Raw genomic sequence first — 57,671 nt, 5'->3', positions numbered from 1 at the left:
CTGGGCGGGGGCTTGAGTTTGGTATTGTTTGGTGGGACATATTTATTTCACTCTTTAGCTGGTGAACGTTTCGACACGCAGGACAGGTGGACGCAACAATTAGTAGTCTATAGCGCAGTGGGTGTTATTATAACCTTACCTATCCTGCTGATTTTGCGCGAGATGTACGCGTGGCCCCGCGAAAACCAGGAAATAAATCCGTTTGCCAATGTTGGCATCAACTTGCTGGGCCTGCTGTACGTGAGCCTGCCCATGAGCCTGCTCAACGTGGTGGCCTTCACCGAAACCGGCTACGACTACCGCCGCATCTTCGCGCTGCTGCTACTGGTGTGGGCGTCCGATACCGGCGCCTACGCGGCCGGCAAAACCTTCGGTAAGCACAAACTGGCCCCCAAAATCTCGCCTGGCAAAACCTGGGAAGGCGCCGTGGGCGGCTTCGTACTGACGCTGGTGGTGGGCTGGGGGCTGGGCTATCTGCTGCCCGAGCTTTCCCTGACCTACCGGCTGGTGGCGGCCGGCGCGGTAGCCCTGTTCGGCCCGCTCGGTGATTTGGCCGAGTCCATGCTCAAGCGCAGCGTGGGCGTGAAGGATTCCGGCCGCATCATGCCCGGCCACGGCGGTTTGCTGGATCGGTTCGATGCCTTCCTGTTTATTCTGCCGGTGCTGGCGCTGCTGCAGCTGCTGTTCGGGTAGGCTTCTGAAACGGGTAACGTCCTGACTATCGGGCGACTTCCGGCGGGAAGTTGCCCGTTTTTTTTATGGCAGAAAACCGGCGGCTGTATTGCGAAGAATAGCAGAAACTGAATAATAAACTGCCAAACTCACCGGCATTTCGCACGGAGTTTGCTACGCCGCTACTCCCGCCTGCGGCGGCCGGTGCCGGCCGTGCCGCGTATGGGGTAAACCGCTTACCTTTGACCACCCAAAATTCCCGCGTACGGTCGGTTTGCCCACCATTCCGGCGTGCGCTTTCATTTCCTCAACCCACCCCAACCCCACCTCCGTATGGCTGCCACCACGGTGTACAAAGAACCGGCTCCCCGCGTCGATGCCGAAAACCCCCTCGAATCCATGATGTCGCGCTTCAACGTGGCCACGGAAATCCTGGGCCTCGATGAAGAAACCTACAACGTCCTCAAAGCCCCCGACAAGCAGATCATCGTGCACATTCCCGTGACGATGGACAACGGCAAGGTGCGCGTGTTTGAAGGCTACCGCGTGGTGCATAATACCATCCTGGGCCCTTCGAAAGGCGGCATCCGCTACGACAAGAACGTGCACCTTGATGAGGTGAAGGCCCTGGCCGCCTGGATGACCTGGAAGTGCGCCGTGGTGGATATTCCTTATGGCGGTGCCAAAGGCGGTATCATCTGCGAGCCGACCACCATGAGCGCCGGCGAGATTGAGCGTCTCACCCGGGGCTACACCCTGGCCATGAAAGACGTATTCGGCCCTGACCGCGACATTCCGGCTCCCGACATGGGCACCGGCCCCCGCGAAATGGCCTGGCTGATGGATGAGTTCAGCAAGACTGTGGGTGCTACCTCGCCCGCCGTGGTAACCGGCAAGCCCCTGGTAATGGGCGGCTCGCTGGGCCGCACCGAGGCTACCGGCCGCGGCGTGATGGTGTCGGCCCTGGCCGCCCTCAAAAAGCTGGGTCTGGACCCCACGCAGGTATCGGCGGCCGTGCAGGGCTTCGGCAACGTGGGCTCCTGGGCCGCCAAGCTCCTGAGCGAGCAGGGCGTGAAAATCAAGTGCATCTCCGATGTAAGCGGCGCGTACTGGAACGAAGCCGGCATCAACATCGATGAGGCCGTGGCCTACAAGAACGCCCACAAGGGCCGCCTCGACGGCTTCACCGGCGCTGCGCTGATGGAAAACGCCGACGATCTGCTCACGGCCGATGTGGACGTACTGGTGCCCGCCGCCGTGGAGGACGTCATCACCGAGCACAACGCCCACGACATCAAAGCCAAGCTGATTGTGGAGGGTGCCAATGGCCCCACCTCGGCCTCCGCCGACCCCATAATCAACGAGAAAGGCATTATGGTGGTGCCCGACATTCTGGCCAACTCGGGTGGGGTAACGGTTTCCTACTTCGAGTGGGTGCAGAACCGCCAGGGCTTCAAGTGGAGCGAGGAAATGGTTACCGAGCGCGCCGACCGCATCATGAACGATGCCTTCGAGAAAGTGTACGCCACGAGCCAGAAATACAACATCCCAATGCGTATTGCCGCCTACGTGGTAGCCATCGACAAAGTAGCCCAGACCTACAAGTTCCGCGGCGGCTTCTAAGCGGTGAAATGACGAGGTGGTGAAATGGTGAGTTTTTCGTTTGGCTGGTGCAATGTTTTGCCACTGGCGCGAATTGAACAACGCCTCACAATTTCACAACTTCACAAACTCACCCTTCGGCAAAGCCACTATATTTGCTTTCGGATAGCCCGGGCCGGTGGCTCGGGCTATCTTTGTCTAAGTTGATTCGTAATGCGCCTGAGGGCGAGCCGCTACTTTTGTTTTTGGAAAGTCGTCTGAATCAGCGAAATCAACGTAAATCAGCGCAAATCTGCGATTCATGAAGATCCACAAAGAAGGACGACGTATTCTGTTCTTTACCCTGCTGGCCCTGCTGGCCGCCAACCTGCTGCTGTTCCGGTATAATGCCGAAAACAGCGGTTTCAACAAGGTTTTTGCCGGTATATCCGTCATCGTGTTTCTCACCCTGCTGCAGTTTTTCCGCAGCCCGGCCCGCCGCCTGTTCACCCACGAAGACCTGATTATTGCCCCGGCCGATGGCAAGGTGGTGGTGATTGAGGACGTGGAGGAACCGGAATATTTCAACGACAGACGCAAGCAGATCAGCATCTTCATGTCGCCGATTAACGTGCACATTACCCGGAATCCTATTTCGGGCATCGTGCGCTACTTCAAGTACCACCCCGGCAACTACCTGGTGGCTTGGCACCCCAAGAGCAGCACCAAAAACGAGCGTACCACGGTGGTGGTGGAGTCGGAAGCCGGTCCGCTGGTACTGTTCCGGCAGATTGCCGGCGCCATGGCCCGCCGCATTGTGTGGTACGTGAACGAGGGCGACGAAGTGAGCCAGGGCGAGGAGTTCGGCTTCATCAAATTCGGCTCCCGCGTGGATATCTTCGTGCCCCTGGATACGGAAGTGAAAGTGCAGATCGGGGAGAAGGTAAAAGGCGGTCAGACCATCATTGCCCAGCTCAAAACCGATGCCCCCAGCCTCTTCTAACCACGGATTCAGACGGATTTTTTTGGATTACGAGGATTCGTTCCGACGTGAACGCACAACGGCCGCCCCGGTTATCTGGGGCGGCCGTTGCTGTTTTGAGGGCTGTTGAGGGTATCAGCTGACTGTTTCGGATACTTCCGATAGGCGGTAGTGGAGCAGGGTCATACCATCGGGCCAGGTTTGGGTGCGCAGCAGGTGCAGGGGCTGCGTGTGCTCCTGGTGGCGCCACAGCGGAATGCCGGCCCCGATGAGGCGCGGCACCACAAACAGCATCAGCTCATCCACTAGGCCTTCGGCCAGCAGCGGCGAGGCCAGGGTGCTGCCCCCGATGAGCCAGATGGTGCCGCCGGGCTGCTGGCGCAGCTCCCGCACAAACCGGGTGGGGTCTTCGGTAATGAACTGCACCGAGGGGTGGGCCGCCTCCTGCGGCGGGCGGCGCGTGAACACGTAGTTGGTGAGGGTGGGGTAGGGCCACTCGCCGAAGGTGGTAATCTGCTCGTAGGTGGCGCGGCCCAGCAGGGTGGCGTCGGCGGTGGTCAGGAAGTCGGCGTAGCCATAATCCTCGCCTGGGGGCGGAGAGGGCAGCCACTCCACCGAGCCATCGGGCGAGGCAATGTACCCGTCGAGGCTGGTGGCAATGTAGAGAACAACTTTACGCATGTGGGAAGTGGTGGGATGGTTGGGTGGGAAAGAAGCGGAACGGCAAACGGCACCAGCCGAAACTGGTAAAAACTGCATACGGCCGCTTACGGGCGTTGGACTGTGCGCGGCGGGCGTAACGAGAGAAAACAGTGCAGCGGCTGCGGGTAACTGCTTGACTGCCTGAGTTTCTATGGCGGTGTAAAATACAACATCTTTCGCCGCTCCGAATACCCCGATATTCCTTACTATTGGGGCATGGATGCCGCTGCATTGCTCACCACCATTCTAAGTGCCCAGGGCCCCGCTGACGTGTTCAGCCGCCGCCGCTACCGCCAGCAGTATTTGGCCTACCTCAAGCTGCTGCACCCCGATGTGTGCGCCCTGCCCGGAGCCGCCGACGCCGTGGCCCGCCTCAATGCATATGCGGAGCAGTACAAAGCACTGGATACGCTGGAGGACGATGCCGGCCTCATTCGCCGCCTCGATGAGCGGACCCTACGGCTGGAAGGCGACCCTGACCTATTGCACACCTCAGAGCAGCACTACCGCCGCCTCATGGCTCTCACCGATGACGCGGCCCGCAACTTTCAACGTTACCTGCCCACCCAATTGGTGCGGAAGCCGAACGGGCTGGTGGTCAGCGCACCGCACTATCTGCTTCCGCTCGGTGGCCTCACTCTCGCCCCCGAGCACGTGGCCTGGGTAGTCAGTCGGGTGTTGGAATTTACGGCCTGGCTGCACCAGCTGGGGCTGTGCCACGCGGGGCTGAACCCGGAGTCGTTGTGCGTGGTGCCGGAAACCCACGGCATCGTGTGCCTCTCGTTTTACCACCTCACGCCGCTGGGCGCGCCGTTGCGCACGGTATCGGGGCGGTACCTGAACTGGTACCCGCCGGCGGTTTTCAGCCAGAAGCAGGCTACTACGTACCTCGATGTGGCCCTGGTGCAGCGCACGGCCTTGTACCTGCTCGGCGACCCCTCGGGCCACGGCGTGAAGCTGAAGAAAACCGTAGATGAGCGTCTGATTGATTTTCTGCTTAGTCCGCACCCCAACGCCCTGCACACCCTGCAAGAGTACCGTCAGCTGCTGACCCGGATTTTCGGGAAACGCCAGTTTCACCCGCTGGAAGTGTAGGCCACTCCCGAACAAAAACTCACCATTTCACCACCTCACTATCTCACCTCATGGGCTACACCCGCTGGTCAGACGACGCGTACGAGTATCTGCGGGATTCCCGCTCCAACTCGGGTACCGACGACATTTTCGCCAATAACCGCCTGGGCCGCGCCGATGCGCGGATGCTGCCCCACGGCGTGAAATTCCGGGAAAGCCGCGACTCCGACATCCACCCCGAGTCGTTGGCAGTAGCCGTGTTTCTGGACGTGACGGGCAGTATGGGCCGTATTCCGGAGGTACTGGTGCGCGAGAAGCTGGGCACGCTCATGAACACGCTCATCGACCACGGCGTGGCCCACCCGCAAATCCTGTTCGGCGGTATCGGCGACCATATTTCCGACCAGTATCCGTTGCAGGTAGGTCAGTTTGAAAGCGGTACTGACGAGCTGGACCAGTGGCTGACCGGTTTGTACCTGGAAGGCGGCGGCGGCGGGCAGAGTATGGAGTCGTACACGCTGGCCTGGCTGTTCGGGGCCCGGCATACCTCGCTCGACTGCTTTGAGAAGCGCGGGCAGAAGGGCTTTTTGTTCACCATCGGCGACGAAGCTTCCTGGCCCACGCTGGAGAAAAAGGCCCTCCAGGATCTGATGGGCTACCCCGAAGCCACCGACCTCACCGACCGGCAGCTGCTGGAAGAAGTGCAGCGCAGCTACCACGTCTTCCACATCCACATCAACGAAGCCTCCTACAAAGACGACCCCAAGGTGCTGGGCTACTGGAAAAAGCTGCTGGGCGAGCGGCTCCTCATCCTCAACGACTACAACGCCTTGGCCGAAACCATTGCCGCCACCGTGGCCGTCATCCACGGCGTAGAGCTGAGCCAAGTGCTGTCGTCCTTCGATGCGCACACGGCCGGTACGGTAAAGAACGCGCTGGTTCACGTTAGCTCCGCCCTTACCACCACGCCCAAGCCGGCCGGCGCGGGCGGGCTGCTCAGCCGGATTTTCAAGCTGTAAAAACGCAGCAACCTGTCATCCTGAGCAGCGCAAAGGACCTTATCACGTCTGAGCTACTATTTCATGCAGTTGTGATAAGGTCTTTCGCGCTGCTCAGTATAACAACTGGCAGCGAGTCTGCTAATCCGTTACTCCTCTAATCAGTTACTGTTTTCATGCCGGAAATACCCGTTTGGGTGGTAGTTGGCCTGGGCTTCGGTGACGAAGGCAAGGGCCTCGCCACCGATTACCTGTGCCGGGAGTTTCCCGGTGCCTTAGTAGTGCGCTTTAATGGCGGACCGCAGGCGGGGCATACGGTAGTGGCAGCGGATGGGCGGCGGCACGTGTTTTCCAGCTTCGGGGCCGGTACGCTGCGCGGCTGCCCCACCTATTGGTCGAGGCATTGCCCGGTGGCGCCGGGGCCGCTGCTGCGCGAGTACGCGGCCCTGCGGGAGCTGGGTGTGCAGCCCCGCCTGCTGCTGGATGGCCGCTGCCCCGTTATCACGCACTATGATGTGCTATGGAACCGGGTGCTGGAAACTGCCCGAGGAGACGCGCGCCACGGCAGCTGCGGGCAGGGCTTCGGGGCCACCGTGGAGCGGCAGGAAACCACGCCATTACGGCTATACGCGCAGGATCTGGCCTTCCCGGAGGTGTATGAGCATAAGCTCCAACAGATTCGGGCGCATTACCGCGTCCGGATTCAGCAGGAAACCAGCTTCGATTTTGACCGCCTCGACCATGACGCGGAGGACCTACGCTTCGCCGACTACGCCCGGCAGCTGGCGGCGCTCCGGCAACAGGGAGCAGTAGAGCTCGTCCGGGAAGCCGAGGTGTTGGCTCCCACGGCTCCGTGGCCGGCTCTGGTGTTTGAGGGGGCGCAGGGCGTGCTGCTGGACCAGGAGTTTGGCTTGTTTCCGCACGTTACGCGCAGCTTTACCACCTCGCGTAATGCCCTGGAGCTGCTGGTCCGGCACCGGCCCGGTACGGCGGCGCGGCTGCTGTACGTGTCGCGGGCCTACCATACCCGGCACGGGGCCGGCCCGCTGCCGCAAGCTGAGGTGTCGGTGCCGCTCATCCACCACGAGCAGGAAACCAACCAGTACAACGACCACCAGGAGCATTTTCGGCGCGCTCCGCTGTCGGTGAGCCTGCTGAACTACGCGCTGCGGTGCGACGCGCACTTCTCCGCCAGCCTGGAAAAATACCTGCTCCTGACCTGCCTCGACCAGCTGCCCGATGGCCGGATTCCGGCTTACGTGGAAGGACAGCCCCGGCCGTTGACGGTTCCTGAGCTGGGCGCTTTGCTTGACGAAGACCTGACCGGATACGTAGTTAGTCGCGGCCCCTGCGCCGATGACCTGCCGCCGCTGCCTACCTTTGCAGCCCGGTGACAAAACCGGCCGCCAGCGGTTATAGCCGCCGGATGGCCCCGCGCCGTCACTTCTATTGCTACTTTCCTTGACTCGCATGGCCGAAGAACTGCACCTCGACACCACTCTCAGCAAAGCCGAACAGTACCGGCAGCTCCTGCCCCAGATTCAAGCCCTCACCACCGGCGAGCCGGATCTGGTAGCCAATCTGGCCAACACCGTAGCGGCGCTGCGCCAGGCTTTCGGGTTTTTCTGGGTGGGCTTTTACCTAGTGAAAGAGGATGAGCTGGTACTGGGACCCTTTCAGGGACCTATTGCCTGCACCCGCATCCGGCATGGCAAGGGCGTGTGCGGAGCCAGCTGGGCACAAGCCGCCACGCTGCTGGTACCCGACGTAGAGCTGTTTCCCGGCCACATTGCCTGTAGCTCCGATTCTAAATCCGAAATAGTGGTGCCCGTGCTGAAAGACGGGCAGGTAGTAGCCGTGCTGGACGTGGACAGCGACCAGCTGAACGACTTCGACGAAGCCGATCAACTGGCCCTGGAGCAGCTAATGCCGCTGGTAGCCTCCTGGTTTTAGCTGAGTGAATTGAAATATAGGGCGTACATCGAAAGCCCGTTACTTCTTCTGTTGGAAGAGTAGCGGGCTTGCTGCTTCGTGGAATAAACGAAAAAGAACGGTTACCAGAGTCGGGTGTCGTTGATACCGGGCGGCAGCGGCGGCAACTCGCTGAAGCCAAGTACGCACCAGCCCGCCGCCACCCCGAAGGCGCCGCCGTTCAGCACGTAGCTGATCCAGCGGGTGGTGGTGCGGCCGCTGTACTGCTCGCTTTCCGGCTCATACTCTCGCATCAGCAGCAGGTCGCCCACGCAGAAGTGCCGGTCGTTTTCCCGCACATCGAAGGGTTTGGCCCCGCTTTCTACCGCTGCAAAGCAGGCCGGCCACACTTTCAGCTCGTGGGTGCCGGGCGCGGGCCGGGCGGCAGTAGTAAAAGGAGCGGTGTATTGATACGTCATGGTAGTAGAAAGTTGGGCTCAAGCCGCAAGGCGAGCTGTGAAACAAACCGCGCGTCAGTCACGGACCGGGAACCGTGTCAGGGAGGCAGGTGCCTCCTGTGGGCTAACCGGCAGGAGAAAATACGATTAAAAAATGTATTGCGTTGTAAATGAGTTGGGTATTGGTTTTTTTCGGGGCATAGATCAGGCCATTAGTTCCCCAAAAAAACAGCTAACGAACGTAGCCCTGCATAGGAAACGTTGGGTCCTGATAAGGTGCCGGAAGGGGTTCAGCGCGGCTGTTGGTATCGAAGAGCATGACTTCCCGACGGCTGGTAGTATAGGCTGGCCACCCGACCCCCGGCTGCCCGGTTTTGATGAATTGCGCCCAATGGCGGTGCATCAGGGCGGCCAAGGTGGGGTTAGATGCTTTGCCGCGCCAGGGCCCGGCCGCCGCCGTGGTAGTAGCTGCCGCCGAAGTACCCATCGGCGCATTCCACACGAACGCCAGCTCCTGCGCGTGGATGGGCCGGGTAACGGCATCGGCGTAATCGAAGCGGTATAGCCACACGGGCGGGCTTTTTTCCGCCAGCGTGAGGGCCAGCCGGTACGACGCCAGGCGGTAGAGGTAATCCGTCAGCACGGCATTCCAGGCCACTAGGGCCGGTTGATTTTGGCTAGTTTGCTGGTAAGCGCGCCACACATAGGGGCTATTGCGCGCCCCGAATACCTGTTGCAAGGCAGCTTCGCTGGGCTGGGCAATGACCGAGCCGGGGCCGGTGAACAGCTCCGCCTCGTTGCGGTTGGTGCCCATAAGTACCCGCACCGGTCTGCTGGTTTTCAGGTAGGTAAGTGGCGGCTGCGGAATAGTTTTGCCATCCAGCACGGGCCCGAAAACCTGCAGGCCGCCCGCACCGCTGGCAAACCGGCTTTGCGCCCGAATCAGGCTGTCGGCTGGTAGTGTGAGCAGTGCCCGCGCATCAGACAAGTGCAGGTACTGAAGAAGCTGCCGGGTTACGGCGGCGGCCGTGGCCGTATCGCGGATGGCCTGCACGGCCCCGCTTTCCAGAATCACCTGCTGAAACAGGCCCTGGGCCGCCGGCGTCACCAGCAGCGCGCCCACCAGCTTAGCCCCCGCCGATTCGCCCATCACCGTCACGCGGTTTGGGTCGCCGCCGAAGGCCGCAATATTTTGCCTTACCCACCGCAGAGCCGCCACCGCGTCGAGCAGACCGCAGTTGCCGGCCTGCGCGTACTGCGGCCCCAACTGGCTGTCCAGCTCCAGAAACCCCAGACTACCAAGGCGGTAATTGAAGCTCACGGCTACTACTGTATCCTGTGCGGCGAAGGTCCAGGTATCATTTTCCTGCCCCGAGCCGCCGGTGAAAGCTCCGCCGTGGACCCACACCACCACCGGCCGCCGCTGCCGGGTGGGAGCCGGTGTCCACACGTTCAGGTACAGGCAGTCTTCCTGGCCCTGGGTGGCGTCGGCGCTGCCTTGCAGGGATTTGGAGCCAAACAGGCGGGTGCTTTTTACTCCCTGCCAGCGGGCGGCTGGTTGGGGCGGCCGGAAACGCAACGGCCCAACCGGCGGCCGGGCGTACGGAATGCCCTGGAATACCCACAAACTACCCTGCTGGCTGCCCTGCACTTTTCCCTGCCGCGTCCGGACCACAGGCCCGTCTGGTTGCGCCAGACTAGCTGATATGGTGCCGAACCAGCAAAGCAAAGTGGCCAGCAACAGCCGTATGCGAAAAGAGTAAGCAGGCAGAGAGTGGGCAGCGGCCATAATTGAGTGGGAAGTGTAACGAGTATACCAAAGAATACACGCTAATGTGGTCCTGCCCTGACTTCGGGAAAAAATATGTGCGATGCGCGTCGCCGGGCCGACTCAAACAGTTAAGGCTGGCCTAATTACTGCCCAGTGGCTGTCGTGGTTTTTTCAGCCGGAGCCTTCGCGGGGGCGCCTTTGGCCCACACTTGCAGGGCCCGCACGGCGCGGTGCCAGTCGGCAATGCCGGCTTTGAGGCTTGGGCTGTCGGGGTTGGGAGTATATGAACTGTCATCCTGGGCCAGAGCCTGGATTTCGGCCAGGTCTTTCCAGTAGCCTACGGCCAGGCCGGCGAGGTAAGCCGCCCCGAGGGCCGTGGTTTCGGCCATGCCGGGGCGCACGACTTTAGTGTGCAGGACGTCGGCCTGAAACTGCATCAGCAGCTTATTCACCGTTGCGCCACCATCCACGCGCAACTCCGCAATGGCGAGGTTGGAGTCGGCTTCCATGGCCTTGAGCACGTCCATCGTCTGGTAGGCAATGGCTTCCACGGCGGCGCGGGCAATATGCGCCGCTGTTGTGGCCCGGCTCATCCCGAAGATGGTGCCCCGCGCGTACGGGTCCCAGTAGGGCGCGCCCAGCCCCGCAAACGCCGGTACGAAGTACACGCCGCCGTTGTCCTCTACCTGCGTGGCCAGCTGCTCTATTTCCGACGAAGCCCTGATGATGCCCAGATTGTCGCGCAGCCACTGTACCACCGCCCCGGCAATGAAAATGCTGCCTTCCAGCGCGTAACATACCTTACCATCAAGCTGCCAGCCGATGGTAGTCAGCAGGTTATGCTGCGAGGGTTTGGGCGTTTCGCCGATGTTCATCAGCATGAAGCAGCCCGTACCGTAGGTGCTTTTCACCATGCCCGGCTCAGTGCACATCTGCCCGAAAAGAGCCGCCTGCTGGTCGCCGGCAATGCCGGCAATCGGAATCTTGCTGGCAAACAGCGTGGTTTTGGTTTCGCCGTACACCTCGCTCGACTGCTTCACGGTGGGCAGCATGCTGCGCGGAATATTGAACAGGGCCAGCAGTTCGTCGTCCCAGCCCAGGGTATGGATGTTGAACAGCATCGTGCGTGAGGCGTTGCTCACGTCCGTGACGTGCAACTCACCCTGCGTGAAATTCCAGATCAGCCAGCTATCCACCGTGCCAAACGCCAGCTCGCCGGCCTCAGCCTGCACGCGGGCTCCCGTTACGTTATCCAGAATCCAGCGCACCTTACTGGCGGAGAAATAAGCGTCGAGCAGCAGGCCGGTTTTGCTGCGAATCAGGTCCTCGTGCCCTTCTTCACGCAGCTGGTCGCAGTACTCGGCCGTGCGGCGGTCCTGCCACACAATGGCGTTGTAGACCGGCGCGCTGGTCTGGCGGTTCCACACCACTACGGTTTCGCGCTGGTTGGTAATGCCGATGGCCGCAATGTTGCGGCCGTTGTGACCTGCCTTCACTGTCGCCTCGGCCGCTACACCCGCCTGGCTCGACCAGATTTCGCGCGGATCATGCTCCACCCAGCCCGGCTTAGGGAAAATCTGTGGGAACTCCTTCTGCGCCTGGGCCACAATCTGGCCTTTTTGATCGAAGAGAATAGCGCGGGAGCTGGTGGTGCCCTGGTCGAGGGCGAGGATGAATTGCTGCATGGGAAGCAGGTTGTTAAGGGCGGGAAGTTTCCGTAAAAGAGGCTTCTGAGGCGTAGGGCTTACTATGGGTAGCCGCAGCACGGCGGAGCAGCCGGGACACAATAGTCGCGGCCTGCCGTTGCAGATGTATGCGGGGGCAGGACGCGACGCCAACTTATTGCATTTCTACCCTGTTTGCAGCAGATAGTTCTGAGCCACCTGCGTAAAGTCGGCCACCTGCGCCTGCTGCCAGGCGTGGTCGTGGCCCAGTTCCCGGGCCAGCAGCGCCGCCACTGCGGGAGCCATCCGAATAGCGGCCTCGGCATCCAGAAACAGCACCCGTACGCGGCGGGCCAGTACGTCTTCCACGGTGCGGGCCATTTCGTAGCGCGCCGCCCACACTACTTCGGCTTGTACAAATTCGAGCGTTTCGTCCAGCTTTGCGCCCAGGGCGGGTTGCTGCTTTATCAGTTCGAGCAAAGCCGGTTGGTCGCTGCCATACACGTAGAGGTGGTTGCGGCGGTCCTCGTCTGTAGTAAGCAGCGCGCCGTGGATAGGCAAATCAGCGGTTTTACTCTTCGCTTTCGGTAGTTTTTTGAGGCTAATAGCCTTATCCACTGCGTCTTGGCCCATACGGCGGTAGGTGGTCCATTTGCCTCCCGTGATGGTAATGAGCCCGGCCTCGGATACCAGAATCTTGTGGCTGCGCGAAATTTCCCTGGTTTTCGCCGAGCCATTCTGCGGCGCCGCCAGTGGCCGCAGGCCCGCGAATACACTCAGCGCGTCGCTCCGTCTGGGGGCCCGGGCGAGGTAACGGCCGGCCGTACGCAGGATGAAGTCGATTTCCTCTTCCAGGGCCTTGGGTTCTTCGCTGTACTCCTTGAGGGGCGTGTCGGTGGTGCCGAGGATAACCCGCTCGTGCCACGGCACGGCAAAAAGCACGCGCCCGTCATCCGTCTTCGGAATCATGATGGCATCATTGCCCGGCAGAAACGACTTATCGAGCACGATGTGGACGCCCTGACTGGGACGCACCAGCTTTCGGGTGCCGGGCTTATCCAGTTGCAGAATCTCGTCTACAAAAATGCCAGTGGCATTTACGACGACTTTCGCGTTGATTTCATACGCTTTTCCGGTCTCGCGGTCCACGGCTTGTACCCCGGCTACCTGGCCCTGCGCATCTTTCAGGATGCCGCGCACCGCGCAGTGGTTGAGCAGCGTGCCACCCATTTCCACGGCCGTCTGGGCCAGGCTGATGGCCAGACGGGCATCATCGAACTGCCCGTCTTGGTATACCACGCCGCCGTGCAGTCCCTCGGTCCTGATGTTGCCCAGGCGCCGAATCGTCTCCTGCTTGCTGATGTGTTCAGCCGCACCCAGGCTGAGCTTGCCCGACAACAGGTCGTATACTTTCATGCCGAAGGTATAGTATGCTCCGCCCCACCACTCATAGTTAGGAATGATAAATGATTGGTTTTTAACCAAATGAGGTGCGTTTTTCAGTAACAGCCCTCGTTCGTACAGAGCTTCCCGCACCAGAGAAATGTCGCCCTGGGCTAGGTAGCGCACCCCGCCGTGAACCAGCTTGGTGGCGCGGCTGCTCGTGCCTTTGGCAAAATCGGTTTGCTCAAGCAGCAGCGTTTTGTAGCCCCGACTAAGCCCGTCGAGGGCTACGCCCAGGCCCGTTGCTCCACCACCAATTACAACCAGGTCCCAGATGGGCTGGCTGGTCAGCGGGGCCATGAGAGCGGGTCGGGAAAAGGCCGCGGCTTTGATTTCGTTTCGCATGGCGTTGTTTTGAAAAGTAATTTCTTTCCTTCTACGGGTATGAATGCCAGCGTGAAATGACCTCAACTGCTTCCGCAACAGCTTCAGCGGTTAAACCATATTGAGGTACCCCCGGCTCAACCAGAAGATGATGCATACGGCCCAGTAAGCCATTGTGCTGGCTGCTTCATTAAAGTCTGGTAAGCGTAGCTTTGGCCGCGTCTGCGGGCTGGCGCAGGTGTATTATATTGTCACGGATCGGGGAATAGCCCGCGCCGACAGCCGCCAAATCACGGGACCGGGCATGCTGCCGACCAGTGGGTGAAGCAGAATAGCCGTGTCATCTGGTCTGCTGGCGAATAATTTAGGATTGACAGACAGCCTGCCACTCAGGGCAAGGGCAGGCCTCGTTAGTTACCGGAGCCAATGCTACATGGTATAGCCGGCGTACAGCAGATATGCGCGGTAGCGAGCTGACATGCAATTTCTTGCGGTGTAGGTGGCCCACCCCCATCAGACGATGCGCAGCAATTGCGCCTTGGCGGGTCTACTTGCGCAAAAGAAAAAGGCCAGCTAATTCCGAAGAATCAACTGGCCTTTCTAGGTAGCGGGGACTGGACTCGAACCAGTGACCTTTGGGTTATGAGCCCAACGAGCTACCAACTGCTCCACCCCGCACTGTTTGGTATTACAAATGTAGTAGCCTTTTTTGGAAAGGCATCATTTGGGGTCGCAAAAATACTGAAATAGTTTTCTATCGACTGATTATCAGGAGTAAAAATTTTGGCAAGTTTTTAAAAAGCAGCATGGAGTACAGGATTTAGGGCTTTTACCGCTTCGGGAAAAAGCTTGTCGTAAGGTAAATCATTGTTTCTTTCTATTACCTGCAACCAACATCCGCATGACTACGCTTTTCCACACTTCCCTCCGCTGGGGCGCGGCTGCCCTCCTGGCAGGCTCTACCCTGACTTCTTGCAACACAGCCCAGACTACTGAGTCGGACGCTACCACTACGGCCACGACTACTGATTCCATGGCCACAGCTCCGACGGCTCCGGCCCCGGCTGGTCCCGTGCCTGTGCGGCCCACCGGCCCGGCTCCGGCCTGGGCTACCGGCATCAAGCCCGAAATGCAGGCCGTTATTGAAACTCTGGTCAGCCTGGGTGGTAAGCCTATCGAAACTCTCTCAGCCCAGGAGGCCCGGCAGCAGCCCACGCCCGCCGACGCGGTGATGAAGCTGATGCAAGCCAACAACATCCCAACGCCCCCCGTGACGGCCGATACTATGAGCCGCATGGTGATGCCCGGCGTAAAAGTGCGCATCTACACGCCCAAAGGCGCTACCGGCACGCTACCGGTGGTGGTGTACTACCACGGGGGCGGCTGGGTTATTGCCAACCTCGATACGTATGATGCCTCCGTGCGGGGCCTGGTGGAGAAAACCGGGGCCATTTTCGTGTCGGTGGCCTACCGGCAGGCGCCGGAGCATAAATACCCCACGGCCCACAATGATTCGTTTGCGGCATATCAGTGGGTGCTCAAAAATGCCGCTTCTTTTAAAGGCGACCCGCAGAACGTAGCCGTGGTGGGCGAGAGTGCCGGTGGTAATCTGGCCGCCTCGGTGAGCATGATGGCCCGCGACAAAAAGGTGATGCTGCCCAAGCATCAGGTGCTGGTGTACCCCATTGCCGGCTACGACCTGAACACGCCCTCGTACCAGCAGAACGCCCAGGCCAAGCCGCTCAATAAGCCCATGATGGCTTGGTTCTTCGAGAAGTATTTGCGCGGCGCGGCCGATGGCAAGAGCCCAATGATTTCGCTGGTGAATGCCAACCTGAAGGGCATGCCCGCCACCACCATCATCACCGCCAGCCTCGATCCGCTGATGAGCGACGGTAAGATGCTGGCCGATAAGCTGAAAGCCGCCGGCGTCGCCACTAAGTACGAAAACTTTGAAGGCGTAACCCACGAGTTCTTCGGTATGGCCGCCGTGGTGCCCCAGGCCGCTCAGGCCCAGGACCTGGCCGCCGGCGAACTGAAAAACGCCCTGATGAAGTAGGGTTTAGAAGGTAGAGCTGAGAACCTGGAATTAAGAAGTAAGCCGTCCGTTCTATGACCCGTTTGGGTCAATAGAACGGACGGCTTACTTCTGTTTTTTAAAACCAATGCTTCCATTCTGTTTGTCCCAAAAGGCTCATAGAGCCAAAGTCTCAGTTCTAAAATCTAGTTTCTCAACGCTAAAACCGACTAGTAATGCCGAAGTGGATTTTGCCAGTGCTCAGAGCCAGCCGCTGCTGGGAGCTTCGGCCCAGGGCGTACACAAACTGAAACTGGCCGGCGGCGGTGCGGAAGCTCAGACCCGCGCCCAGGCCGGTGGGCGTATCCTGCGGGTACGGGTCGTTGGGGAGGTTGCGACGGAGATACGCTTGGTCCACGAACAGGAACACGTAGGCATCGGAGCCAGTGAACTGCCGGAACTCGGCGGTGCCCACGGCGTACTGGCTGGCGTAGAAATTCAGCTCGTTGAAGCCCCGTAGCGTGGCCAGGCCGCCCAGCCGAAACAGGTCGTTGAGGAAGAGCCGTTCGTTGAGCAAAGCTTCGCCGCGCAGGCGCGTGAGCAGTACGCCGGCCCGGCCGATGCGCAGGTACCGTTCGGCCCGCAGGCCCAGGGAAATCTGGCGGGTGCGGAGCGGAATATCTTCATAGATGTCACTGCGCAGGCCGCCGTTCCGGCTGATGACCTTGGTGCCGATGGCGGCCTGCCCACTGACCAGCAGGCCACGCCGGGGAAAATACGGGTCGTCGAGGGTGTTCCAGGTGTAGTCGAGGCCGTAGGAGCTGTAGCGGGAATCAATGTTGGCCGGCAGCTGGCGCAATGTAGAGTCGACGGAAAGCAGGCGCGACGCGCGCCATTCCACAAACACAGCCAGCCGGCCCGCCAGGGCCGTGGGGTAGGCAAACTGCAGGCGCGGCCGGGTGGTCAGGAACAGTGTATCCTGCTTGAGCAGGTTGAAGGAGCCGCTCAGCTCCAGCGGCGTACCGAAGAAGGCGGGATGCAGATACTGCGCATCCAGCAGCTGAGAGTTAGCATCGAGCTTGCGCCACTGCAGCCCCACACCCTTGCCGCCGCCGTTGATGTTGCGCAGGTTCAGGGTTACGTCGCCGGTGATTTGCACCCGTTTCTGGCCCACGCCGGGGTTCGGGTTCGGCAGTACACCCACAATGGCGTCGAACTGATTGGATGTGCGGTCTTCGAGCAGAAAAAACACCCGCGCCCGGCCCTGGGCAAAGCGCACTTCCGGCTCGGCTTTTACCTGCAGATAGGGCAGCTGGCGCAGGCGGCGGGCCGCTTCCAGCACCCGCTGCTGACTGAACGGCTGGCCGGGCTCCAGCTGCAGATATTTGGTCAGGAAGCGGGTCTTTGTCTTGGTTTTACCGATGATCTGGATGGAATCGAATACCACGGCCGGGCCCCGGCGCAGCACCACCCGGCCCTCTACCTCGGTGCCAGTCAGGGCCACGGAATCGAGGCCGATGGTGGCAAACGGGAAGCCCTGGTTTTCAGCTTCGCGCAGGATATTCTCCTGCAGTTTGGCCCACTCCTGCGGCCGGAGCGGCTGCTGCTGGAACAGCTTGTCGCGGAAGCCGGCGCGGGTGAGCAGGCCGTCGCCGAGGTTACCGTTGCGCACCCGGGCCCAGCGGAATTTCTCGCCCACGTACAGCCGGACTTGCAGCGTGTCGTGGCGCCAGCGCAGCTCGTCGGCCGAGGCCGTCAGGTAGGCATCGGCCTGCAGGGCCAGCACCAGAGCCCGTACTTCCCGCAGGGCCGCCAGAGAATCGGGCACTGCCAAGCGGTAGCGGTAAGGACGCAGCAGCGGTTGGTCGGTGGCCTCGGTAAGCAGCATTATCGAGACTGGGCGCACGGGGTGGGCCGGTGGTAAGGTGGCTTTCCGGGCCGAATCGGGGGGCGAGGTGGCGGCAGGCGAGGCCGAGAGGGGCGGGGCGGCGGGGTTGAGCGGCGTAGTGCCCTGCGCGGCGGCCGGCCGGCCCGGCAGGACCAGCAGCAATAACCACCAGAAAACGAGGGCGCGGGCGTACATTTGCAGTCTGAAACGCGAATCGCCGCGTTTAATTTCCCGAAAGTAGCGTTTACTGTCTTTGCCTTCGACTGCGCCCGCCCGGTTTACGCCGTTCGGCGGCCGGCAGCCCGGGCAAGTTGCCCTTCCGCATGTCCGGCCTCTACCTCCACATTCCCTTCTGCAAGCAGGCCTGCCACTACTGCGACTTTCACTTCAGCACGTCGATGGCCCTCAAAAGCCGACTGGTCGACGCTTTGGTAGAAGAGTTGGCTTTGCGGCACGCCTACCTGGGGCCCTCCCCGATAATAAACACCATATACTTCGGCGGCGGCACGCCCTCTTTGCTCACGGCAGCCGAGCTTGATACGCTGCTGGCGGCCGTGCACCGCCATTTCCGGGTGGCCCCCGACGCGGAAATTACCCTGGAAGCCAACCCCGACGACCTCACCCCGGCCAAGGTGCGCGAGCTGGCGGCCTCGCCCGTGAACCGGCTCAGTATCGGGCTACAAAGCTTCCACGAGCCGCACCTGCGGCTGATGAACCGCGCCCACTCGGCCGAGGAGTCGGGGGCGGCGGTGCGACGGGCGCAGGACGCGGGCTTCGAGAATATTTCCATCGACCTGATTTACGGTGTGCCCGCCCCCGACCATGATATCTGGCAGCAGGATATGGCCCGGGCGTTTGCGCTGGAAGTGCCGCATATGTCGTGCTACGCGCTTACCATTGAGCCCGATACGGTGTTTGGGCGGCAGCTCAAGAAGGGCAAGTTTCTGGCCCCGCCCGATGAGTTTGTGGCCGCGCAGTTTGAGCAGCTGCTGCTGGAAATGGCCCGCCACGGCTACGAACAGTACGAAATCAGCAACTTCTGCCGGCCCGGCCGCGAGTCGAGGCACAACGCGGCGTACTGGCGCGGGGTGCCCTACCTGGGGCTGGGACCGAGCGCCCATTCCTTCAACGGGCACAGCCGACAGTACACCGTGGCCAACAACCCGCAGTACGTAACGGCCGTGCTCGACGAAGGCCGCGTGCCCGCTACCGTGGAGGAACTCAGCCCCCGCGACCAGGCCAACGAGTACCTGATGACCAGCCTGCGCACCGCCCGGGGCTGCAACCTGCGCCGCTTGCGCGACGAGCTGGGCCTGAACCTGCTGCAGGAGCGCGCCGCGTATCTGCAGCAGCTGCAAGCCACTGGCTTGGCCCGCCTGGACGAAGGCCAGGTGCTGCGCCTCACCGACGCGGGCAAGCTGCTGGCCGACCACATCACGCTGGAGCTGTTTCAGGGCGAAGAATAACGGCGGCGGCGGCGGATTTTCCGGCTTTTATCCTTTCTTTGAAACAGCCGACCGGCCGGACTTCTTCCGGTTGCCCCGCGCCGCTTACCGCGCAAAGCCCTGCTGGCTTTGTCAATCCAGTGATTATGAGACGACTGATAGACGCGCTGGCCGACGATACCGACTTCTTCATCGAGCAGGTGCAGCTAACGGCCATTGTGTTCGATAACTCCGACGACGTGACCATCTGGGCCACGACGTTTTTTGATAACGAGCTGCATTTTTTTCATCTGGGCCTCACTTTTCAGCAGTTGGACCTGTTGCTGCGCGTGGCCGCCGAGCGGGCCGAAGCGTTGCAGGAAGACGTGGCCGATGCTCTGGCTACCGTGCGCGACTGGCCCTGCCTGCTCGAATACAACAGCGAGGCCAACCCGCCCGTGCCCTTGCCCAACGTGGCCCTGAAACTTTCCTGCACCTACCCCGCCGACCTGTTTGAGGATGAGGAGGAAGGCGAGGACGATGATACCTTCGACATCAGCATGAACGCCGACAGCGAAGAAGCCGAGGAGTACGAATCGGGCCAGCCCCACAACATCTTCTACCTCGAAGACGTGTTCCTGCGCATCGAACCGTGAGGGGGAGTGATGAGAGTTGAGGTATGAATGATGAATTAATGATTCCACTTCAGTAGCTGTAAAAGCTAACCGCACTCAATTACCGCTTAGCCAGCAATTCATACCTCAACTCTCATCACTCAACTCTTTCAACAACGTGTTCTACCTCATTCCCGGGCTGGGGGCCGATGAGCGGGTGTTTCAGCGGCTGCAGCCGTTGCTGCACGGCGCAACCTGCCTGCTGCCGTGGCTGACGCCGGAGCCGGAGGAGACGCTGCCGCACTACGCGTCCCGCATGGCCGCCGCCATTCCGGTAGGCGCCGAAGGGTTGTTGGTGGGGGTGTCGTTTGGCGGGGTGGTGGCGTTGGAAATCAGCCGGTTGCGGCCGGGGTTGCGCACGGTGCTCATCAGCAGCATTCCTGATGCCGACTGCCTGCCGCCGCTGCTGCGCCTGGTGCGGGCCACGCGGGTGTACCGGCTGGTGCCGCCCCAGCTACTGAAGCTGTTTCCGCGAGCCGGGCAGTGGTATTTTGGGGTGCGCAACGGGGCCGAATACCGCCTATTCCGGCAGATTCTGCGGGATATGGAGCCGGTATACACCCGCTGGGCCATTCACCGGCTGCTGCACTGGGACAGCACCCACGTCGGCCGTAGCATCCAGATTCTAGGTACTCGCGACCGGGTATTTCCGCCCGGTCCCACGCCGGTAGAGTACCTCATTCCCGGCGGCGGCCATTTTATGGTCCTCAGCCACGCCGAAGAAATCAGCCGAATTTTGAATAATCTGGTGGAAGAACCCCAATAGTAGCCCGTCATTATGAGCTTGCTGAGGAATCTCGCGTGCTGACGTTATTGGAAGAGAACGTCATGCTGAGCCTGCCGAAGTATCTCGCGTGCTGATGTCAGAGTAGCATTGCAACGTCAGCACGCGAGATTCCTCGCAGACTCGGAATGACGTTCTGAGGTCTGTTTACTATTGCAACGTCAGCACGCGAGATGCTTCGGCAAGCTCAGCATGACGTTTTGGGGTTTGTTTACCATCGCAACATCAGCACGCGAGATTCCTCGATAAGCTCGGAATGACTGGCTTTAGTGTCGTCCACTCGTTTACCCACTACCAAATTCATGCTTGCCACCTACCCTTACCACGGCCGCACGTTTGCCTTCGACCCGGCCGCGCCGCTGGATATTTCCCTGCCCCTGGCCCCCGGCGAAAACCAAGTGAACTGCTTCTGGGCCGAGCCGGTGCAGTTCGACGTGATTCAGGTGGGCGACTTTGTGGGCAGCGTGGCGCAGGGCGGCAGCACCAACTACCAGCGCGTACACCTCACGCCCCACGGCAACGGTACGCATACGGAGTGCTACGGCCATATTTCGCCCGATCCGGCGGCTACGCTCAACCGCTGCCTACGGCGGTTTCTGTTCGTGGCCCGGCTGCTATCGGTGCAGCCCCGGCCCCAGGCCAACGGCGACGAAGTGGTGCTGCTGTCCGACGTGCGCCGGGAACTGGAAGGCGGCCCCGAAGCCGCCGTGCGCCCCGAGGCCTTGATTCTGCGCACCCTGCCCAACCACCGCGCCAAGCGCACCCGCCAGTACTCGGGCACCAATCCCACTTACCTGGAGCCCGCCCTGGCCGAGTACCTGGCCCAGCATCATATCGAGCACCTGCTGCTGGATCTGCCCAGCGTGGATCGGGAAGAGGACGGCGGGCAGCTGCTGGCCCACCATGCATTCTGGCAGTACCCCCAGGCTACCCGCCACGCGGCTACCATCACCGAGCTCATCTTCGTGCCCGATGACGTGGAAGACGGCCTCTACCTGCTCAACCTCCAGGTCACCAGCCTGGAGCTTGATGCCAGTCCCAGCAAACCCATTCTCTACGCTCTGCGCCAAGCCTGAGCCAGTAGCGCGAACCGCAAAGTTTGCCCCACGGGCGGCCCATCCGGTCGGCGGCGGGTTAGCGTATGTTGGCCGAACCGTGTAAGTTCGTGATTCACTGCTGTGTTGCTATGTCTGCTATTCTAGCTTCTTCCCGTCGCCCCTTGGTACGCTTCCTGCTGGTTGCGACCGGGATATACCTGCTGTGGTTCTTCCTGTACGACCGGAATCTGGCCCTGGATGGTCGGCTGGATGCGGCCCTGTCGCGCAATATTGCGGCGGCCGGCGCGGGCATGCTGCGGGTTTTCGGGTTTGACACCCAGGTAGATGCGGTTCAGCCCCGGCTGCTGGTGATGGACGGCCGCCCCGGCGTTATCGTGGGCGACCCGTGCAACGGGCTGGTGCTGTACGCGCTGTTTGCGGGCTTCGTGCTGGCGTTTCCGGGCGGCGGGGTGCGCAAGCTATGGTTCATTCCGCTGGGCATTACCGCCATTTACCTGCTGAACGTGGTGCGGGTAGCGGCCCTGGCCCTCAACCACCACTACTATCAGCAGTCCGTCGAGTTCAACCATCATTACACCTTCACCTTCGTGGTGTACGGCAGTATTCTGCTGCTCTGGATGTGGTGGGTCACGCGCCTGCACCCGGAGGCCCGCACCTTCAGCCAAGCCGCCGCATGAGTCCGGCCTTGCAACGCGGGTTGCGCTACGCCGCCATTGCGGGGCTGGTGGTGGTGCTATTTCTGCTGGGCGTAAACTCGGGGCCGGCGTATCACGCCCTCACGCACGCCTGGGCGGCCGTATTGCCCACGTCGCTAGCGGAAAGTCTGCGGCAGGGCACCAGCACGCTCGTCACCAAAAAGAGCCTGCCGGCTATGCTCACCTACGGCATCTTCTACACCAGCCTGTGCCTGCTGCTGATTGGCTTGCTGCTGGGTACCTGGCGGCGGCTGGGGCTGGCTCTTACAGCGTACTGGCTGGTATTCGGGGCCTGTGCGCTGCTGCTGGTGCTGGGCAAACTCGGCCACCTCGATTGGGCCTACCAGCTCGCCCGCCGCCTCATTGATATGGTCGTTTCGCCACTGCCGGTTATTATCCTCGTGCCACTGCTGCACTGGCAGCGGCGAATTTCGGTAAGTGAAATTGTCATTGCGAGGACGAAGGACGATGCAATCCATCCTTCACGCAGCGCAAAACTCTGAAAAGCAGAAAGCCCCTGACGTCAGCATAGACGTCAGGGGCTTTCCAGTTTTTTTAAGCTTGTCACATTAAAAAGGATGGATTACTTCGTCGTTCCTCCTCGCAATGACGGCTTAGTTCAGCCACACCGTCAGGAGCATCTCGAAGCGGTGAGGGGCGTAGGCGTTGTAGTAGGGCGCTTCGCCCTCGAACCCGAGGACGTGGACCAGGGCCATGCCTTCGGTGTGCGAGTCTACTACCCGCACGGGGTAGAGCTGGCCTTCCTCGGGCCAGTGGCCTACGTGGTTGTAGGGGCGCTGGCTGGCATCGACGCAGCGCGCATAATCAACGAAAGGAGCGTGGCGGGTAGCTTCCGCCAGCGTCAGGTTAGCAACTTCGTACTTCGGCATGATGGGTCGTTCTACAAGAATACTGCCCGAATGATTCCTTTTCCGGCGGAAAAGTTGTCTGGCTCAGGTAGTTCAATCAAAGATTAGAGCTGGAACTGCAGGCTCGCTTTTACCCCAAAGGTACGGGCTCCGGGCAAATTCCGGTAGGTGAGGCGGTGCAGGAAGTCAACGCGCAAGACCTTGAGAATGTTCTCCACGCCGTAGCCAACTTCAGCGTATGGTACCCGGCCCAGGGCCCGGAAGGTGGGCAGCGGCCCCCCGTTGATGGGGTCTTCGGCCGGAATGATGCGGCGGTTGGCTTGGCTTACGCCGCCCCATAGCACGTTGCCGGTGGCTACCAGCCGCCAGTTGAGCTGCTTGATGGCGGGCAACGAGTTGAGCAGAAACCCATCGAACCGGTTCTCCACCCGAAACGCCACGTACCGGTCGCTCACGAACTCAAAGTAGCGCATCAGGTTGAACGCCCCCGCATTGTAGAACGGCGACTGGTTGCCGAGGTGGGTTTTGAGGACCGGATACGGCACTGTGCTCGGAATGTAGCCCGCATCGAGGCGGTAGTCGGCGCGGCCGAGTTGGCCCAGGCGCAGGCTCTGGTCGATGAGCAGGTTGAGTTTGTGGTAGCGGAAATCGGAGCCCAGTACCTCATCCAGGCCCAGCGTGTAGCGCACCGTAAACACCGGCCACCGCTTCAGCCCAATGGCCGTGCGGCGGTTCTGGTTGTTCTGAATCAGCACCTCATCCCGGGCGTAGCGCGACTCCACCACCACTTCCGAGAGGCCGAACTTATCGGCGGTAGGTGCGCCGGGGCGGGTTTCGCGGGTGTAGTAGGCAAACGGGTAGAGCGGCTCGAACTGCTGCCGCCGCAGAATCACGCGCTGGGTAAAGCCCCGGAACAGGTCCGACTGCACGGCCAGCGTGGTCAGGTCGCGGCGCAGCGGGCGGCTGCTGGTGATGTTGCCCAGCCGGGCCGAGGCCTCAAACAGCGGGTTTTCGAGGGCGTAATCGTTGTCGAGCAGGGCCACCTGGTCCAGGTCGCGGCGATGCTCGAAGTTCATCACCGTCCAATGGTTGCGGTTGAGCACGCGCTGCACCCGCAGGCCGTACTTGAAGCGGCCGTCCTGGGTGCCGTAGGCCAGGTAGGTGCGCAGCAGCCAGTCGCGGCTCCACTCGGGCGTGGTCCGGAAGCCCGCCCGGAAGCGGTGGCCCTCAATGTTGTTGAAGCTGTACGTGGCCAGCAGCGGGCCGATATCCACCTTGCCCAGGCGGTAGTAGCCGTTCACGGCCACATCGGCCAGTTCCAGCACCGAGCGTACGGCCGGCAGCTTGCGCACGGTGTCCAGCACCATCATGGTGGCCTGCTCCTGGCGGCTGAGCGTATCGGGCCGGTTTTGCTCGAAGAAGCCCTTGGGTACCTCGAAGGCGTCGGCGGCGGTTTCCAAAGGCCGGTCGTAGAACGGCAGCGGCCGGGGCTGGTTCACCTGAAAGCCGGAGTTGATAATGGTGAGGCGCGCCAGAATGCCAGTGCTGCCCTTAGTGGGCTTGATGCCGATGACCACTCGCGTCTGGCGGGGCAGCCACTGACCGGCCGGGGTGGGGGCCATTTCCTGCCGCACCCGCACCTGCTCAATAAAGTTGAGGTTGGCCTCGGGACTCACCGCCAGATCGAGCTTGCGCAGCGCGTAGGTGTCGGTGGTAATCCAGATGGTGCCGGTAAAGGCCAGGTCCTGGGGCCGGCGTGGCTGTACGCCAATGCGGTAGCAAAAGTCCTGGCCCACCAGCACCGAATCCTGCAACTCGTACTCGTAGGTGAACTTCCATCCGTCGGCAATGGGCGAGATGAAGTCCTTGCCCAGCAGCTGCTGCCAGTTGCGGTAAAAGTCCCAGTCCTGAAACGACGAGCCCATAATCTGCGACACCACCGAGCCTTCCCGGGGCGTGGCCCCGCGCATCTGGGTGCGCCGGATTTCCTCGCGGCGGCGCAGCGGGTCGTTGAGCTGGTAGAAGCGCGACAGCACTTCGGAGGCGAAGATGGGTACCACGGCCTTGCCGTTGGCGTCGCGCGGAATGCCCAGGCTGTCGGCCACCTGCGTGAGCTGGCGCAGGGCCTTGCGCCGGCTCACGGCGTCGGGCAGGTTGTTGAGGGCTACCTCGGTGCGGCTGTAGCTGTCGAACTCGAAGACCGTGAGGGCGCGCTTGTCGTTGCGGGGCTTGCGGGCCTGCACCTGGCGCAGAATACGGTAGGCCGGATTCTCGCGGGGCCGCACTACCACCTCCCCCAACGATACCGAGCCGCTGCCCAGAGTAAAGTTGAGAGTTTGCTTTTCGGCGGTGCTGCTCACCCGCTTCTTCTGGGTGGCGAAGCCAATGGCCGAGGCCACCAGCGTATCGACGGGGCCGGTGATAGTGAGCTGATAGCGGCCGGCGTCGTCGGCGGTGGCTCCCTGGCTGGTGCCGCGCACGAACACGGAGGCAAACGGCACCGGCTGGCCGTTAGCGGCCTCCGTGACACGCCCGCTGAACACCATGCGCTGGCCCCGGGCCGCCGACACGCCCAACCCCACGAGCAGCAACAGCAGAAAAAACGGGCGTAATACGGGCATACGTGGTGATAATGAGCGCAGGCCGTACGGGGGCAAGCTATCCTGCAAGTAAGATACCGCGCTGAGGCCAGAAAGCCAATTTTAGGTAGGAGGGTAGGAGGGTAACGAAACCTTCCGACCCACACACCCTCGCACCCGCCTACTCTCACTTAGGGCATTCCTCGCGGGTAAGGGTTTCGTTGATGTGAATAGCTGCGGAGCTGCCTTCGGCGGCTGCCAGAATAGCCTGTTGGGTACCGGGCGTAGTATCACCGGCGGCGTAGAGGCCGGGAATGGAGGTTTGCTGTTTCTTATCTATCCAAACAGCGCCCTTGCTGGTGAGGCGGCAGCCGAGCTGTTCGGCCAGCGGGGTGCGCTGGTGCTGATGCGCATGGATGAACACCGCCGTGCGCGCCAGCTTCTCCCCCGACTCAAACACGATGTGCCGCAGCTCGCCGTTTTTGGTGCCCTCCAGCCGCGCTACCGGTTCCTCCCGCACCCGGATATTCTGCTGGCGCAGGCGGCGGCGGGCGTTGGCCGTGAGGTAGGCCGGGTCTTCCACGCAGGCCACCACATCGGAACTCCAGCGGCTCACCAGCAAAGCCAGCCCGGTCACCAGCTTGGCCCGGCCGTACACGGCCAGGGGTTGGTCGCGCACTTCCCAACCGTGGCAGTAGGGGCAGTGCAGCACCCCGCGTCCCCACAGGTCCCGCATTCCGTCGATGGGTGGCAGCTCGTCTTCCACGCCGGTGGCCAGCAGCACTTTCCGGGCCGTGAGGAGAGTGGTATGGCCGGTTTCGCCCTCAATGGTCAGCCGGAATTGTTGGGCCAGTACTTCCACGGCTGTTACCCGCCCGGCCTGTATTTCCACCGTTTGATATGGCGCGAGCTGTTCGCGGCTCAGGCGCAGCAGCTCGGCCGGCCGGGTGCCGTCGCGGGTGAGAAAGCCCTGCACGGCCGGTGAGGGAGCATTACGCGGCGTGCCGCCATCCATCACCAGCACCCGGCGCAGGCAGCGGCCCAGCGTGAGGGCGGCACTCAGCCCGGCCGCCCCGGCTCCAATGATGGCCACGTCTACATCGGTAATGGGGCGGCGTGGGGCACGGTGGCGGGGTGTTCGGGGAGCGGGCATTGCAGCAGGATGTATAAAGCAGTGAACAGACCTATACCGGTAACGGTAGCTGTAGGTTGAGAAGAAGGCGCAGGAGAGAAAACCGGCACCAAACAAAAAGCCCCTTCTCCAGGGAGAAGGGGCTTTCGTAAGCGGGGGAAATACCGCGTGGGGTTATTCCTTAATCAGACGCTTGGTGAATACCTGGCTGTTGCCCTGTACCTGCACCAGGTAGCTGCCGGTGGGCAGGCTGGTTACTTCCAGCAGGTCGTTGGTGCCGCCCTGGCGGGAGAGCGTGCGCACCGTGCGGCCGGTCATATCGGTAATGGTTACCTGATACGTACCCTGGGCAGCACCCGAAAGGTCGAGGCGAGCATCAACCGAGCTGGTAGCTGGATTCGGATATACTTCCACTGCCGTGCGAGCTGCTGCCGGGAAGCTTACCGTCTGCACCGAGCTGAACGCTTCTGTGCCGTCCGTGTCTACCTGTCGCAGGCGGTAGTACACCACGCGGCCCTGGGCCTTGGTAGCAGCCTGTGCATCTACGGCCGAGTAAGCGGTAGCCGTGGTTTTGGTGCCCTGGCCTTTTACTTCGCTGATGGCCGTGAAGGTCTGACCATCGAAGCTACGCTCCACTACGAATCGGTCGTTGTTCACTTCCTGGGCCGTGGCCCAGGCCAGCTTCGTGTCTTGGCCGGCAGCCTGCGCCGTGAAGCTCGTCAGGGTTACCGGCAGGGGGCCGTTGCTTACCGGAGCTACGCCCGAGAATTCCGAGGTACCCGAGTTGGCCACCGTAGAAGTAGCCGTAACGCGGGCACCCACCGTCGTGAGGGCAGCCAACTGGGCCGGTGTCAACGAAGCAGTCGGAATCGAGAACTGGAACATGTTGGCGTTGGTTTCGCTGCCCTGGTCCAGGCCGTTCATCAAAGCACTGTAGGATTTGCGGCCGGTGGCGGCATCGTCCGAAGTGCCTTCCGTGCGGAAGGTCAGGTAGGTCTGGCCTTCGCCGAAGTTCGTGGGGTCAGTAGCGGCCACGTAGATTTCTACTCGGGCTCCGGCCGGCGCATAGCCTGCCAGCAGCAGGTTGCCGCCATTAATACGGGCCTGGGTAACAACCGGGAAGTTCAGCAGGCCGTTGGCCCCGCTGGTAGTGGTGCGGCCGCTGGCGTTTTTGGTTACACCGTCACCATCGGCAGTACCGCCGTTGGCCAGGTCAATGGCCAGGCCGCCGTTGCCGCTGAACGAGTTCTGCGAGAAGGTGTTGTTTGAGCCGGCAATGGCCACAATACCGTCGCCTGCGTTGCCGGTGAAGGTGTTCAGGCTAACCACGTTGCCCGTACCCACCGTCCGGATAGCCAGACCGGCGCGCTGCGTACCGTTCAGTGTGCCGTTGCCCTTAAACAGGTTCCCGGTGATGGTGTTGGTGCTGTTGGTGCCGCTAACGAAGTCAATCCCCATAGCCGCGTTGTTCACGAGCTGGTTGTTGCTGATAGTCGAACCCGTCACGCCGCTGAATTCAATGCCATCGGCATCGGTGCGGGTGGAGTTGCGAATCACGTTGCCCGTGATGGTCACGCCGCTCAGTGCGTTCAGGCCGATGTTCGAGCCGTTGCTGTAGAACGTGCTGTTTTGGATAACGGCCCCGGTTACACCGGCTCCGTCGAGGCGCAGACCCTGGTCGGCACCGTTGGTGGCACCCGTCAGGCCCAGGCCGTTCAGGGTGAAGTTGCCGCCCGTTACGTACAGGCCACCACCGTTGCGGCCGGCCTGACCGTTGAAGTTGATGGTAACCTCCGGACCGGTAGTCGATTCGGCTACGGTGGCGTTGGTATCACCGGTGCGCAGCGTCTGCTGGTTGCCGTCGATGGTGGTACCGGCATCCGTCACGGCGGGCAGGGCGCCGGAAGCGGCCGTCAGCGTGATGGTGGCTTGGCCGTTGCTGGCGCCGCCGTTCAGGCCGCTCCGCATACCGGCGGGTACGTTGGTGGTCCGGCCGTCGCCAATCATGAAGATGGACGTTTCGCGGCCGTTGGTCAGGCCTTCCTGGCGAAGGTTGGTGTTAGCCAGTCCGTTGGAGTTGGTGATGAACTGGGCCAGCGAGCCGGGGCCCGTAGGATTAGTGTTCACAATCACATCGAAGTTGAAGCCGAACTCATAGGAAGGCGTTCCTACGGGGCGGTTCAACACCTGCGCCGTGCTGATGGACTGGGGAGTAGCGGTGCTGGTCGTGAGGGCACTCAGCAGTTGCGCGCCGGTGTTCACAGGTGCATCAGCCAACCGGGGGTTCTCACCACCCACGCGGTTCACGTCTTCGGTGATGTAAGTCTGCACGGGTACCAGGCCGGTGGGCGTAGTGCCCGTAGCGCGTACCGACGTGACGGTGCTGTTTACTACCCGCACGGTGTAGTTGCCGGGGAACTGATCCGGGAAGCTGTACGCGCCACCAGCAGTGGTGGTGGTAGTAGCCGTCAGGGTGCCGTTTTCATCGTAGAGCTCTACCGTGACGTTGGTGCGGCCGATAACGTTATTGCCGAAGCCGGAAGCTACAGCAGCCGAGTTGGCCGTGGAGTAGGTGCGGCCCGCGCCGCCGCCGTAGTTCACATCATCAAACACTACGCCGATGATATCCGTGGTCAGCACCACCGGAATGGTGACGGTGCCGATGTTCGAGGAAATCGTGTTCGAGTTGTCGTAGGCCTGATACGTGAACTTGGCGTCGCCGAAGTAGCCGGCCGTGGGATCAAAGGTAAGCTGAATGGCTTGGGCCGGGGTCAGCTCCTGGCCGCTGGTGACGGCTACACCGTTCAGGCGCAGGATGCCCTGCGAAGCATCGGGCAGCGTGGTAACCACATAGGAAGCAATGCTGCCATCCGAATCGGTGCCCGATAGGGCCGGGATGGAAGTAGCACCAGCTTGGTCCGACATGCGGGGAGCGGTGATGTCAGCTACCGTAGGAGCTACGTTGGAAGCGCAGTTGCTGCCGTCTTTGGCTCGAGTATTAATGGTGGCATTGGTTACCTGCACGTCGTCGAGCAGGAAGGTGGTGGCACCGGACCGGGTAAGGCCAATTTGGATTCTCCGCACGCCGGTAGCAGTGTAGGGAACCGAAATAGCTACCGTGCTATTCGCAGTAGCTGTCAGAAGAGTAGGGCCATAGGTCACATCGGTCGTTCCATTCTCATTCAGCAACCGTACTGTATAGAAAGGGCGGTTGTTAGTGTTGCCAACATTACTGGCCCGGGCGTTGAATGATACCGTACCGCCGGTTAGTGTCAGGAGTGGCGTCGTGTACGTATCCGTTTCACCGCCGGCAATGGTACCTGTCAGGACTTCCCGGCCGTTAATCGTGGTAACATCTGAGAAGGTGAAACCTGAAACGGTAGCGCAGTAGTCAATAATCCGACCTTCAAAGTCTTCCGTGAAAACATCATTGGTGGCCGCGTTGATAGTCTGCACGGCAACGTTGTTGTCCGTGTTAGCATCCGGGTTAACTGTGCTACCGATGGTAGCCGTGGTGGTCAGGTCGCCGGTTTGGGTAACGCGAGCTACCACCGTCATGGTCGTGCTGCTATTAGCCGTTATGGTACCCACGTTCCAAACCCCGGTACCGGAGTTGTAGGTACCCGTCTGAGTTGAGCTAACGAACGTCAGGCCGGCTGGCAACGCGAAGTTCACGTTGACGCCCGTTGCTGCGGCGTTGGAAGAGGCCACTACGGTGTAGGTTACCGTTTGCCCCACGCGGTAGGAGCCGAGGGTTACGCGTTGGGTAACAGCCAGATCAGCCGTCGCTACAGTGGTTAATGTGACGGGAAGGTTGTACGTGGCCGTGTTGGAAACCAGACCCAGATCATCGGTAGCTGAGTAGGTGAACGTGCGGGGGCCGTTGGTAGCGGGGGCCGTATATGTAAGCAAGCCAGCTTGGTCAGCCGGAATAATCTGGCCTACCGTGACGTTGGCACCATTCAGTATCAGGGTACCGTTATTGTTGCCAGGCAGCGTTACAATCCGGTACGATACTACGGTGGAATTACCTTGGGGGTCAGTAGCGCGCAGGGGCAGGATAGGCTGATTGCCGGAGCCGGCTGCTACCGCGCTGTTAGTGATGTTCAGAGCCGTCGGGGCCACGTTGACTACCGTGGTAATCTGGGCGGCGGCCTGGGTACCGTTGTTGTTGCCGGTAATCGGGTCGGAGGTAGCGGCCGTGTTGCGGGCCGTGCCGGTTGTTGTGCCGTTAGGCATGTTGAAGCTCACGGTGTTGGTTACCGAAGCACCCGAGGCAAGTACCGCCGTGGTATTGAAGGTTACCAGACCGGTGGCCGAATTATACGAGCCGTTGGTAACGTTTACGCCGCTCAGGTTGGCCGCCAGCTGAATGGTCGGCACCACGTTGTTGGCCACGTCCAAACCGTCATTGTTTGTCGTGGTGACGGTGTAAGTAACGGGGCCGCCCACGTTGGCGTAGGTGTTGCCCGTTACGGTCGTCGTCACATCGGCTTCTTCGCACCAGGTGAAGGCCGAGATATACACGGCCTGCGTGCCGGGGTTATTGATTTCCGTTTGCAGGTTTTTGTACACCAGCTCCAGACGCACGATGGCGTCGGTGAAGGTGATAGTCACGTTGCCATCGGGGCCCAGCGTGCTGCCGGAACCGGTAGCGGGGTTGGTGCGGCCGGTGATGCGGTTGTTACCGCTGAAGAAGTTGTTGCCGTTCGGGGCCAGCGAAATGTCGCCGGCATCCAGCTGTACCACCGTGCCATCGGCACGGTAGCCGTTGAAGGTCACGTCATCCACGAAGGCGCTGCCATCGGCCACGGTCCCTTTGTCCAGGTCACCCATCGTGAAGCTGAAGTTCTTCAGGGGGCGGTTGAAGTAGAAGTTGGCCGTGCTGGTCACATTGGCCGTGCTGGTGTAGTCGGTAAACCAGTCCAGGGCGTAGCCCGGGCCACCGGCGCGCCGGTCGGTGGTGAAGGTCGTTTCACCCGCCGCTGCCGTAGACGAGTAGCCGCTGACGCCGTTCAGGTTGTTGCTGACCGTAACGGCACTGTTGGGCACCGTAACCGTGCGGTTGGTTTTCCAGTTCTCATTGTTGGGGCGAGTGGTAAAGTCGAATACCGACGCCTGCCCGCAGGTAGCTTTGTTCACCGGAATACCCAGCTGAGCCTCCGCAGAGGTAGCCCCGAGGTTATCGGTAGCCGTGAACGAGGCAATAGCCGAAGTGCCGCTGTATCCGGCGGCCGGCTGGAAGGAAAGCTGAGCCGCATTAGCTACCGTATAGCTCTGATTGGCTACTGCGGCGTTTCCGTCCACGAACAAGGTGCCCGTGCTGGCATTGGGCAGCGTAGTGAAACGGAACGAGCTAACGGTTCCGTCGCTGTCAGAAAAACCCCAGACGGCCAAATCGCGCAATGGCTGCCGGAGGTTGTTGCTGATGAGGGTAGCCGTTGTGAAATCGAAGGTGTTAGGTGGGAAGTTGTTGACTACCTGAAAGCTGTAGGTAGCCGTGTTGGAAATACCCCCCGGATTATCACCGGCAACAAAGCGGAAGCTTCTCGTACCTACGGCCGAGCCGTTGTTGGCAATAAAGCCAATGAACTGCGCCTGCTGAGGCGAAACAACCGTTCCAACATTAACCTGCTGAAAATTCTGCAAGGCGGCATCGGCCACATACAGGATACCATTGGCGGGTACCGATTCAAACCGGAACCGGACAATATCATTGTCCACATCGGTTGCCGTCAGCCCTTCGAGCTGAACAAACGCGCCGTTGTTCTTAACCAGGATGCTGCTGGTAAAGTCCGTTACAACCGGAACAGCGGCCGGCCGGCCTGCTACTCCGACGCGGGACGTTTTAACGAAGCTGTCGGGCCGCAGAAGGTCGGCCAGTGGCTGCGCGAAGGTGCCTACGGCTCCTAGGGTAACCGGCCGGGCCTGCTGTTCAGCCGCCGGTTTCAACTCCGTTGAAACCGGGAAAGCCTTGTCAATCCGTTGCTGGGCCTGCGCAGTGCCGGTGAGGGCCAGGCCGACAGCTGTCCAGCACGCGGAAAGTGCCAGGGAGCGTAAGTGTGTTTTCATCCGTATGAAAAGCTTAGGGAAAAATCAAGAGGACAGGATTTTCCACTTAGAGGAAATCCTGTCCAAAATTACTTTGCCAGCAGCCATTTACTGCTATTGTTCACAGTCTTTTAATGGAAGTTCGGCGAGGCAAATGCAGTATTCATAGAAAATTCCCATTATGGGACAAGCCGTCGGGTTTTTAGTTGCTAAAAAAGCCCGGCTTCTGCAACTGAAGCCGGGCTTTTTAAAATTCACTTTTTAAGTTATTCAGAATGAAGACTATTCTACTTTCGTTAGCTTTTTAGTGAATATTCGGCCCTGGCCCTGTACCTGAACCTGGTAGCTGCCCTGGGGTAAGCCGGTGACTTCCAGCCGCTGCAGAGTGCCGCCGGAGCGGGTGAAATTCAGGACCGTACGGCCGGCCATATCGGTTACGGTTATCTGGTAGGTACCTAAAGGCAGCGTAGTCATATCTAGGTAAGTGCCGGTCTGCTCCGAAGCCGGGTTGGGGTACACCGCAATATCGGCTTTGGCGGTAGTAGTGAAGGCCACCGTCTGTACCGTGGTCAGGGAGGTAGTACCATCCAGATCTACCTGCCGCAGCCGGTAATACACCAGACCAGTCACCTGCTGACCAATGTTCCGGTCGAGGAAGGTATAGGGCGTAGCGGTGGTTTTGGTGCCCTGGCCGTTCACCTGACCGATGGCAGTAAACTCCTGCCCGTTCAGGCTGCGCTCCACTATAAAGTGGCGGTTGTTGAGCTCCTGGGCCGTGCTCCAGGCCAGTTGGGCATCCATACCAGCGGCTTTGGCTGTGAAGCTGACCAGCGTAACCGGCAGCGGGGCTACCCCAATGGTGAAGGTGACAGGCTGCGTATTCGTGCCGCCAAACACGTCAATGGTCGTGACCTGCACGGTGTAGGTGCCCGCTCTCAACTTGGACCGGTCCTGCACCGAAATCAGGCCGGTGACCGGATCAAGCTGCAGGCCCAGCGTGCTGAGCTGGGTAGTGCCGGCCGCATCGGTGGCCGCGTTGGCGAGGCCGTTGGCCGTGATGGCTCCGACGGAGCTATAGCGGCCCCCGTTCACATCGAACACCGTAGCAATAGGGTCGTTGTTCTGGTAGGAAGTAGCCACCGTGCCACCTTTCACCGGCGCGTTGGTGTACACCGAGTTGAGGTCCTGCCCAACCGGCACCGTGTACAGCGCTTCGGCAGAAACGGCGTTGCCATTGTCGGTGGTGGTGTAGGTGAAGAACGCATTGCCCACGTAGCCGGCCGCCGCATCAAAGAACAGCTTATCAGCATCAGCCAGCGGAATTTCCTTGCCTACTACCACGGCCACGCCGTTATAGAACAGAACGCCCTGAGTAGTCGGGGGCAGGCTGGTAATGTTGAACACCGTCAGCGTGCCATCGGCGTCCCGGCCCGAGAGGGGGGAGAGGGCAAAGGCACCGGCCGAGTTACCCAGTGGCGCGCGGGAGCTGTTGACTACCGCGTTAGCCGTGGGCGGCTGGTTGGTCATGGCCGTGTTCTGCACCGAGGTGTTGTTGCCCCCGTTGGTTTCAGCCGTGGTGGTGATAACCGAGCCGGTAACCGAGTAAGCCGTTGCGGGAGCCGTGAAGCTGATGGTGTTGGTTACCTGGTTGGCGGAGCCCGGCTGCAGGGCATTAATGGCCGGGAAGGTCACCAAGCCGCTGCCGCTGTCATACGTGCCGCCACCCGAAACCACCACGTTGCTGAGGCCGATGGGCAACTGAACCGTTTGCTGGGTAGTTGCCGCCGCCGACGGGCCGCTGTTCTGAGTGATGATGTTATAGGTAGCCGAAGCCCCGGGGCTGATGCTGGCCGGACCCGATACCGTCGTCGTGACGTCGGCCTGCTGGGTTACGGTAATGTCGCTGGTAGCGGTGTTGTTGGCCGTATTGGTTTCGCTCTGAGCCGCGCTGACCGAGGCCGTAGCCGTAAACGAGCCGCTGGCCGGCGCATTCACCGTCACGGTGTACTGCGTGCTGCTGTTCACTGCTTGCGAAGGCACTACCGGGAACGTCACTACCCCCGTCGTGCTGTTGTAGCTGCCGCCGCCCGAAACCGTCACGCCCGTCAGGCCCGCCGGCAGGTACAGCAACTGTTGCACGTTGGTAGCGGCAACTGAGCTGCCGGAGCTGTTGGTGGTCGTTACCGTGAACGTAACCGGCTGGCCGGGCGTACGGGCGGTGATATTGGCCGATACTGTGGTTTGCACGTCCACCGTCTGGGCCGTGGCGGCCGAAAGGGTTGTGGTAGTGGTAGCCGAGTTGTTGGTCGTTACCTCCTCATTATCAGCTGCCGTATTGGCCGTGACAACCAGCTGCGAGGTAGTAGGGGCCACGAAGCTGATGGTGTTGGTAACCGAACCGGCTGGCTGCGAGGCAATGGTCGGGAACGTGACCAGGCCGGTGGCACTGCTGTAGGTGCCGCCACCCGAAACCGTCACGCCCGTCAGGCCGGTAGGCAGCTGCACCGTGGTAGCCGAATTCACTGCCGATGACGTTCCGTTGTTCGTCGTGGTAACGGAGTACGTAACCGGGTTGCCGGCTACTGCTGTCGTTGGGCCCGACAGGCTGACCGCCAGATCGGCCACCGGCGTTACGGTAGCGGTAACGGCCGAGCGGTTGTTGGTGGTGATGGTTTCAGCCGTAGCCGTTGCCACCGAGGCCACATTGTTGAGCGTGCCACTGGCCGGAGCCGTGTACATAATGGTATTGGATACCGAAGCCCCCGGCTGCTGCGAGGCAATGGTGGGGAAGGTAACCACACCGGTAGCACTGTTATAGCTGCCCCCGCCCGAAACCGTCACGCCCGTCAGGCCCGCCGGAATTCGTACCGTCTGAATTACGTTGGCAGCAGCTATGTTCCCCACATTGGCCGTCGTTACCGTGTAGGTCACAGCCTGACCAGAGGTTACCGCAGTAGGTCCGCTTAAAGAGGTCTGCACATCCGTCACCGGATTCACACGAACAGTAGTGGTGGCTACGTTATTGGCGGACATGGGGTCAGGGGTGCCCGATGCCACGCTGGCTACGGCCGCCAGCGTACCAGCCGCCGGAGCATTCACTGTAATGGTGTACGAGGTGCTGGAGCCAGCATTCTGCGTTTCAATAGTGGGGAAAGTGACCAGACCCGTAGTAGGGTTATAGGCCCCCCCGCCTGAAACCGTTACGCCCGTCAGGCCGGCTGGCAAGGATACCGTCTGCACCACGTTGCTGGCCGAATTAAGACCATCATTGCCCTGGGTTACCGTGAGCGTAAGCGGGCCACCCGGAGCAGCCGTGGCCGCCGATGAGGTGATGGTGGTGAACAGGTTAGCACTGGTTGCCGGAGCCGTCGTAACAGCTGTTGCTGCGGCCGTCGCCGTATTGTTGCCCGTGTTAATATCCCCGGCTGTCGGCGTTACTGAAGCCGTAGCCGTGAAGCCTGCCGCTGGGGCCAGGAAACTTACGGTGTTGTTGATGCTGGTTCCACTGCTGATGGTCGGCAGAGCCGGGAACGTTACGTCCCCGGTCGTGCTGTTGTAGGTGCCGCCGTTGCTGACGAATACGCCCGTCAAGCCCGCTGGTATCCGCACGGTCTGGGTCACGTTGGTGGCTACCGATGGCCCGTTGTTCTGGGTAATGACGCTAAAGGTCGTTAAGGTGCCGGCTACTGTAGTAGTCGGACCCGTAAGGCGGGTCAACAAGTCGAAGGCCGGGGTTACGGCGATGGTAGCGGATGACGAGTTGTTGGCCGTTTGGCCCTGCTCGTTATCAGCCGTGGCAATGCTGCCGGTAGCCGTTACCGACCCGCCCGAACCGGGGGCGTTGAACAAAATCCGGAACGTCTGGGTCCCGCCGCTGGCCAACGAACTCACCGTGGGGAACGTCACCACACCTGAAGCAGGGTCGTATGAACCGCCATCAGGCAAAGAGACACCCGTCAGGCCGGCCGGAAGCTGTACTTGGCGGGTAACGTTACTGGCGGCCGTGGGGCCAACGTTGCTGAAGGTGGCGTTGAACTGGGCCTGCGCACCGGCTACTACTGGGCTGGCCTGGGCCGTTACGCTAACAGCCACATCGGTCACACTCCGCACACTCAACGACAGCGTGAACTGGTCGGGAGCAGCATTGCCGCCCTGGCCGGTAGTGGTGCTGGTGTTGCTCGTCAGGCTGGCCGCGCCCGGCGTGGCCGGGGCCGTGAAGCTGAACTGGTACGAGTTGGTAACCCCCGCCGCCAGCGCAGCGGCCGTCCCGAAGTCGATGACGCGGGTCGTAGTATTATAGGTAGCACCATTCGGAATAACCACATTGGTCACGCCGACGGGCAGCGTGACAGTTTGTGTCACGCTATTGGCACTGCTCAGGCCATTATTGCTGAAAGAAGCCGTGTAGGTGCCCGAGGGCTGGCTGGCCAGCAGGCTGGTAGGGCCGCTCACAACCGTTGTTACATCGGCCACCGCATTGATGACCACCGTGCCGCTGGCCGAGTTATTGGCCAGATTACCGCCCTCACTGGCGTCGCCGCTGATAACGGCTGCCGCCGTCACGGATGGGCTGTTTGCCGGCGCCGTAAAAGTAATAACCGAGTTCTGCGAAGCACCGCTGGCCAGGGAGGACAGGGCAGTATACGTCACAACGCCGGTGGTAGGGTTGTAGGTGCCACCATTGGTAGCCACCACGTTGGTGAGGCCGGCCGGCAGTTGCACCTGACGCACCACATTGTTGGACGCGTCGGGACCATTATTAGTGAAGGTGACGTTAAGCTGGCCCGTCTGCCCGGCATTAATAGGTGTCGTCTGGGGCGTTACCGTAGTAGCCAGATCGGCCTGGGCGCAGAAGGTCAGGGAGTTGATGCCGACGGTAGCCGTGCGGGCTGCTGTGAAAAAGGTATTCGTATTGGATAACACAATTTCCAACCGCCGGACCGGGGTTGTAAAGCGAACCGTGACGTTGCCGTTGAGCGAACCGGCCGCTACGGCTGCCGTGCCCTGCACCGTATTCGGAGAGACGAAGGAGGTTGAGGAGCCCAACGTGAAGTTAGCCGCCGACAAGGTGGCTGCCGTTCCGCCGCTGGTAGTGGTAAACCCATTGAACTGCACCGCTTCCGTGAGCTGCGTGCCAGTATCAATGTCCTGCAGGGCCAACGTCAGGTTATCAACTGGCCGGCTGAAAAGTAGCGTAGCCGTAGCTGTTCTGGTCGCTGTATTGGTGGTCAGCTGCCACACCAGGCTCTGGCCCGATAGGTTGCCATCCGTCGCGACGCTGAATACATCGGCGGCCGTGTTTTGGGCGTAGCTGTATGTGTAGTTCGTGCCGCCCAGCGTTTCGGTGCCGGTTTTGCGGTTACCGGTAGTGGCGGTAGTGTAGTTCAGCGTACTCACCTGATTACAGTCGCTCACCGTCAGGTTACGGGTGGCTGTGTTGTTGGCCGTGGCCCCGTTTTCGTTGCCGGGGGTGCTGGTGTTGGCTACCAGGCTATAGGCACCCGTGGCTGCCGGAACCGTGAAGCTGAACGTAAACGAAGTCGGGCTGCCGCTGGTTACGGAAGCCGCCGTACCGAAATCGATAACGCGCGTGCCGGCATCGTAAGTGGCCCCGGTCGGGATGGTTACGTTGGTGGCCCCGACTGGCAGGGTCACCGTGCGGGTTACCTGCTGGGCGGCATCGGGGCCGTTGTTACCGTACTCAACGGTATAGCTGACGGTGTTGCCCACGTTGGCCGCTACCGGGCCGGCCGTGAAGCGCGTGTACACGTCCACCACCGAGCACCACGACATGGAGTTGATACCGATTACCTGCCCACCGGGGTCGGCAACGGGCTCCGTATTCCGGTAAGTCAGGCGCAGGCGCACAATAGCCTGCGGAAACGTCACTACCACGTTGCTGTTGGGCCCGAAGTTGTTGGCGTTGCCCTGCCCCGTAACCAGGTTGGTGGCCATGAAATTGTTGGAGCCGTTGGGGGCCAGGGCCACATCAGCGGCAGAAAGCGTAATCAACTGCCCAGTAGCCGTATAGCCATCCAACTGCAACTGGTCGCGCCAGGTGCCATTCACTTGGTCGATATCGGCCAGGGCAATGGAAAAGTTATCCAGGGGCCGACTAAACGTAAAGTCTACGGAAGAGGCGTTGTTGGCTGAGGATGTATAATCAGTCTGCCAAAGCAGGCTTTTACCCGCCAGCGCCTGGTTGTCTTCTACCTGCAGGGCCGTCTGGCCGCTGGGGGCCGTGTAGTTGCTGGCCGTAATGGTTACGCCTTCCACTAGCACCGACTGGGTGGTCTGGAAGTTTTGCCCATCGGGCTGCCGGGCAAAGTTGAGAGTGCTGGCCTGGCCGCAGGTGGCTTTGGCCACCGGAATTCCGTAGCTGGCACTGCTGCCGTTGGTACCGTTAGCGTTGCGGGCCCGGTAGTTGAAAACTGCCGTGCCGAAGAAGCCAGCGGCCGGATCAAACGTGAGCTGGGCGGCCTGGGCGGGCGTGATGGCCTGGTTCAGCGTTACCGGCGTGCCGTTCAAAGCCAGTACACCCTGGGCCGCTGTGGGCAGACTCAGGATAACGTAATCGGTGGCTGCAATACTGCCGGGCTCCACCGACAATGGCTCCGTAAGGGTAGTAGCCGGAGCTCCGGCTGGTACAATCTGCGAAACCAGGGCGGCGGCAACCGGCGTCTGTTCTACATTGATGGTGAATGTAGCCGTACCGGAAGACAGCTCGTTGTTGCTGTTGCGGGCGCGCCACTGGAATGAGGTAGTGGCGGTGGCGTTGGCCGTCGGGCGGATTAGAACCTGATTGTATTCCGACAACAGCTCTTCATCCGGAACGGTGGTTATCTGCTTGATAGCCCCGGTGGAGGAGTTATACACATACAACTCGGCCACGTTGGCATTGGGCACCGAAAAGAAGCGGTAAGCCGTAATAGGGAAGCCTCCGTTATTGGTAACGCTCAGGTTAACAACGTAGTACAAGCCCGTAGTGCCTCCTATGGTAACCGATTGGTTGGCTACCGTGGGAGCAGCGTTGGGTCGGCCTGCGTCCTGCCCCGGCAGGACGCGGGTGGTAACGGGCTGAGTGGGCAGAATCTCCAGCTTGTTCTGCCGGAAGGAAGGTGGCTGCAAGTCACTGATGCTGGGCATCACGGCAGGCAGTGAAGTTGCAGGCACTACCCGTTGAGCCTGCACGTCGGGTGATACCAGGGTACCTGCCAGAAACAGGGCCGCCCAGAGACGTAAAGCTTTCTTCATGGGAAATTTATAGAGTAGGTTGAAAAAGCGTAATCCGGTAGCGTCAGGAGGGTCAAGTGGTGTTGGCAGCAAAGGCAAAACCAGCTGCCTGGAGCTTACGGAGAAGCCCTGCGTGGCCTTCATTTCCGACAAAAGCCACTTAACGCTGTGTGAACCTACGCACGGGGTATATGCTTTGGTTCAACTATCTAATAATGAAATACATGTATTCTAAAATTGGGAAATTTATCCATTTTTTGTCAAATCGGGAATGGATAATGGGTGCGAATATGTGTAAGTATAGTGATATAAGCAGGCTGCCTTAACGGGTGATGCAGGCCGGTTTTGTCGCAGGCACGTAGCTGATGTTAACTCTAGAGACAAGCAGTTGGCCAATTACTATTCCCAGAACAGGAATAAGAAAATTATGGCTCATCGCAACGGTGCCTGCCGAGCCGGAAAACAAGGATATGCGTTTCATTAATAATGCTTAAAAATGAATAAGTAGTTGTTTGATAAGTATTTAAAGCAAAAAAGAGCCGCCCTCCCGAAGGAAAGCGGCTCTTGCGTATTCTGGTCGTTGCTGCCGGATGCCTAATACACCTTGTTACGGCCGCTTTGGTTCACCAACTGCTGCACTTCGTTGTTGAAGCCGGCTTCCTCGCGCAGGTCTTCCAGCGGGATGTGGAAGCGGTACTTCCAGAAGTGCGTAGGGTTAGCGGGCACGTTGATCTGCTCGGCCAGTGGGTCCTGGCGGCGCAGGCGGTTATCCATTGCTACCAGGTCCTGGAGCGGGAAAATGGCCCACATGGCGGGCGAGTAGAGATGCTGCACCGTCACTTCACGGGCCACCCACGGCTCACAGTACTGCGGGGCCTGTTCGCCCCAGTGCCCCAGAATCGTCTCGAAGAACTTCTGAGTTTGCTCGCGGTCCTCTTCCCACCAGCCGCGTACCGTGCTCATGTCGTGCGAGCCGGGGCTGACCACGCTCAGGTAAGGCGCGGCGTTGGGGTGGCCGAACTCCACGCTGGAGTCGGAGGGCATGCGCTGGATGTTGAGGCCCAGGATGCCCAGCGCCTTCATCACGCCCGGCACCGACTCGGGCACCATGCCCAGGTCTTCGCCGCAGATGAGCATATCGGTGGCCCAGCGCACGGCCGGTAGTTTCACCAAACCCTGCCGACGCCAGAAATCCTCATGGCGGCGGTAGAAGAAGTCCACGTACAGCTCGCGCAGGCGCGGGCGGGTGGCTTCGTCCAGCTCCTGGAACGAGCGGCTCAGGTGCAGCGTGATGCGCGGGTGGAAAAAGTCGGCCTGCTGATCATCGGGCACCAGCAGCACTTCGTTGATGAGCTTGTAGAGGCCGGTGCGCAGCCAGGTGTAATGCTCCGTGTTGGCGGGGTCCTGCTGGATTTTCTCGTTGATGACGGCTTCCACCTGCCGCTGGGTGCGCACGTGGTCCTTCAGGCGAATTACGCCGTGGCCGGCATCCTCCATGTACTCATCGAACACGCTTTGGGCCTGACCATGGAAGATTTCCTGGAGCAGGTGCCAGCGGATGTACGGGTCGCAGAGGCGGCCGTAGTCAAACCAGCCGAGGCGCTGCTCAATCTCGTGGCGGTGCAGCGGCAGGGCCGGCGAGAAGTGCCCGAGCAGGCCTTCCACCGAGTGGCCAGGAATCTCCCAGATGCGGAAGAAGCCCAGAATATGGTCGATGCGCAGGGCGTCGAAGTAACGGGCCAGGTGGCCCATGCGCTGCTGCCACCACTGGTAGCCGTCTTCAGCCATCCGCTCCCAGTTATAGGTCGGGAAGCGCCAGTTCTGGCCCGTCACCGAGAAATCATCGGGCGGCGCGCCGGCCTGCTGGTGCATGTGGTAGAGCTCCGGCTGGGTCCAGGCATCCACCGAATGGCGGTAAATCCCGATGGGCAGGTCGCCTTTCACTACTACGCCGCGCTGGCGGGCGTACTCCACGGCGGCCAGCAGCTGCTTATCGAGGTGATACTGGGTGAAAAAGTGCAGCCCGAACTCATCGAACTCGGGGTTGTCTTCGCGGGTCAGCTCGGCGGCTATGGCCGGCGTGCGGTATTCCTCAGGCCACTGCGTGAAGTCGGCGGTGCCGAACCGGTCACGCAGGCCGCAGAACGCCGCATACGGCATCAGCCAGGACTTCTGCTCGTCGCGGAACAGCTGGAACTCGGGGTTGGCCAGCAGGGCTTTCTTCTCCTGCTGGTATAGCTGCCGGATAAAGCGCCACTTGGCGTTCATCACGGGCTCGTAGTCCACGAAGTCGCGGGCGTTCAGCTCGTCGCGCACCCGGGCCAGTTCCTGACGAGTGGCTTCGTCCTGCAGCTCGGCAATGGCATCGAGGTTGAGGTACTGTGGGTGCAAAGCAAATACCGAAATGGCGGCGTAGGGGTAGCTATCCACCCAGGTATGCGTGGCCACGGTATCGTTGATGGGCAGAATCTGCACCAGCTTGAGGCCGGTAGATACGGCCCAGTCGACCAATAGCTTGAGGTCGGGAAACTCGCCTACGCCCAGGCCCTGGCGGCTGCGCAAGGCGAATACCGGCAGCGCCACGCCCGCGCCGCGCCAGTTGCCGGTAGCGTAGCGGAACTGGTCGTCGGACTTTACGCGCAGGGTGCGCTGGTCCTGGCTGGCCGGAATGTGGCGGTCCTCGCCGGCTTCCAGCTGCAAAATCTGCTGCATGCGCGGGTCCCAGATGCCGTATTTGTACTGTACGGCGCGTTCCGGCTGCTCCAGGGCCACATCGGCGCACCAGGTCGGGTAATCGGCATCGGAGAGGATAACTGCTTTACTGGCATCCCAGCTGCCCAGGGCCGGGTCGGAGCCGAGCACGCAGAGCTGGTGGTCGGAATCAACCCGGGGAGCCGAAAGCTGGAAACGTACCACTGAGCCAGCTAGCCGGGCGGGCTTGGCATCCGAAGCCGTAGGCCGGGCCGGACGGCGCATCAGGGCCTGGGTGAAGGCGGCCGTGTGCAGCTCATTTTCGGCCAGGGCCGGGGCGCGCCAGAAGTCTTCCAGCACAATGCGAGTGAACCGGCCGGCATCGTAGCCAATGGTGCGGTTGCCACCCCATTCCCAGTGCTGGCCCCCATCCTGCTCGTCCAGCAGCACATATTTGTACTCTACGGTACCCAGCTGATCATCGGGCAGGCTGATTTCCTGCGTCCAGATGCCGGAATCGGAGTGGTAGTGCAGACTCAGGGCCTGGTCGAGGTTCCACTGGCCCAGGCTGGGCAAGGAGCCGCAAACTACCAGGCGCTGGCCCCAGGCGGTGCGGAAGGGTAGCGTAAAGCGAAGAATCATCGGGTGCTGACGAATAAAAATGCGGCCCGAAGATACTGCATATTAGGCTAAAACGGCACCGGTTACGCCCGCAAAATGGCGTCATCAGCCCCGAAAGGGCCGCGTTTTTTTCGGAGCTAATGCCTGGTTGATTATCAATTGGTGTCCGGTTGATTTCTGTGGAACATGGCCAAGTGAGTGCTCAGTAACCAGGCATAAGCACCTTTCCCGGATGGGTTACTCGCCGGTGCGCTTGTACTTTTTCTGGCGGGCGCGCAGGGCTTTGGAGGTTTGTTTGCCGGTGCTTTGCAGCGTAATGATCAGGTTTTTCTCGGTGGCCGGATTGCGGATGGCCACTCGTTGCGGCTCATGGGCCGGGAATCCTACCAGCAGAACCACCGGTTCGCCGGCCGGTAAAGTCAGCAGGAAGGAGCCTTCTGAGTTGGCACTGGCGGAGTTCAGCTTCTTGCCTTCCACTCCTACGGCAGCGCCGGCCAGCGGCTGACCGGTGCTGCTGAGCACGGTGCCGGTCAGCTGCACCATGGTGGCATTCTGGGGAGTGGAGGCGGCGGACTGAAGCTGGGCACGGGCCGGCTGAGCAAGCAGAACCGCCAAGCCCAAAGCAGCCGACAGATACAGGAAACGAGCGGAACAGGTGGGAGTGGAGCGAGACACGGGAGGGAGGGGGAAAAGGTAGGAAGCGGAGCAAGAACTATGATCCGTCCGGAAATTACAACTCTGCCGCGGGCAATTCCCTAATGCACCGATGAGCGGTGGGTTTTTGTGGCTGTACGGAGCAAGCCGGTAGCTAAAAACACAACGAGCCAACCCAATTCCCGGTTTTCTCGTTTGGCAGAAGGAGTTTCACTCCTACCCCCTACCCTTTTGCCGGTCTATCTGCGTCGTATTCTCTACGCCCTGTTGGGGCTGCTTGTCTTTTTGCTATTGGTAGTGGCAGGGCTTTTTGTGTACCTGCAAACCGATTCGGGCCAGGATTTCGTGGTTCGAAAGGCCGAAAACTATCTACGCGACAAACTGAAAACCGAAGTGCGAATCGCCAAATTTCGCACCGATTTTCGCCACGCCATCAACTTCGACGGCGTGTATATAGAAGACCAGAAAGGCGATACGCTGCTGTCGGTGGGGCACTTGGGCGTGGATCTGGACATCTGGGCTCTGACCAAGTCGCAGATCAACCTCAAGAGTCTGGAGCTGAACGACGGCCGGGTGGCCATCAGCCGCACCGCCCCCGACAGCATTTCCAACTACGACTTCATTATCCAGGCCTTCGCCACCGGCGACACGACCACCGTGGCCGCCACGCCCGCCGATACCACCGGCGCGGGCTTCCAGTACAACATCGGCGACGTGCGTCTGACCAACATACTGCTTACCTATAACGACCAGGTGGACGGCATGAACGTGCGCACCCGGGTAGGCGAGCTGGCCGTGAATATGGATGAGGTAAACGTGGATGCTTCTACTTATAGAGTAGATCAGGCCGCCTTGCGCAACACGGGCATCGTCATCGTGCAAACCAAAGTGCCACCGGATGCGCCCCAGGACACGGCCGCGCTGGAACTGGAATTCGGGTTGAACCGGGCCCTGCTGGAAAACGTGAGTCTGAGCTACAAGAACGATCCGTCGGCCCAGTTTATCAGCACCCGCATTGGGGAGGCTGAGGTAACGGCCGACAATATTGATCTGGTGAACTCGCGCGTGGCTCTGAACACGCTGAAGCTGCGCAATACCAGCTTCGCCTACGCCCAGAACGAGAATGTGCCGGTAGAACAGCGCGTGGTGAACCCCGCCGAGGCCGTACGCGACCTGAACGCGGCCGTGGAAAACGCCACCGGCACCGAAGCCAGCTGGGTAGTGAGTCTGAAGCAGTCCGATATCAGCGGGGTGGATGTGGCCTTCGACAACTTCAACGAGCCGGCCCAGAAAACCCGCATCCGGGGCATGGACTACAACCACCTGAAGTTCACTAACCTCACGCTCAACACCGAGAACCTGCGCTATTCCGCCGACAGCACCACCGGCCGCATCACGCAGCTGGCGGGGCAGGAGCAGAGCGGCTTTGCCATCACCCGCGCCCGCGCCGACCTGCACTACGACGATACCCGCATCCAGCTCAACGACTTGGACCTGGTGACGCCCCACAGCCACCTCAAGCGCCGCATCGGCATTGGCTATAAGGACCTAGCCGGCATTGCCGATGACCTGCCCAACCTCAAGCTCAACGGCGACCTGCGCGAGGCCCGCCTGGGCTTCCGCGACGTGCTCTACATCACGCCTTCGCTCATCGACACGCCACCGTTCAGCAGCGGCCGCAACCAGTCGTTCCTGATTTCGGGGCTGGTGGATGGGCGGCTGGGCGACGTGCGAGTCCGCAACCTCGATTTCGTGGGCTTCCGCAACACCGTGGTGCGCGGCTCGGGCCGGATTCAGGGCCTGCCCAATACCGATGACCGGTTGATTCTGGACCTGAACCTAGGCTACGCGCGTACCACCGAGGCCGACATGCGCAGTTTGCTGCCAGCCGGCACGTTACCGGAGCTGGGCATCGACCCGAACGCGCCGCTGGTAATGAGTGGCCAAATTAAGGGCCGCATCAGCAACCTGGCTCTCAATAACATCGATTTCCGGGGGCTGCAGGGTATCCGCATCCGCACCACGGGCCGCCTCGTGGGCCTGCCCAACACCGACCGTCGCCTGTTTGCCGATTTCAACATTAAGGAGTTCACCTCTACCGCCGCCGATATTAAGGGGTTGCTGCCGCCCGGTACCTTGCCGGCCGGTTACCAGCTGCCGCCGCGCATCACGGCCAGCGGCACGTTCCGGGGCCGGCCTACGGCCCTGGTATTCGATACTGACCTGAAGGCGCAGACTACCTTCGGGAACGTGGCGGCCAAGGTGAACGTGGGCGAAGGCCCGCAGGGCCAAGAGCCCGTTACGGCTACGTTCAGCACCCAAAGCCTCGACGTGGGCAAATTCCTGGGTGACCCGACGATTGGAAAAGTAACCGCCAACGGCACGCTCACCGGCCGCGGCGGCCTTGACCCCAACCTGCTGCGCGGCCAGCTGAACGCCACCGTGCGCGAAGCCACCTACAACAACTACACCTACCGCGGCATCACGGCCAAGGTGGATATTGACCGCAACCGCTACGTGGTAGATGCCAGCAGCAAGGACGACCCCAACCTCAACCTCGACCTACTGGCCACCATTGACCTGCGCAACGCCTCGAACCCCACTTACACCGTGGACCGCCTGAACCTGCGCGGGGCCAACCTCACGGCCCTGGGCTTCTACACCGGCGGCGACCTGCGCGTGCAGGGCGACCTGCAAGCCAACCTGAGCGGCTCCGACCTGAACACCCTGAACGGCACGTTCTCGGGGAGCCGCATCGTCATCGTGAACAACAACAAGCCGTTTGCCCTCGATTCCGTGAGTGGGCGCATTGTGCAGCGCACGGGCCGCACGGAAGTGGATTTCGCCAGCTCGGTGGCTGACGTGACTCTGCGCGGCAACACCCGTCTCGGCGACATTGCTACGGCCCTGCAGCAGCATATTGACCGGTATTTCGACTTGCCCGGCATTCAGTACCGGCCCAGCGCTGAGTACCAGCAGTTCACTTTCGAGGCCAACCTGAAACAGCCAAAACTGGTGCAGCAGCTGGTGCCCGACCTCACGCGCCTTACGCCCTTCAAGCTCACCGGCAGCTACGACAGTCGCCAGGCCGACCTGCGTCTGAACACGGCCATCCGCCGCGTGGTGTACATGGGCTACGCCCTGGATTCGCTCAAACTCAACGTGAGCTCCGATCCGCAGAAGCTGGATTACGCCCTCGGCTTACGCCAAGTCAGCCAGGATACTACCCTCAAAATTCCGAACCCCAGCCTTTCGGGCAGCGTGCAGAACAACGAAATCGGGACGCGGCTGCGCATTGCGGAAACCGATAGCGCCGAACGGCTGAACCTAGCCGGGGCTCTGCGGGTACTAGGCGGCGGCGACGCCTATGCCTTCCGCTTCGACCCCAAACTGATGCTGGACCAGAAGCAGTGGGATATTCCAGCCGACAACGAACTGCGCTACACCACCAGCACCGGGGCTGTTTTCGCCCGCAACGTCAGCTTTGCCCGCAACCAGCGCCGCCTGAGCCTGCAAACTCTTACCGGGGCGCAGTATCCGCTGCAGGTGAGCATGGAAAACCTCGAAATCAACGCGCTGGGCCGGGCCGCCGGCTTCCAGGATTCACTCATTGCCGGTACGCTCAACGGGCAGGCCGTAGCCTATAGCCTGGGCCAGCCCAAGCAGGCCTTCACGGCCAACGCCAACCTGGCCGGCTTTGCCTACAATAAGGCCATCATCGGCGACGTGGCGTTGCAGGCGACCAACCCTGAAGCCAACCGTTACAACGTGGATGTGCGCCTGACCAACCAGCAGGGCATGGATGTGCGGGCTGTGGGCTACTACCTAGCCGTGCCGCCCGACCCGATTCAGTTCGATGTGCAGGTAAACCGGCTTGACCTGAAAATCATTGAGCCCTTCTCTCTGGGCCAGCTCCAGCAGATGGCTGGCGGCGTGGGCGGCCGGCTAGCCGTAACGGGCAACGTCAGCCAGCCCGTCATCAACGGCACGCTCACCACCACCCCCGACGCCACGTTCACGCTGTCCCAGCTGGGCGCGCCGTACTTCCTAGCCTCGCAGGATATCGACTTCACTAACCAGGGCATCGGGTTCGATGACTTTGTGGTGAAGGATTCGGTGGGTAACGAGGCAGTCATTAACGGCCGCATCCGCACCCGCGACTACGTGTCAGATTTCCGGTTCGATCTGGAAGCGCGCACCGAGAACTTCCTGGCCATCAACAGCTCCCAGCGCGAGAACCCGCTGTTCTGGGGCAAGCTGCTGGTGGATTCTGATTCGCGCATTACCGGGACCCTCGACCTGCCCGTGGTGCGCACCAAGGCCCGCGTGGCCGACGGCTCCAATCTGTCCGTGGGCCTGCCGACCGATGACCCGGTGAAAGTGGAGCGCGACGGGATTGTGGAGTTTGTGGATAAGAGCGCCCCCCTTGACACCATGCTGGCCCGCCAGCTGGCCCTCGATACAGCACAGGCCGCCGCCGGCTACGACATTCAGGCTACCATTACCATTACCGAGAATACGCCCTTCACTTTCGTGGTGGATGAGGTTTCCGGCGACAACCTGCGGGTGCAGGCCAACGGCACGCTCAACACGGCCATCGACCCCACCGGCAACATCACCCTCACTGGCCGCCTCGATGTGGCCAAGGGCAAGTACCAGATGTCGCTTTACGAGCTGGCGTCGCGGGAATTTGACATTGCGCCCGGTTCCTCCATCACCTGGAGCGGCGACCCGTACAACGGCCAGGCCAATGTAACGGCCCTCTACAACGTGCGCGCCGCCCCCGCCGAGCTGATTCTGGCCCAGGCCGGCACCGACGAAACCCAGAGCGCGCTGGCCCGCAACCCGGTACCCTTCGTGGTGGACTTGAAGGTGCGCGGCGAGCTGCTCAAGCCCATCATCGGGTTTGATGTGCGCCTGCCCGAGGACGCCCGCACCGATTTGCGCGCCCCCATCGAGAACCGACTAGCCCAGCTGCGGCAGCCTTCCGAGGAAAGCGAGCTGAATAAGCAGGTGTTCTCCCTGCTGGTGCTGGGCCGCTTCCTGGCCGATGACCCTTTCAAGAGCAGCAGCGGCAGCCTGGTAGCCGAGCAGCTGCGCGGCTCGGCCAGCCAGGTGCTCACCCAGCAGCTCAATAACCTCACCGGCTCCTACCTCTCCAACCTGGGCGTGGAGCTGGGCGTGAATTCCTACGCCGACTTCAGCAGCGGCCAGGAGCAAACCCGCACCGACCTGAACGTGGCCGTGCGCCGGCAGCTGCTCAATAACCGCCTCACCGTGCGTCTCGGTACCGATGTGCCGTTGGGTGGCGGCAACCAGGCTAGTTCGGGCCAGGGGGCCGGCGTGAGTGCCTTTGCCGGCGACATCAGCATCGAGTACAACGTGCTGGCCAACGGCCGCATCCGGCTGCGGGCCTTCCGCAATAACTCGTACTCCGATATCGACGGGCAGTTTGTGCGCAACGGGGCCTCGCTGGTATTCCAGCGCGACTACCAGAACCTGGCCGACCTATTCAAGGGCATCGACGAGAACGTGAAGGAGGAAGTGAAGCTGGAGCGCCGCCGCAAGCGCCGGAACCGCCGCGACGGCACCGACTCGACGGCCGCCGCTCAGTTTCCCGCCGCCCGCCCCGACTCCACCCGCCGCCCCACCCGCGTGGCCCGCCCCGATTCGACGCGGCGCTAACCTCAACTCGGCTCCTTTTCTGCTGAGAAAAGGATAGCCTGCTGATTTCTTGTTCTGACTTCCTACCGCATGCGTTTCTACCGATTCAGCCCTTCTCAACTAAAAAAAGCCGCCGATGCCAATCGTCAGGCTCCCCCTCTCCCCGAGGAGAGAGGGCCGGGGAATGAGGTGCGGCGGTGGGCGGCCCTGAGCAGTATGCTGCTACTGGCGGCCTGCTCGGGCACCAAGTACATTCCGGAAGGCAGTAAGCTATATACCGGCAGCACCGTGAAGCTGCAATCCGAGAGTCAGATTCCGCGTGAAAGTGAAATTACCACCGAGCTGACCGGCGTGATTACGCCCAAGCCCAACGCGTCCATTCTGGGGCAGCGTCCGAAAATCTATTTCTGGCACTTGGGCGAGGGCAAAACCAAGGGCCTGGGCAAGTGGCTGGCCAACAAGTACGGCGAAAAGCCCGTGCTGCTGAGCCAGGTAGATACCCAGAAAGTGAAGGGCCTGATGGTCAACCGGCTCTACAACAACGGCTACTTTCGGCCCGAAGTCCATAGCAAGGTGACGGTGAAGGGCCAAGCGGCCAGCGTCGATTATACTGCCACCGTCAACCGGCCCTACGTCATCAAGGAGGTGTTTTTCCCGGAGGGCGATTCGCTGCTGCCGCAGGCCATCCGGGCCACGCAGGCGGCCAGTCTGCTGAAAGTAGGCGACGCCTACAACCTGCAAACCTTCACCAACGAGCGGCTGCGCATCGATGCGGCCCTCAAAAACCAGGGCTACTACTATTTCAACCCTGACTACATTCTGTTTCAGGTAGACAGCACGCTCAATAACCAGGTGAACGTGTACCTGAAGGTGAAGGCCAAGACGCCGGATAAGGCGGCCAAGCCCTACGTGCTCAACCGCGTGCGCCTCAACACCGACTACAACCTTAATGATACCACCCTGGCCGAGCGGCCCATTTTATACCGGGGCTACCAGTACTATCCCAGCGAGGAAGTATTCACGGCTAAATCTATCACCAACGCCACCTTCTTGTTCCCCGATAGTGTATACCGCCGCCGCCGCCAGGATCAGACGCTGAGCCGCCTGATGAGCCTGGGGACCTTTAAATACGTGGATATCGGGTTCCGGCCCGCCCGGCAAAAGGCCGACTCGGCGGGCTACGGCTTCCTGAATTCCTACGTGCGTATGACGCAGGTGCCCAAGAAAAGCCTGCGGGCCGAGGTGCTGTTGGTGAGCAAGGAAAACGGCTTTACCGGCCCCGGCTTCCGGGTGCAGTTCCGCAACCGCTCGGCCCTGCGCGGAGCCGAGCAGCTGCTGGTGAACGTGACGGGCTCGTTTGAAAACCAGACCCGCAGCGGCGCCAACACCATCGGCCTCACCAGCTTCGAGCTGGGGGCCGATGCCCAGTTGCAGATTCCGCGCCTAGTGAGTCCGTTCGATATCCGGCTGAAAAACTCCGACTTCCAGCCCCGAACCGTGTTAGGGGCGGGTGTGAAGCGGGTAGAGCGGCGCGAGGCCTTCCGTCAGGACGTATTCAACGTCAACTATGGCTACACCTGGAAAAACCGCGTCACCAACGAGCACAGCATCAGCCTGCTCAACGCCGAATACCTGCGCCTCACAGTGCAGTCTGACCAGTTTCAGCAGCTACTGGATGACCGGCCGTTTCTGGCCAACGCGTTCCGGCAGCAGTTCATCCTGAGCAGCGGCTACCGCTACACCTACAACCAGCAGGCCCTGGAGCAGCGCCGCAACCAGATTTACTTCAGCGGCGGCGTGGAGCTAGCTGGTAACCTGGCCTACCTGTTCAGCTCGCTCACCAATCAGCCCCGCGAAACCAACGCCGACGGCAGCCAAGCCTACACGTTGCTGGGCCAGCAGTTCTCGCAGTACACCAAGGTGGATCTGGAGTTGCGCAACTACTTCCGCACCAGCAGCAACCCCAGCAGCGGCAACAAGCTGGCTACCCGTGTGCTCATCGGGGCGGGCTTGCCCTATCAGAACGCTACGGTGCTGCCCTACCTGAAACAGTACGGCATCGGCGGCCCCAACAGCGTGCGGGCCTTCCCGGCCCGGGGCATTGGGCCCGGTACCTACCGCGCGCCCGCCTCCCGCGAAGCCACCAACTTCTATGACCAGGTGGGAGACCTGCGCTTCGAGGCCAACGCCGAGTACCGCCAGGATTTGTTTCCGTACGTGAAGGGCGCGGTGTTCGTGGATGCCGGCAACATCTGGCTGGTGAACTCCGACCCCAGCCGCCTCACCGTGGACGCCGAGGGCAACGCCGACGGCAAAAACGGTCAGTTCTCGCCCAGCACCTTCCTGCAGGAGCTGGCCGTGGGCGCCGGGGCCGGCCTGCGCATCGATGTGCAGTTCTTCGTCATCCGCTTCGATTACGCCTTCCCGCTAGTGGTGCCTTATGCTAACCCCAACGGCTCCATCCGCCCCAGCCTCAACCAGACCTTCAGTAACGATGACAACGCCGGCCGCCTGAACATCGCCATCGGCTACCCGTTCTAGTTCGTTTTTCTAGCCGTTTACGCAAAACGACCAGGCCCCACCGGAGCCTGGTCGTTTTGCTTTTTCGGTTATCTGCTGTTCGTTTTATGACGCCCGAAACGTGGGCGCGTGTTGGTGATTCGAAAAACGAATAACCAACAACGAAAAACCAGATTTACGCCTCCACGGCCAGTCGCAGCTCCACGGGCGCGCCTACGGTTTTGTGGGCGGGCACTACGGTTACCACCACGTACTTCGAGGTGGGCGTGTTGCTGGTCCGGGCTACGCTGGCAATGGGCACCAGCGGGTTGGCCTCGGGGAAGTAGGCGGCTACGTTGCCTTTCGGAATGTCGTAGGGGATGGCCAGGAACTTCTCTACGGTGCGGGTGGAGCCCAGGAAGTGACTGGTGATGTCAATCAGATCCTTGGACTTGAGGCCGCGCTCGGCCATGTCGTGCTCGTTCATGAACAGCACGCGCCGCTCACCCGTTACGCCCCGGTACCGGTCGTTGTAGTCGTAGATGGTGGTGTTGAACTGGTCGTGGCTGCGCACGGTCATCATCACCAGCTGGCCGGGCTCCAGCTCGCGCTGGTATTTCTGGAACTCGGTGGTGGTGAAGTTGGCCTTGCCGTTCTTGGTAGTGAATTTCCGCTCGCGGGGGCCGTTGGGCAGGTAGAACCCGCCGGGGCGGCGCAGCTTTTCGTTGAAGTTCTCGAAGCCCGGAATCACGCGGCTGATATGGTCACGGATGACGTCGTAGTTCTCCGTCATGGCCACCCAGTCGGCAATGTTGGTTTTCTCGCCCAGGGTGGCAATGGCCACGCCAGCCAGGATGGCCACTTCGCTCATCATCTGGCCCGGCAGCGGCACCAGAATGCCTTTGTTCTGGCTCACCACGCCCATCGAGTTTTCGCAGGAGGTCATCTGGTGGCCGCTGCGCTGCATGTCCACGTCGGCGTGGGTGAAGCAGGGCAGCAGCAGGCTGGTTTCGCCGGTCACGAGGTGGCCGCGGTTGAGCTTGGTGCCCACGAATACGGTGAGCTTCTGCTTGCGCATGCCCTCGGCAATAACTTCGGTGTCGGGGCCAGCGGCCAGCAGGTTGCCGCCCAAGCCGAAGTACACCTTGGTTTTGCCTTTGTACATGGCTTTAATAGAATCTACTACGTCGAGGCCGTGCTCGTAGGGCGGCTGGAAGTTGAATTCCTTGCCCAACGAATCCTGGAACTCCTTGGTCGGCTGCTCCCACACGCCCATCGTCCGGTCGCCCTGCACGTTGGAGTGGCCGCGCACCGGGCAGGTGCCCGCGCCGGGCTTGCCGATGGCGCCTTTCATGAGTTGCAGGTTCACGATTTCCTGAATCGTCTGCACGCCCTGGCGCTGTTGCGTCACGCCCATGGCCCAGCAGGTGATGATCTTCTGCTTGGGGGCAATGATGTTGGCCGCTTCCAGCAGCTGGGCGCGCGAAATGCCGCTCAGCTCTTCAATATCTTCCCACGGCGTGTTGCGGATGTTCTGCTCAAACGACTCGAAGCCGGTGGTGTACTTGTCGATGAACGGGCGGTCCACAACCTGGCCGGGGTTCAGGTCCTCGGCCTCAAACAAGTGCTTCATGATGCCGCGCAGCAGCGCCATGTCGCCATCCACGCGCACCTGCAGGAACAGGTCGGTGATTTGCGTGCCGTCGCCCAGCAACGCGCCCAGCGCCTTGAAGGGGTTCATGAAGTCCTGCGGGTTCTTGAAGTGGTTGAGGCCGGCTTCCAGCAGCGGGTTAATGCTGATGATCTTAGCCCCGTTCTTCTTAGCCTTCTGCAGCGCCGACAGCATGCGCGGGTGGTTGGTGCCCGGGTTCTGGCCGATGATGAGAATGACCTCGGCTTCGTGGATGTCGTTGAGCGTGACGGAGCCTTTGCCCAAACCCAAGGTGGGGCTCAGGGCCGCGCCGCTGCTTTCGTGGCACATGTTGGAGCAGTCGGGCAGGTTGTTGGTGCCGAACTGCTTGGCGAAGAGCTGGAACAGGAAGGCCGGCTCGTTGGGCACTTTGCCCGAGGTGTAGAACAACGCCTCGTCGGGCGAATCCAGCGCGTTCAGCTCCTTGGCAATGATGTTGAAGGCATCGGCCCAGGCAATGGGCGAGTAGTGGTTGTCGCCGGGGCGTTTCACCAGGGGGTGCGTGAGGCGGCCGGCGTTGTTCTGGTCGCGGTCCGTCATCTGGGAGAGCTGGGCCAGGCTGTGCTTGGCGAAGAACTCGGGGCCGGCGGCCTTATCGTCGGCATCCGAAGCGGTGGCTTTGGCCCCGTTCTCGCAGAACTCCGCTACCGAACGGTGGTCGTCGGGGTCGGGCCAAGCGCAGCTGGAGCAGTCGAAACCGTCCTTCTGGTTCATTTTGAGCAGGCCGCGCGTACCCCGGTCGAGGCCGCCTTCCTTCCAGCTGAACTCCATGCTTTTGAGTACGGCCGTTACGCCGGCCGCAATCTTGGCGGGGGCATCCAGGGTCAGACCCGTCAGAGCCTCGGGCGGCTGGGCCAGAATGGGGTTGGTGTACTTGGCGTTGGCCACTTCGGCCGGGGTAATATTACTTTCGTCGCGCATGCTTTGGGGGTCTGGGCGGTAGTGGTCGGGGGCCGGAGCTTTGCCCTGGTCACTCCGTTCACCGCTTTTAGGGACATTTTCCGCTTTTTGCTGCTGCTGGTGGCCGGCCTTGGTTGGGTCGGATTTCGGGGAATCTTCCATGCGGAGTGGGATTAAGCGGTGGTAATGGTAAAACGGCGCGGGCAGCTAATGTTTACAGCCCAGGTCCTTTTCTACCAGAATATAGACGACTTGGTTATCAGCAACTTCCTGGGTGCCGCGCAGGCTGATGGCTTCCGAGGAAGTCCAGCCGTCGGCCACCGAGGCCGGCACCAGCACCCGTACGCGGCCCGCCTCGTGGCGCACGGCCAGGGCCGGCACCGTTGGGTCGCGTTCGAGGGTATACGTAAGCGAGTCGGCGGCGGACAGGCCCAGGGGCACAACGGTTTCCAGCCGGCCCTGCTGCCGGAAGGCGGCTACTTCCGGCTCGTCCAGGCGCAGGCGCAGCGTGTTGTCTTCGAGGCGGAGCTTCATGTGGGGTGATGAGGTGATGAGGTGACAGGTGAGAAGGGAAGATAAGGTGACAAGCAGGACGTCATTCCGAGCCTGCGAGGAATAACGCGTGCTGATGTTGTTAAACAACACCCGCTCCGTAGCCCAGGGTTTAAACCCTGGGCTAGTAAAGCAACGTCAGCACGCGAGATGCTTCGACAAGCTCAGCATGACGTTCTATTGCCTACCTATTGCCCTGCTGCTCGTCACCGGCCTGTGTAATGCGCCAGTCGTGGCAGTAGATATTGTAGCGGTTCTGGCGCACAAAGCCACAGAGCGTCATGCCGAAGTCGCGGGCGGCGGAGACGGCCAGGGAGCTGGGGGCGCCCACGGCGGCCAGCACCGGAATGCCCGCCACGGCCGCCTTCTGCACCAGCTCGAATGAGGCCCGGCCGCTGACCAGCAGCACGGCGTTGTGCAGCGGCAGCAGCTCCTGAAACAGCGCCGCGCCAATTACTTTGTCGAGGGCGTTGTGGCGGCCCACGTCTTCGCGCAGCAGCAGCAGCTCGCCTTCCGGCGAGAACAGGGTCGCCGCGTGCAGGCCGCCGGTTTGCTCGAACAGGTCCTGGGCGGCGCGCTGGCGCTCGGGCAGCTGGTGCAGCACGCCCGCCGATACGTAGGGGCCGGCGGCGGGCAGCACCGGGCAGGCCGCCGCGTGGACCGCCTCGATGCTGGTTTTGCCGCACACGCCGCAGCTGCTGCTGGTGTAGAAGTGGCGCTCCAGGCGCGGCAGATCGGGGGAGGCGGTGGGAGCCAGCTCGGCACGGACCACGTTTTCGCGCTCCTCCTCCTTCTCCACATCGGGGCAGTAGATGACTCCCTGCAAATCCTGACGGCTGCGGATGATGCCCTCGGTGAACAGGAAGCCGGCCGCCAGCTCGAAATCGTGGCCGGGCGTGCGCATGGTAATGCTGAGGGTGCGGTGCTGCCGCTGCTCGGCGGGGCCGTAGCCGAGGCGGATTTCCAGCGGCTCCTCGGCGGCCAGCACATCGGAGGCTTCGGTTACGGTTTCGCCCTGCACTTTGTGCACGGTCACGTACTCGTAGCTGGTGGGAGGAAGAAATACGGGAGCGGACACGGCAGGTAACACGTAAGGAGGAAGGGATAGGAAGGCCGAGGGGCGGAGCTGCCGTCGTCTTTTAAAGTAACCTTCCGAATGGGTTGGGAGTTTTGAAGGGCCGGCCGCGCTGCCGCCTGGATGGGCGGGCCGCCGGAGCTGCGTCGCGCCACCTCGCTGCTTACGGCAGAACCGGCCCGGCCGATGCCCGCCCATCCAGGCGGCAACTGCCGGTCGTTCAGCGGCGGCGGCCCATCTTTACGCCTTCACCTTTCCTTTGCCATGCTCACTTCCGAAGAACGCCAGATTTACCGCCGTCACCTGCAGCTGCCCGAAATCGGGGAGGCGGGCCAGGAGAGGCTGAAGGCGGCCCGCGTGCTGGTAGTGGGCGCCGGCGGCCTGGGCTGCCCCATTCTGCAGTACCTGGCCGCCGCCGGCGTGGGCACGCTCGGCATCGTGGATGCCGATAAAGTGGACCGGAGCAACCTGCAGCGGCAGATTCTGTACGGCCCCGCCGACCTGGGCCAGCCCAAAGCCGCCACCGCTGCGCAAGCCCTGCGCCGCCTCAACCCGCTAATCAACACGGAAGTATTCAACTGCCGCCTGACGCTGGGCAACGTGCGCGAGCTAGTCAGCAAGTTCGATGTGGTGATTGACGGCTCCGACAACTTTCCGACCCGCTACCTGCTCAACGATGCCTGCGTGAGCTTCGATAAGCCGCTGATTTCGGGGGCCATCTACAAGTTCGAGGGGCAGGTTTCGGTGTTCAACTACCAGGGCGGCCCCACCTACCGCTGCCTGTTTCCGCAGCCGCCCTCGGCCCAGGAAGCCCCCAACTGCGACGCCACCGGTGTGCTGGGCGTGCTGCCCGGCCTGGTGGGTATGGCCCAGGCCACCGAGGCGCTGAAGGTGGTATTGGACTTAGGTGAGGTGCTCAGCGGCCGGCTCTGGCTGTTCGATGCCCTCACATTCCAGACCCGCACCCTCAAGTTTGCCCGCCGCCCCGAGCAGGCCGTCCTCAACCTCGACACCGCCAACACCACCGACTACGCCGAGTTGTGCAGCGCAGGCGTCACCAGCATTTCGGTTCAGGAGCTGCACGCGCAGCTGGCCTCGGAGCACCCACCCTTTCTGCTGGACGTGCGCGAGCCCCACGAGTTTGCCGCCGGCCACCTGCCCGGCGCCACGCTGCTGCCCTTGAGCAGCCTGGAGCGCGGCGTGGCCACGTTGCCCAAGCACCATCCGGTGGTGGTGTACTGCCGCAGCGGCGCCCGCAGCACCAAGGCCGTGGAGCGCCTCCAAACCGATTTCGGCCTCACCAACCTGCTGAATCTGGAAGGCGGCATGCTGGCCTGGGAA

Annotated in this window: 33 protein-coding genes and 1 tRNA gene (2 of these 34 running past the window's edge); 17 read left to right on the top strand and 17 right to left on the bottom strand. The window is 61.3% G+C overall.

The window, feature by feature from the left end; genetic code table 11:
* From EI293_RS05130 to EI293_RS05120, 3 genes are all read left to right on the top strand, one after another.
* Positions 1–693: the 3' portion of a phosphatidate cytidylyltransferase gene (locus tag EI293_RS05130; RefSeq protein WP_125436050.1), read on the top strand. It extends 237 nt beyond the left edge of the window; 693 of the gene's 930 nt are visible here — the last part of the coding sequence; the start codon falls outside the window, past its left edge; the stop codon is at positions 691–693.
* A 312-nt stretch (positions 694–1,005) separates the two neighbouring features.
* A complete protein-coding gene (locus EI293_RS05125) occupies positions 1,006–2,295 on the top strand; it encodes a Glu/Leu/Phe/Val family dehydrogenase (protein ID WP_125436049.1) in 1,290 nt (429 codons plus the stop codon).
* Between the two features lie 280 nt (positions 2,296–2,575).
* Positions 2,576–3,256 (top strand): phosphatidylserine decarboxylase family protein, encoded by a 681-nt coding sequence (locus EI293_RS05120; protein WP_125436048.1) that lies wholly within the window; start codon positions 2,576–2,578, stop codon positions 3,254–3,256.
* Positions 3,257–3,370: 114 nt separating this feature from the next.
* Here the strand turns inward: EI293_RS05120 and EI293_RS05115 are convergent, their stop codons facing one another.
* The gene (locus tag EI293_RS05115; RefSeq protein ID WP_170170249.1) at positions 3,371–3,916 is read right to left on the bottom strand and encodes a dihydrofolate reductase family protein; all 546 of its coding nucleotides are present in this window, start codon (positions 3,914–3,916) and stop codon (positions 3,371–3,373) included.
* 237 nt (positions 3,917–4,153) lie between these two features.
* Between EI293_RS05115 and EI293_RS05110 the strand changes: the two genes are divergently transcribed.
* The 4 genes from EI293_RS05110 to EI293_RS05095 all read left to right on the top strand — a co-directional run bounded on the left by EI293_RS05110 (position 4,154) and on the right by EI293_RS05095 (position 7,962).
* Entirely contained in the window at positions 4,154–5,032 is an 879-nt protein-coding gene (locus tag EI293_RS05110; protein WP_125436046.1) for a hypothetical protein, read from the top strand.
* Between the two features lie 50 nt (positions 5,033–5,082).
* Positions 5,083–6,030 carry a hypothetical protein gene (locus EI293_RS05105; protein WP_125436045.1) on the top strand — a complete coding sequence of 316 codons (948 nt, stop codon included), beginning with the start codon at positions 5,083–5,085 and terminating at the stop codon, positions 6,028–6,030.
* Positions 6,031–6,185: 155 nt separating this feature from the next.
* Positions 6,186–7,403 carry an adenylosuccinate synthetase gene (locus EI293_RS05100; RefSeq protein ID WP_125436044.1) on the top strand — a complete coding sequence of 406 codons (1,218 nt, stop codon included), beginning with the start codon at positions 6,186–6,188 and terminating at the stop codon, positions 7,401–7,403.
* Between the two features lie 76 nt (positions 7,404–7,479).
* Positions 7,480–7,962, top strand: a complete 483-nt coding sequence (locus tag EI293_RS05095; RefSeq protein WP_125436043.1) for a GAF domain-containing protein — start codon at positions 7,480–7,482, stop codon at positions 7,960–7,962.
* A 101-nt stretch (positions 7,963–8,063) separates the two neighbouring features.
* On the opposite strand, the gene EI293_RS05090 is transcribed toward EI293_RS05095, so the two are convergent.
* The 5 genes from EI293_RS05090 to EI293_RS05070 all read right to left on the bottom strand — a co-directional run bounded on the left by EI293_RS05090 (position 8,064) and on the right by EI293_RS05070 (position 14,258).
* Entirely contained in the window at positions 8,064–8,399 is a 336-nt protein-coding gene (locus tag EI293_RS05090; protein WP_125436042.1) for an ASCH/PUA domain-containing protein, read from the bottom strand.
* 211 nt (positions 8,400–8,610) lie between these two features.
* On the bottom strand, positions 8,611–10,167 hold the full coding sequence (locus tag EI293_RS05085) for a carboxylesterase/lipase family protein (RefSeq protein ID WP_125436041.1): 1,557 nt from the start codon (positions 10,165–10,167) through the stop codon (positions 8,611–8,613).
* 125 nt (positions 10,168–10,292) lie between these two features.
* Positions 10,293–11,834: a glycerol kinase GlpK gene (glpK, locus tag EI293_RS05080; protein ID WP_125436040.1), complete on the bottom strand. Its 1,542-nt coding sequence runs from the start codon at positions 11,832–11,834 to the stop codon at positions 10,293–10,295.
* Between the two features lie 165 nt (positions 11,835–11,999).
* Positions 12,000–13,601, bottom strand: a complete 1,602-nt coding sequence (locus tag EI293_RS05075; RefSeq protein WP_246010531.1) for a glycerol-3-phosphate dehydrogenase/oxidase — start codon at positions 13,599–13,601, stop codon at positions 12,000–12,002.
* A 584-nt stretch (positions 13,602–14,185) separates the two neighbouring features.
* Positions 14,186–14,258: transfer RNA gene (locus EI293_RS05070), tRNA-Met, on the bottom strand.
* A gap of 223 nt (positions 14,259–14,481) precedes the next feature.
* Between EI293_RS05070 and EI293_RS05065 the strand changes: the two genes are divergently transcribed.
* Positions 14,482–15,639: an alpha/beta hydrolase gene (locus tag EI293_RS05065; protein ID WP_125436039.1), complete on the top strand. Its 1,158-nt coding sequence runs from the start codon at positions 14,482–14,484 to the stop codon at positions 15,637–15,639.
* Positions 15,640–15,817: 178 nt separating this feature from the next.
* On the opposite strand, the gene EI293_RS05060 is transcribed toward EI293_RS05065, so the two are convergent.
* Positions 15,818–17,680 (bottom strand): BamA/TamA family outer membrane protein, encoded by a 1,863-nt coding sequence (locus tag EI293_RS05060; RefSeq protein ID WP_125436038.1) that lies wholly within the window; start codon positions 17,678–17,680, stop codon positions 15,818–15,820.
* A gap of 128 nt (positions 17,681–17,808) precedes the next feature.
* On the opposite strand from EI293_RS05060, the gene hemW reads away from it, so the two are divergent.
* From hemW to EI293_RS05030, 6 genes are all read left to right on the top strand, one after another.
* Complete coding sequence (hemW, locus tag EI293_RS05055; RefSeq protein ID WP_125436037.1) at positions 17,809–18,951, top strand: radical SAM family heme chaperone HemW; 1,143 nt, start codon at positions 17,809–17,811, stop codon at positions 18,949–18,951.
* A gap of 125 nt (positions 18,952–19,076) precedes the next feature.
* Positions 19,077–19,565 carry a hypothetical protein gene (locus EI293_RS05050; RefSeq protein WP_125436036.1) on the top strand — a complete coding sequence of 163 codons (489 nt, stop codon included), beginning with the start codon at positions 19,077–19,079 and terminating at the stop codon, positions 19,563–19,565.
* 136 nt (positions 19,566–19,701) lie between these two features.
* The gene (locus EI293_RS05045; protein WP_170170248.1) at positions 19,702–20,349 is read left to right on the top strand and encodes an alpha/beta fold hydrolase; all 648 of its coding nucleotides are present in this window, start codon (positions 19,702–19,704) and stop codon (positions 20,347–20,349) included.
* A 320-nt stretch (positions 20,350–20,669) separates the two neighbouring features.
* Positions 20,670–21,443 (top strand): cyclase family protein, encoded by a 774-nt coding sequence (locus tag EI293_RS05040; protein WP_125436034.1) that lies wholly within the window; start codon positions 20,670–20,672, stop codon positions 21,441–21,443.
* Positions 21,444–21,553: 110 nt separating this feature from the next.
* Positions 21,554–22,102: an exosortase X gene (xrtX, locus tag EI293_RS05035; protein ID WP_246010530.1), complete on the top strand. Its 549-nt coding sequence runs from the start codon at positions 21,554–21,556 to the stop codon at positions 22,100–22,102.
* Positions 22,099–22,623, top strand: a complete 525-nt coding sequence (locus EI293_RS05030; RefSeq protein WP_125436032.1) for an XrtX-associated membrane protein — start codon at positions 22,099–22,101, stop codon at positions 22,621–22,623. Before xrtX ends, EI293_RS05030 begins: the two co-directional genes overlap by 4 nt.
* A 111-nt stretch (positions 22,624–22,734) precedes the next feature.
* On the opposite strand, the gene EI293_RS05025 is transcribed toward EI293_RS05030, so the two are convergent.
* From EI293_RS05025 to EI293_RS04995, 7 genes are all read right to left on the bottom strand, one after another.
* The gene (locus tag EI293_RS05025) at positions 22,735–23,010 is read right to left on the bottom strand and encodes a hypothetical protein (RefSeq protein WP_125436031.1); all 276 of its coding nucleotides are present in this window, start codon (positions 23,008–23,010) and stop codon (positions 22,735–22,737) included.
* Positions 23,011–23,093: 83 nt separating this feature from the next.
* Positions 23,094–25,610 (bottom strand): DUF5686 and carboxypeptidase-like regulatory domain-containing protein, encoded by a 2,517-nt coding sequence (locus EI293_RS05020; protein WP_125436030.1) that lies wholly within the window; start codon positions 25,608–25,610, stop codon positions 23,094–23,096.
* A 145-nt stretch (positions 25,611–25,755) separates the two neighbouring features.
* Positions 25,756–26,721 carry an NAD(P)/FAD-dependent oxidoreductase gene (locus EI293_RS05015; RefSeq protein WP_125436029.1) on the bottom strand — a complete coding sequence of 322 codons (966 nt, stop codon included), beginning with the start codon at positions 26,719–26,721 and terminating at the stop codon, positions 25,756–25,758.
* 153 nt (positions 26,722–26,874) lie between these two features.
* On the bottom strand, positions 26,875–32,772 hold the full coding sequence (locus EI293_RS05010; protein WP_125436028.1) for a right-handed parallel beta-helix repeat-containing protein: 5,898 nt from the start codon (positions 32,770–32,772) through the stop codon (positions 26,875–26,877).
* Between the two features lie 261 nt (positions 32,773–33,033).
* Entirely contained in the window at positions 33,034–40,005 is a 6,972-nt protein-coding gene (locus EI293_RS05005) for a T9SS type A sorting domain-containing protein (protein ID WP_170170247.1), read from the bottom strand.
* A gap of 573 nt (positions 40,006–40,578) precedes the next feature.
* Positions 40,579–43,317, bottom strand: a complete 2,739-nt coding sequence (locus EI293_RS05000) for a 4-alpha-glucanotransferase (RefSeq protein ID WP_125436026.1) — start codon at positions 43,315–43,317, stop codon at positions 40,579–40,581.
* 216 nt (positions 43,318–43,533) lie between these two features.
* The gene (locus EI293_RS04995; RefSeq protein ID WP_125436025.1) at positions 43,534–43,971 is read right to left on the bottom strand and encodes a carboxypeptidase regulatory-like domain-containing protein; all 438 of its coding nucleotides are present in this window, start codon (positions 43,969–43,971) and stop codon (positions 43,534–43,536) included.
* Positions 43,972–44,181: 210 nt separating this feature from the next.
* Between EI293_RS04995 and EI293_RS04990 the strand changes: the two genes are divergently transcribed.
* Positions 44,182–49,635 (top strand): translocation/assembly module TamB domain-containing protein, encoded by a 5,454-nt coding sequence (locus tag EI293_RS04990; protein WP_125436024.1) that lies wholly within the window; start codon positions 44,182–44,184, stop codon positions 49,633–49,635.
* A 69-nt stretch (positions 49,636–49,704) separates the two neighbouring features.
* Positions 49,705–52,155 carry a translocation and assembly module lipoprotein TamL gene (tamL, locus tag EI293_RS04985; RefSeq protein ID WP_125436023.1) on the top strand — a complete coding sequence of 817 codons (2,451 nt, stop codon included), beginning with the start codon at positions 49,705–49,707 and terminating at the stop codon, positions 52,153–52,155.
* A 154-nt stretch (positions 52,156–52,309) separates the two neighbouring features.
* On the opposite strand, the gene EI293_RS04980 is transcribed toward tamL, so the two are convergent.
* From EI293_RS04980 to fdhD, 3 genes are all read right to left on the bottom strand, one after another.
* Positions 52,310–54,865, bottom strand: coding sequence for an FdhF/YdeP family oxidoreductase (locus tag EI293_RS04980; RefSeq protein WP_125436022.1), 2,556 nt, complete (start codon positions 54,863–54,865; stop codon positions 52,310–52,312).
* Positions 54,866–54,910: 45 nt separating this feature from the next.
* Positions 54,911–55,237: a DUF7009 family protein gene (locus tag EI293_RS04975; protein ID WP_125436021.1), complete on the bottom strand. Its 327-nt coding sequence runs from the start codon at positions 55,235–55,237 to the stop codon at positions 54,911–54,913.
* A gap of 202 nt (positions 55,238–55,439) precedes the next feature.
* Positions 55,440–56,333 (bottom strand): formate dehydrogenase accessory sulfurtransferase FdhD, encoded by an 894-nt coding sequence (gene fdhD / locus EI293_RS04970; protein WP_125436020.1) that lies wholly within the window; start codon positions 56,331–56,333, stop codon positions 55,440–55,442.
* Positions 56,334–56,594: 261 nt separating this feature from the next.
* Here fdhD and moeB point away from each other — a divergent pair, with 261 nt between their 5' ends.
* Positions 56,595–57,671 carry the 5' portion of a molybdopterin-synthase adenylyltransferase MoeB gene (gene moeB / locus EI293_RS04965; protein WP_125436019.1) on the top strand. Its footprint extends 33 nt past the window's final position, so 1,077 of the gene's 1,110 nt are visible here — the first part of the coding sequence; its start codon is at positions 56,595–56,597; its stop codon lies off the right edge, out of view.

Origin of the sequence: Hymenobacter perfusus, assembly GCF_003944765.1 — a bacterium.
Classification (GTDB): domain Bacteria; phylum Bacteroidota; class Bacteroidia; order Cytophagales; family Hymenobacteraceae; genus Hymenobacter; species Hymenobacter perfusus.
This window is presented reverse-complemented; position numbering and strand designations above follow the sequence as displayed.

Excerpts from the sequence above, each read along its gene's own strand:
- EI293_RS05095 (WP_125436043.1), top strand. The coding sequence starts at position 7,480 with ATGGCCGAAGAACTGCACCTCGACACCACTCTCAGCAAAGCCGAACAG.
- EI293_RS05110 (WP_125436046.1), top strand. The coding sequence starts at position 4,154 with ATGGATGCCGCTGCATTGCTCACCACCATTCTAAGTGCCCAGGGCCCC.
- tamL (WP_125436023.1), top strand. The coding sequence starts at position 49,705 with ATGCGTTTCTACCGATTCAGCCCTTCTCAACTAAAAAAAGCCGCCGAT.
- EI293_RS05085 (WP_125436041.1), bottom strand. The coding sequence starts at position 10,167 with ATGGCCGCTGCCCACTCTCTGCCTGCTTACTCTTTTCGCATACGGCTG.
- EI293_RS05120 (WP_125436048.1), top strand. The coding sequence starts at position 2,576 with ATGAAGATCCACAAAGAAGGACGACGTATTCTGTTCTTTACCCTGCTG.
- EI293_RS05050 (WP_125436036.1), top strand. The coding sequence starts at position 19,077 with ATGAGACGACTGATAGACGCGCTGGCCGACGATACCGACTTCTTCATC.
- EI293_RS05000 (WP_125436026.1), bottom strand. The coding sequence starts at position 43,317 with ATGATTCTTCGCTTTACGCTACCCTTCCGCACCGCCTGGGGCCAGCGC.
- EI293_RS05040 (WP_125436034.1), top strand. The coding sequence starts at position 20,670 with ATGCTTGCCACCTACCCTTACCACGGCCGCACGTTTGCCTTCGACCCG.
- EI293_RS05060 (WP_125436038.1), bottom strand. The coding sequence starts at position 17,680 with ATGTACGCCCGCGCCCTCGTTTTCTGGTGGTTATTGCTGCTGGTCCTG.
- xrtX (WP_246010530.1), top strand. The coding sequence starts at position 21,554 with ATGTCTGCTATTCTAGCTTCTTCCCGTCGCCCCTTGGTACGCTTCCTG.
- EI293_RS05005 (WP_170170247.1), bottom strand. The coding sequence starts at position 40,005 with ATGAAGAAAGCTTTACGTCTCTGGGCGGCCCTGTTTCTGGCAGGTACC.
- hemW (WP_125436037.1), top strand. The coding sequence starts at position 17,809 with ATGTCCGGCCTCTACCTCCACATTCCCTTCTGCAAGCAGGCCTGCCAC.
- EI293_RS05075 (WP_246010531.1), bottom strand. The coding sequence starts at position 13,601 with ATGCGAAACGAAATCAAAGCCGCGGCCTTTTCCCGACCCGCTCTCATG.
- EI293_RS05125 (WP_125436049.1), top strand. The coding sequence starts at position 1,006 with ATGGCTGCCACCACGGTGTACAAAGAACCGGCTCCCCGCGTCGATGCC.
- glpK (WP_125436040.1), bottom strand. The coding sequence starts at position 11,834 with ATGCAGCAATTCATCCTCGCCCTCGACCAGGGCACCACCAGCTCCCGC.
- EI293_RS05100 (WP_125436044.1), top strand. The coding sequence starts at position 6,186 with ATGCCGGAAATACCCGTTTGGGTGGTAGTTGGCCTGGGCTTCGGTGAC.
- EI293_RS05115 (WP_170170249.1), bottom strand. The coding sequence starts at position 3,916 with ATGCGTAAAGTTGTTCTCTACATTGCCACCAGCCTCGACGGGTACATT.
- EI293_RS04975 (WP_125436021.1), bottom strand. The coding sequence starts at position 55,237 with ATGAAGCTCCGCCTCGAAGACAACACGCTGCGCCTGCGCCTGGACGAG.
- EI293_RS05015 (WP_125436029.1), bottom strand. The coding sequence starts at position 26,721 with ATGCCCGCTCCCCGAACACCCCGCCACCGTGCCCCACGCCGCCCCATT.
- EI293_RS05105 (WP_125436045.1), top strand. The coding sequence starts at position 5,083 with ATGGGCTACACCCGCTGGTCAGACGACGCGTACGAGTATCTGCGGGAT.
- EI293_RS05025 (WP_125436031.1), bottom strand. The coding sequence starts at position 23,010 with ATGCCGAAGTACGAAGTTGCTAACCTGACGCTGGCGGAAGCTACCCGC.
- EI293_RS05020 (WP_125436030.1), bottom strand. The coding sequence starts at position 25,610 with ATGCCCGTATTACGCCCGTTTTTTCTGCTGTTGCTGCTCGTGGGGTTG.
- EI293_RS05010 (WP_125436028.1), bottom strand. The coding sequence starts at position 32,772 with ATGAAAACACACTTACGCTCCCTGGCACTTTCCGCGTGCTGGACAGCT.
- EI293_RS05030 (WP_125436032.1), top strand. The coding sequence starts at position 22,099 with ATGAGTCCGGCCTTGCAACGCGGGTTGCGCTACGCCGCCATTGCGGGG.
- EI293_RS04980 (WP_125436022.1), bottom strand. The coding sequence starts at position 54,865 with ATGGAAGATTCCCCGAAATCCGACCCAACCAAGGCCGGCCACCAGCAG.
- EI293_RS05065 (WP_125436039.1), top strand. The coding sequence starts at position 14,482 with ATGACTACGCTTTTCCACACTTCCCTCCGCTGGGGCGCGGCTGCCCTC.
- EI293_RS05090 (WP_125436042.1), bottom strand. The coding sequence starts at position 8,399 with ATGACGTATCAATACACCGCTCCTTTTACTACTGCCGCCCGGCCCGCG.